The 56104-nt window shown below is 57.0% G+C and carries 57 protein-coding genes, 3 tRNA genes and 2 pseudogenes (1 of these 62 cut by a window edge); 33 read left to right on the plus strand and 29 right to left on the minus strand.

Annotated features, from left to right (window positions below):
• Nucleotides 1-141 precede the first annotated feature (141 nt).
• From GOW16_RS00005 to GOW16_RS00035, 7 genes are all read left to right on the plus strand, one after another.
• On the plus strand, nucleotides 142-591 hold the full coding sequence (locus tag GOW16_RS00005) for a TerB family tellurite resistance protein (RefSeq protein WP_170409026.1): 450 nt from the start codon (nucleotides 142-144) through the stop codon (nucleotides 589-591).
• A gap of 20 nt (nucleotides 592-611) precedes the next feature.
• Nucleotides 612-1049 (plus strand): TerB family tellurite resistance protein, encoded by a 438-nt coding sequence (locus GOW16_RS00010; RefSeq protein WP_170409028.1) that lies wholly within the window; start codon nucleotides 612-614, stop codon nucleotides 1047-1049.
• On the plus strand, nucleotides 1046-1798 hold the full coding sequence (locus GOW16_RS00015; protein ID WP_170409030.1) for a phosphate/phosphite/phosphonate ABC transporter substrate-binding protein: 753 nt from the start codon (nucleotides 1046-1048) through the stop codon (nucleotides 1796-1798). Before GOW16_RS00010 ends, GOW16_RS00015 begins: the two co-directional genes overlap by 4 nt.
• A 125-nt stretch (nucleotides 1799-1923) precedes the next feature.
• Nucleotides 1924-2700: an ABC transporter ATP-binding protein gene (locus GOW16_RS00020; RefSeq protein WP_170409039.1), complete on the plus strand. Its 777-nt coding sequence runs from the start codon at nucleotides 1924-1926 to the stop codon at nucleotides 2698-2700.
• Nucleotides 2701-2731: 31 nt separating this feature from the next.
• Nucleotides 2732-3445 carry a transporter substrate-binding domain-containing protein gene (locus GOW16_RS00025; RefSeq protein WP_170409042.1) on the plus strand — a complete coding sequence of 238 codons (714 nt, stop codon included), beginning with the start codon at nucleotides 2732-2734 and terminating at the stop codon, nucleotides 3443-3445.
• 72 nt (nucleotides 3446-3517) lie between these two features.
• Nucleotides 3518-4405, plus strand: coding sequence for an ABC transporter permease (locus tag GOW16_RS00030; RefSeq protein WP_170410457.1), 888 nt, complete (start codon nucleotides 3518-3520; stop codon nucleotides 4403-4405).
• Entirely contained in the window at nucleotides 4402-5208 is an 807-nt protein-coding gene (locus GOW16_RS00035) for an ABC transporter permease (RefSeq protein ID WP_170409044.1), read from the plus strand. The genes GOW16_RS00030 and GOW16_RS00035 overlap by 4 nt, the downstream gene beginning before the upstream one ends.
• 107 nt (nucleotides 5209-5315) lie before the next feature.
• Here GOW16_RS00035 and GOW16_RS00040 read toward each other — a convergent pair.
• Nucleotides 5316-5392: transfer RNA gene (locus tag GOW16_RS00040), tRNA-His, on the minus strand.
• A gap of 47 nt (nucleotides 5393-5439) precedes the next feature.
• Complete coding sequence (locus tag GOW16_RS00045) at nucleotides 5440-5922, minus strand: GNAT family N-acetyltransferase (protein ID WP_170409046.1); 483 nt, start codon at nucleotides 5920-5922, stop codon at nucleotides 5440-5442.
• Between the two features lie 77 nt (nucleotides 5923-5999).
• On the opposite strand from GOW16_RS00045, the gene GOW16_RS00050 reads away from it, so the two are divergent.
• Nucleotides 6000-6188 carry a DUF6324 family protein gene (locus GOW16_RS00050; RefSeq protein ID WP_170409048.1) on the plus strand — a complete coding sequence of 63 codons (189 nt, stop codon included), beginning with the start codon at nucleotides 6000-6002 and terminating at the stop codon, nucleotides 6186-6188.
• A gap of 4 nt (nucleotides 6189-6192) precedes the next feature.
• Here GOW16_RS00050 and GOW16_RS00055 read toward each other — a convergent pair whose 3' ends face one another.
• Nucleotides 6193-6624 carry an MmcB family DNA repair protein gene (locus GOW16_RS00055; RefSeq protein ID WP_170409049.1) on the minus strand — a complete coding sequence of 144 codons (432 nt, stop codon included), beginning with the start codon at nucleotides 6622-6624 and terminating at the stop codon, nucleotides 6193-6195.
• A gap of 116 nt (nucleotides 6625-6740) precedes the next feature.
• Between GOW16_RS00055 and GOW16_RS00060 the strand changes: the two genes are divergently transcribed.
• On the plus strand, nucleotides 6741-7061 hold the full coding sequence (locus tag GOW16_RS00060; RefSeq protein ID WP_170409051.1) for an ArsR/SmtB family transcription factor: 321 nt from the start codon (nucleotides 6741-6743) through the stop codon (nucleotides 7059-7061).
• Nucleotides 7058-7483 (plus strand): SRPBCC family protein, encoded by a 426-nt coding sequence (locus GOW16_RS00065; RefSeq protein ID WP_170409053.1) that lies wholly within the window; start codon nucleotides 7058-7060, stop codon nucleotides 7481-7483. The genes GOW16_RS00060 and GOW16_RS00065 overlap by 4 nt, the downstream gene beginning before the upstream one ends.
• Nucleotides 7484-7738: 255 nt before the next feature.
• Here GOW16_RS00065 and GOW16_RS00070 read toward each other — a convergent pair whose 3' ends face one another.
• Nucleotides 7739-8035 carry a hypothetical protein gene (locus GOW16_RS00070; protein WP_170409055.1) on the minus strand — a complete coding sequence of 99 codons (297 nt, stop codon included), beginning with the start codon at nucleotides 8033-8035 and terminating at the stop codon, nucleotides 7739-7741.
• Nucleotides 8036-8129: 94 nt separating this feature from the next.
• On the opposite strand from GOW16_RS00070, the gene GOW16_RS00075 reads away from it, so the two are divergent.
• Nucleotides 8130-8909: a helix-turn-helix transcriptional regulator gene (locus GOW16_RS00075; protein WP_170409057.1), complete on the plus strand. Its 780-nt coding sequence runs from the start codon at nucleotides 8130-8132 to the stop codon at nucleotides 8907-8909.
• A 156-nt stretch (nucleotides 8910-9065) separates the two neighbouring features.
• On the opposite strand, the gene nusB is transcribed toward GOW16_RS00075, so the two are convergent.
• From nusB to GOW16_RS00095, 4 genes are all read right to left on the minus strand, one after another.
• A complete protein-coding gene (nusB, locus tag GOW16_RS00080) occupies nucleotides 9066-9548 on the minus strand; it encodes a transcription antitermination factor NusB (protein WP_170409059.1) in 483 nt (160 codons plus the stop codon).
• Nucleotides 9545-10096 carry a 6,7-dimethyl-8-ribityllumazine synthase gene (locus tag GOW16_RS00085; protein WP_170409061.1) on the minus strand — a complete coding sequence of 184 codons (552 nt, stop codon included), beginning with the start codon at nucleotides 10094-10096 and terminating at the stop codon, nucleotides 9545-9547. Before GOW16_RS00085 ends, nusB begins: the two co-directional genes overlap by 4 nt.
• A gap of 2 nt (nucleotides 10097-10098) precedes the next feature.
• The gene (ribB, locus tag GOW16_RS00090) at nucleotides 10099-11220 is read right to left on the minus strand and encodes a 3,4-dihydroxy-2-butanone-4-phosphate synthase (protein ID WP_170409063.1); all 1122 of its coding nucleotides are present in this window, start codon (nucleotides 11218-11220) and stop codon (nucleotides 10099-10101) included.
• A 112-nt stretch (nucleotides 11221-11332) separates the two neighbouring features.
• The gene (locus GOW16_RS00095; RefSeq protein ID WP_170409065.1) at nucleotides 11333-11920 is read right to left on the minus strand and encodes a riboflavin synthase; all 588 of its coding nucleotides are present in this window, start codon (nucleotides 11918-11920) and stop codon (nucleotides 11333-11335) included.
• 139 nt (nucleotides 11921-12059) lie between these two features.
• On the opposite strand from GOW16_RS00095, the gene GOW16_RS00100 reads away from it, so the two are divergent.
• The 3 genes from GOW16_RS00100 to GOW16_RS00110 all read left to right on the plus strand — a co-directional run bounded on the left by GOW16_RS00100 (nucleotide 12060) and on the right by GOW16_RS00110 (nucleotide 16569).
• Nucleotides 12060-13358, plus strand: coding sequence for a capsule biosynthesis protein (locus GOW16_RS00100; RefSeq protein WP_170409071.1), 1299 nt, complete (start codon nucleotides 12060-12062; stop codon nucleotides 13356-13358).
• An 80-nt stretch (nucleotides 13359-13438) separates the two neighbouring features.
• Nucleotides 13439-14572: a polysaccharide biosynthesis/export family protein gene (locus GOW16_RS00105; RefSeq protein ID WP_170409076.1), complete on the plus strand. Its 1134-nt coding sequence runs from the start codon at nucleotides 13439-13441 to the stop codon at nucleotides 14570-14572.
• Nucleotides 14572-16569, plus strand: a complete 1998-nt coding sequence (locus tag GOW16_RS00110; protein WP_170409078.1) for a capsular polysaccharide biosynthesis protein — start codon at nucleotides 14572-14574, stop codon at nucleotides 16567-16569. The genes GOW16_RS00105 and GOW16_RS00110 overlap by 1 nt, the downstream gene beginning before the upstream one ends.
• On the opposite strand, the gene ribD is transcribed toward GOW16_RS00110, so the two are convergent.
• The 6 genes from ribD to GOW16_RS00140 all read right to left on the minus strand — a co-directional run bounded on the left by ribD (nucleotide 16566) and on the right by GOW16_RS00140 (nucleotide 20144).
• Nucleotides 16566-17666 (minus strand): bifunctional diaminohydroxyphosphoribosylaminopyrimidine deaminase/5-amino-6-(5-phosphoribosylamino)uracil reductase RibD, encoded by a 1101-nt coding sequence (gene ribD / locus GOW16_RS00115; RefSeq protein WP_170409080.1) that lies wholly within the window; start codon nucleotides 17664-17666, stop codon nucleotides 16566-16568. The two genes, GOW16_RS00110 and ribD, sit on opposite strands and share 4 nt — an antisense overlap.
• Complete coding sequence (gene nrdR, locus GOW16_RS00120; RefSeq protein ID WP_170409082.1) at nucleotides 17663-18133, minus strand: transcriptional regulator NrdR; 471 nt, start codon at nucleotides 18131-18133, stop codon at nucleotides 17663-17665. Before nrdR ends, ribD begins: the two co-directional genes overlap by 4 nt.
• A 121-nt stretch (nucleotides 18134-18254) precedes the next feature.
• A complete protein-coding gene (locus GOW16_RS00125) occupies nucleotides 18255-18668 on the minus strand; it encodes a secondary thiamine-phosphate synthase enzyme YjbQ (RefSeq protein ID WP_170409083.1) in 414 nt (137 codons plus the stop codon).
• Between the two features lie 18 nt (nucleotides 18669-18686).
• Nucleotides 18687-19085, minus strand: coding sequence for a hypothetical protein (locus GOW16_RS00130; protein WP_170409085.1), 399 nt, complete (start codon nucleotides 19083-19085; stop codon nucleotides 18687-18689).
• Between the two features lie 78 nt (nucleotides 19086-19163).
• The gene (locus GOW16_RS00135) at nucleotides 19164-19712 is read right to left on the minus strand and encodes a DUF4166 domain-containing protein (protein ID WP_170409087.1); all 549 of its coding nucleotides are present in this window, start codon (nucleotides 19710-19712) and stop codon (nucleotides 19164-19166) included.
• A complete protein-coding gene (locus GOW16_RS00140) occupies nucleotides 19713-20144 on the minus strand; it encodes a thiol-disulfide oxidoreductase DCC family protein (RefSeq protein ID WP_254429648.1) in 432 nt (143 codons plus the stop codon).
• A gap of 306 nt (nucleotides 20145-20450) precedes the next feature.
• On the opposite strand from GOW16_RS00140, the gene GOW16_RS00145 reads away from it, so the two are divergent.
• A complete protein-coding gene (locus tag GOW16_RS00145) occupies nucleotides 20451-21458 on the plus strand; it encodes a helix-turn-helix domain-containing protein (RefSeq protein WP_170409089.1) in 1008 nt (335 codons plus the stop codon).
• Between the two features lie 194 nt (nucleotides 21459-21652).
• On the opposite strand, the gene rpoD is transcribed toward GOW16_RS00145, so the two are convergent.
• The 4 genes from rpoD to GOW16_RS00165 form a co-directional block, all read right to left on the minus strand.
• Nucleotides 21653-23641 carry an RNA polymerase sigma factor RpoD gene (gene rpoD / locus GOW16_RS00150; protein WP_170409090.1) on the minus strand — a complete coding sequence of 663 codons (1989 nt, stop codon included), beginning with the start codon at nucleotides 23639-23641 and terminating at the stop codon, nucleotides 21653-21655.
• A gap of 113 nt (nucleotides 23642-23754) precedes the next feature.
• Nucleotides 23755-25704, minus strand: a complete 1950-nt coding sequence (dnaG, locus tag GOW16_RS00155; protein WP_170409092.1) for a DNA primase — start codon at nucleotides 25702-25704, stop codon at nucleotides 23755-23757.
• Between the two features lie 80 nt (nucleotides 25705-25784).
• On the minus strand, nucleotides 25785-26081 hold the full coding sequence (locus GOW16_RS00160; protein WP_170409095.1) for a hypothetical protein: 297 nt from the start codon (nucleotides 26079-26081) through the stop codon (nucleotides 25785-25787).
• A 153-nt stretch (nucleotides 26082-26234) separates the two neighbouring features.
• Entirely contained in the window at nucleotides 26235-27665 is a 1431-nt protein-coding gene (locus GOW16_RS00165; protein ID WP_170409097.1) for a Glu/Leu/Phe/Val family dehydrogenase, read from the minus strand.
• Between the two features lie 324 nt (nucleotides 27666-27989).
• Here GOW16_RS00165 and GOW16_RS00170 point away from each other — a divergent pair, with 324 nt between their 5' ends.
• The 3 genes from GOW16_RS00170 to GOW16_RS00180 are packed head-to-tail and all read left to right on the plus strand — an operon-like array spanning nucleotide 27990 to nucleotide 30917.
• Complete coding sequence (locus GOW16_RS00170; RefSeq protein ID WP_170409099.1) at nucleotides 27990-29744, plus strand: TadE/TadG family type IV pilus assembly protein; 1755 nt, start codon at nucleotides 27990-27992, stop codon at nucleotides 29742-29744.
• On the plus strand, nucleotides 29741-30274 hold the full coding sequence (locus GOW16_RS00175; protein ID WP_170409101.1) for a TadE/TadG family type IV pilus assembly protein: 534 nt from the start codon (nucleotides 29741-29743) through the stop codon (nucleotides 30272-30274). Before GOW16_RS00170 ends, GOW16_RS00175 begins: the two co-directional genes overlap by 4 nt.
• Nucleotide 30275: 1 nt before the next feature.
• A complete protein-coding gene (locus GOW16_RS00180; RefSeq protein WP_170409103.1) occupies nucleotides 30276-30917 on the plus strand; it encodes a TadE/TadG family type IV pilus assembly protein in 642 nt (213 codons plus the stop codon).
• Here GOW16_RS00180 and GOW16_RS00185 read toward each other — a convergent pair.
• Nucleotides 30865-31344, minus strand: a complete 480-nt coding sequence (locus tag GOW16_RS00185) for a hypothetical protein (protein ID WP_170409105.1) — start codon at nucleotides 31342-31344, stop codon at nucleotides 30865-30867. The two genes, GOW16_RS00180 and GOW16_RS00185, sit on opposite strands and share 53 nt — an antisense overlap.
• A gap of 158 nt (nucleotides 31345-31502) precedes the next feature.
• On the opposite strand from GOW16_RS00185, the gene GOW16_RS00190 reads away from it, so the two are divergent.
• Nucleotides 31503-32414: a pirin family protein gene (locus tag GOW16_RS00190; RefSeq protein WP_170409107.1), complete on the plus strand. Its 912-nt coding sequence runs from the start codon at nucleotides 31503-31505 to the stop codon at nucleotides 32412-32414.
• 14 nt (nucleotides 32415-32428) lie between these two features.
• Here GOW16_RS00190 and GOW16_RS00195 read toward each other — a convergent pair whose 3' ends face one another.
• Nucleotides 32429-33016 (minus strand): TetR/AcrR family transcriptional regulator, encoded by a 588-nt coding sequence (locus GOW16_RS00195; protein ID WP_170409109.1) that lies wholly within the window; start codon nucleotides 33014-33016, stop codon nucleotides 32429-32431.
• Between the two features lie 99 nt (nucleotides 33017-33115).
• On the opposite strand from GOW16_RS00195, the gene GOW16_RS00200 reads away from it, so the two are divergent.
• The 6 genes from GOW16_RS00200 (at nucleotide 33116) to GOW16_RS00225 (ending at nucleotide 37936) form a co-directional block, all read left to right on the plus strand.
• The gene (locus tag GOW16_RS00200) at nucleotides 33116-33364 is read left to right on the plus strand and encodes a hypothetical protein (protein WP_170409111.1); all 249 of its coding nucleotides are present in this window, start codon (nucleotides 33116-33118) and stop codon (nucleotides 33362-33364) included.
• A 127-nt stretch (nucleotides 33365-33491) separates the two neighbouring features.
• Entirely contained in the window at nucleotides 33492-34778 is a 1287-nt protein-coding gene (locus GOW16_RS00205; RefSeq protein ID WP_170409113.1) for a homoserine dehydrogenase, read from the plus strand.
• A gap of 69 nt (nucleotides 34779-34847) precedes the next feature.
• The gene (glpX, locus tag GOW16_RS00210; RefSeq protein ID WP_170409115.1) at nucleotides 34848-35831 is read left to right on the plus strand and encodes a class II fructose-bisphosphatase; all 984 of its coding nucleotides are present in this window, start codon (nucleotides 34848-34850) and stop codon (nucleotides 35829-35831) included.
• 90 nt (nucleotides 35832-35921) lie between these two features.
• A complete protein-coding gene (gene recJ / locus GOW16_RS00215; RefSeq protein ID WP_170409117.1) occupies nucleotides 35922-37664 on the plus strand; it encodes a single-stranded-DNA-specific exonuclease RecJ in 1743 nt (580 codons plus the stop codon).
• A 98-nt stretch (nucleotides 37665-37762) separates the two neighbouring features.
• Nucleotides 37763-37837: transfer RNA gene (locus tag GOW16_RS00220), tRNA-Glu, on the plus strand.
• 24 nt (nucleotides 37838-37861) lie between these two features.
• Nucleotides 37862-37936, plus strand: a tRNA-Glu gene (locus tag GOW16_RS00225).
• A gap of 10 nt (nucleotides 37937-37946) precedes the next feature.
• On the opposite strand, the gene GOW16_RS00230 is transcribed toward GOW16_RS00225, so the two are convergent.
• From GOW16_RS00230 to GOW16_RS00265, 8 genes are all read right to left on the minus strand, one after another.
• A complete protein-coding gene (locus tag GOW16_RS00230; protein ID WP_170409119.1) occupies nucleotides 37947-39788 on the minus strand; it encodes a V-type ATP synthase subunit A in 1842 nt (613 codons plus the stop codon).
• Complete coding sequence (locus tag GOW16_RS00235) at nucleotides 39785-40477, minus strand: hypothetical protein (protein ID WP_170409121.1); 693 nt, start codon at nucleotides 40475-40477, stop codon at nucleotides 39785-39787. Before GOW16_RS00235 ends, GOW16_RS00230 begins: the two co-directional genes overlap by 4 nt.
• Before the next feature lies 1 nt (nucleotide 40478).
• Nucleotides 40479-41156, minus strand: a complete 678-nt coding sequence (locus GOW16_RS00240) for a hypothetical protein (protein WP_170409124.1) — start codon at nucleotides 41154-41156, stop codon at nucleotides 40479-40481.
• Nucleotides 41156-41599, minus strand: coding sequence for an ATP synthase subunit C (locus GOW16_RS00245; protein WP_170409126.1), 444 nt, complete (start codon nucleotides 41597-41599; stop codon nucleotides 41156-41158). The genes GOW16_RS00240 and GOW16_RS00245 overlap by 1 nt, the downstream gene beginning before the upstream one ends.
• Nucleotides 41596-43392 carry a V-type ATP synthase subunit I gene (locus GOW16_RS00250; protein ID WP_170409128.1) on the minus strand — a complete coding sequence of 599 codons (1797 nt, stop codon included), beginning with the start codon at nucleotides 43390-43392 and terminating at the stop codon, nucleotides 41596-41598. The genes GOW16_RS00245 and GOW16_RS00250 overlap by 4 nt, the downstream gene beginning before the upstream one ends.
• The gene (locus GOW16_RS00255) at nucleotides 43389-43994 is read right to left on the minus strand and encodes a V-type ATP synthase subunit D (RefSeq protein ID WP_170409130.1); all 606 of its coding nucleotides are present in this window, start codon (nucleotides 43992-43994) and stop codon (nucleotides 43389-43391) included. Before GOW16_RS00255 ends, GOW16_RS00250 begins: the two co-directional genes overlap by 4 nt.
• On the minus strand, nucleotides 43972-45333 hold the full coding sequence (locus tag GOW16_RS00260; RefSeq protein WP_170409132.1) for a V-type ATP synthase subunit B: 1362 nt from the start codon (nucleotides 45331-45333) through the stop codon (nucleotides 43972-43974). The genes GOW16_RS00255 and GOW16_RS00260 overlap by 23 nt, the downstream gene beginning before the upstream one ends.
• 189 nt (nucleotides 45334-45522) lie before the next feature.
• Nucleotides 45523-46926, minus strand: coding sequence for an MATE family efflux transporter (locus GOW16_RS00265; RefSeq protein ID WP_254429649.1), 1404 nt, complete (start codon nucleotides 46924-46926; stop codon nucleotides 45523-45525).
• A gap of 253 nt (nucleotides 46927-47179) precedes the next feature.
• Between GOW16_RS00265 and GOW16_RS00270 the strand changes: the two genes are divergently transcribed.
• The 7 genes and pseudogenes from GOW16_RS00270 to GOW16_RS22725 all read left to right on the plus strand — a co-directional run bounded on the left by GOW16_RS00270 (nucleotide 47180) and on the right by GOW16_RS22725 (nucleotide 51487).
• The gene (locus tag GOW16_RS00270) at nucleotides 47180-48592 is read left to right on the plus strand and encodes a GMC oxidoreductase (protein WP_170409134.1); all 1413 of its coding nucleotides are present in this window, start codon (nucleotides 47180-47182) and stop codon (nucleotides 48590-48592) included.
• On the plus strand, nucleotides 48589-49020 hold the full coding sequence (locus GOW16_RS00275) for a hypothetical protein (protein ID WP_170409135.1): 432 nt from the start codon (nucleotides 48589-48591) through the stop codon (nucleotides 49018-49020). Before GOW16_RS00270 ends, GOW16_RS00275 begins: the two co-directional genes overlap by 4 nt.
• A 118-nt stretch (nucleotides 49021-49138) precedes the next feature.
• Nucleotides 49139-49548: pseudogene (locus GOW16_RS22710) on the plus strand (DUF3604 domain-containing protein); the annotation flags it as partial.
• Between the two features lie 33 nt (nucleotides 49549-49581).
• Nucleotides 49582-49866: pseudogene (locus GOW16_RS22715) on the plus strand (DUF3604 domain-containing protein); the annotation flags it as partial.
• A 54-nt stretch (nucleotides 49867-49920) separates the two neighbouring features.
• Nucleotides 49921-50658 carry a peptidylprolyl isomerase gene (locus tag GOW16_RS22635; protein ID WP_254429670.1) on the plus strand — a complete coding sequence of 246 codons (738 nt, stop codon included), beginning with the start codon at nucleotides 49921-49923 and terminating at the stop codon, nucleotides 50656-50658.
• Between the two features lie 348 nt (nucleotides 50659-51006).
• The gene (locus tag GOW16_RS22720) at nucleotides 51007-51144 is read left to right on the plus strand and encodes a HupE/UreJ family protein (RefSeq protein WP_368039867.1); all 138 of its coding nucleotides are present in this window, start codon (nucleotides 51007-51009) and stop codon (nucleotides 51142-51144) included.
• 61 nt (nucleotides 51145-51205) lie between these two features.
• Complete coding sequence (locus tag GOW16_RS22725; protein WP_302478035.1) at nucleotides 51206-51487, plus strand: HupE/UreJ family protein; 282 nt, start codon at nucleotides 51206-51208, stop codon at nucleotides 51485-51487.
• A 39-nt stretch (nucleotides 51488-51526) separates the two neighbouring features.
• On the opposite strand, the gene GOW16_RS00290 is transcribed toward GOW16_RS22725, so the two are convergent.
• On the minus strand, nucleotides 51527-54631 hold the full coding sequence (locus GOW16_RS00290) for an adenylate/guanylate cyclase domain-containing protein (RefSeq protein ID WP_170409137.1): 3105 nt from the start codon (nucleotides 54629-54631) through the stop codon (nucleotides 51527-51529).
• A 291-nt stretch (nucleotides 54632-54922) separates the two neighbouring features.
• Between GOW16_RS00290 and GOW16_RS00295 the strand changes: the two genes are divergently transcribed.
• A protein-coding gene (locus GOW16_RS00295) for a serine hydrolase domain-containing protein (RefSeq protein ID WP_217354461.1) crosses the window boundary here: on the plus strand, nucleotides 54923-56104 show its 5' portion. It continues 156 nt past the right edge of the window; only the first 1182 of its 1338 coding nucleotides appear in the window; the start codon lies at nucleotides 54923-54925; its stop codon lies off the right edge, out of view.

Genomic DNA, 56104 nt, shown 5'->3' on the forward strand with positions numbered 1-56104 from the left:
GATCACGTCTGTAACTAACTTTTATCTCTTGCATCCCGGGCGGCAACCACAGAAGCGGATACCGGCTAAGTTGTGGCCATTCACGGCTATGACGGGTAGTCAACGCTTGGCGGCCCACAAAATATGGAATAACCTCGCGGTATGTTAAAAAAATTCCTTCAGGCGTTTCGTCCGCCACAGCACGACCATTTGCCCGATCCCGATGCCGAACTGGCTTTGGGCGCTTTGATGGTGCGCGTGGCGCAGGCGGATCGTGACTACAAACTGGAAGAAATCAGCCTGATTGATCGCATTCTTGCACGGCTTTATCAGCACAACGCGATCGAGGCCGCCAAAGTCCGTGCCACATGCGAGAAACTGCACGCAGCCGCGCCAGACACCGATACATTCGGCAAGTTGATCCGCGAGACGACTGATCTGCAGGAGCGTCTGGCCGCGCTGGACGCTTTGTGGGAGGTTGTTCTGGCCGACGGGAATTCAGATGAAGGCGAAATGAAGATCGTCGAAGAGGCCCGCATCGCGATGGGCCTGAGCTTTAAAGACAGCCAAGAAGCGCATGAACGAGTACAATCGCGCTTGGAACAGAAGTAGTCCGCTTTTATATCGGTTTCATGTTCAGCGATTTTCTCTCCCGACTCACGCAGCCTCAGCCTGACCCGCTTGCAGATAGTGACGCCCGATTGGCCCTGACGGCTCTTCTGGTGCGCATCGCCAGATCCGACAACGACTACGCCGACAGTGAAATGGCACGAATCGACCGGATATCGGCAGAACGCTATGGCTTGTCACCTTTTGAGGCCGCAGCCCTGCGCGCCCGCGCCGAGGATCTTGAAGCCGAAGCCCCCGATACCGTCCGCTTTACCCGCGCGATCAAAGAGGCCGTCGCCTACGAAGACCGTTTGGCCGTGGTTCAGGCGATGTGGTCGGTGGCGCTGGCCGATGGGCATCGGACCGGCGAAGAAGATTCGCTGCTGCGACTGGTGGTCAGCCTGTTGGGTGTCAGCGATGTCGACTCTGCCCTGGCCCGGCAAAAGGCAGCCAAATCGTGATTGCCACGCTGGGCATGTATGACATGCCCGCACTGCAACCGGTCAATGACCGGTTTTGGTCGTTGATTCGGGCGGGTATAGGTTTTGGCCCTACACATCTGACACGAGGCGCCGACGTTTGGGACGTCTGGAACAGCCCCGACCTTGTTTTTTCCCAAACATGCGGCATGCCGTTCCGGACCCGGTTGCATGAGAATGTTCAGCTCGTTGGCACTCCGGACTACGGTTTGGCCGGATGCCCGCCGGGCTACTACCGATCTGTCATCGTGGCCCGAAAAGACGATGCCCGCAATCTGGATCAGCTAGCCAAAGGCACCTTTGCCTATAACGAGGCGCTTTCGCAGTCTGGTTGGGCGGCGCCCATGGTCCATCTGTCACGGCACAGCCGCCTTCCAAGTTCCGTACTGGAAACGGGCGGTCACGCGCTATCGGCAAGCGCTGTTTCGGAAGGCCGTGCGGACTATGCTGCGCTGGATGCGCTAACATGGGAATTGCTGAAGGAACATTCGAATTTGGGCGCTGAGCTTCGCGAGGTCACAGCAACAGAACCTTCGCCGGCCCTGCCCTACATCACGGCCAACGGCCAGGATGCGCCCCGGATTGCCAAGGCAGTTCGCGCGGCCATCAATGATTTGTCGCCCGCTGACCGAAAGACGCTGCACTTGCATGGTCTGATCGACATCCCGGCCGAACAATATCTTGCTGTTCCCGACCCGTCCGCCGAGGCTGCCAAATTGCTCGATCTGTGACCACTTTGGTCAGAGCATCTGGTCAATTTGACAGTTTAAGGCCCGTTCCGTGTCATTTGCGCATTGCATTGCTCTGAAATTTCAGCCCTAGTACCGCACCAACACCAATAACAACTGGACCACCCGTGACAGATTCCACTCCGGTCATCGAGATCAAGAACCTACACAAGAGCTTTGGCAATCTTGAGGTATTGAAAGGGGTGGATATCACCGCCAGGCGCGGTGATGTCGTCTCATTGATCGGCTCGTCAGGTTCCGGCAAATCGACGCTGTTGCGTTGCTGTAACCTGTTGGAAGACAGCCAAGAAGGTGAGATCCTGTTCAAAGGCGAACCGGTCCGCTGGGCTGGCAATGCGCATAGCCGCCGTCCGGCCGATCCGAAACAGGTCCTGCGTATTCGCACGAACCTGTCGATGGTGTTTCAGCAGTTCAACTTATGGGCCCATATGACCATCCTGCAAAACGTGATGGAGGCCCCTGTTACGGTCATGGGCCGCGACAAGGCCGAGGTTGAGGACAGTGCCCGAAAGTATCTGGAAAAGGTCGGCATCGGCGACAAGTGCGACGCATACCCGGCGCAATTGTCAGGTGGACAGCAGCAGCGCGCCGCTATTGCACGTGGCCTGTGCATGGAGCCCCAGGCCCTGTTGTTCGATGAACCCACATCGGCCCTGGATCCCGAACTGGAGCAGGAAGTCATCAAGGTGATCAAGGATCTGGCCTCTGAGGGCCGCACCATGATTATCGTAACACATGACATGAAAATGGCCGCTGATATCTCAAGCCATGTTGTGTTCCTGCATCAAGGCCTCATCGAAGAAGAAGGCCTGCCGGAAGACATCTTTACGACCCCTGAATCCGCGCGACTTCAGGGTTTTCTATCCGCCACCATGGCGGCATAAATTCAGGACAGAACCAAATAGGGGAGTAACAATGAAAAACCTGATTCTGACCACAGCAGCACTGGCGCTGAGCGCTGGTATGGCCATGGCCGATACGGTCCGCATGGGCACCGAGGGCGCCTACCCTCCGTGGAACTTCATCAATGACGCCGGCGAAATTGACGGTTTCGAGCGTGAGCTGGGCGATGAGCTGTGCAAACGCGCAAATCTGGAATGCGAATGGGTCAAGAACGACTGGGATTCGATCATTCCGAACCTCGTGTCGGGCAACTATGACGTCATCATCGCGGGCATGTCGATCACCGACGAGCGTGACGAGGTAATTGACTTCACCCAGAACTACACGCCGCCGGATCCGTCGGCTTATGTAGCGACCTCTGACGACGTTGACGTCGCGAATGGCGTGATTGCGGCGCAGACCGGTACCATTCAGGCCGGTTACATTGCCGAGTCCGGTGCAACTCTGGTCGAGTTCGCCAGCCCCGAGGAAACCATCGCAGCCGTGCGTAATGGCGAAGCTGACGCCGTATTGGCCGACAAGTCGTTCCTGGCACCTATCGCTGATGAAGACGCAGACCTGCGCTTTGTTGCCGAAGATGTCCCGCTGGGCGGTGGTGTCGGCCTCGGCGTGCGTGAGTCGGACGGTGATCTGAAAGAAAAGCTCAACACTGCCATTCAGTCCATGAAGGACGACGGCAGCCTGAACGAGCTGATCACCAAGTGGGAAGTGTCCTCGACCTTCTGATTTGAACCAGGTCGTGCGCCCCGACTGCCGGGGCGCGCAGCCCCTGAGCCTTAGCACCTCAAGAGGCCCGCCATTTTCTCGTTTTGCTCTGATCCCGATACGCTGGGCACGTTCCGCTGGTTTTCCTGCTATCTGACCAACGGCGTACACTGGTCGTTCTACCTGTCGTTCCTGAAGGTCCTGCTGTTGCTGGCCGTCACGGCGCCTGTGGCGTTGGGGTTCGGGTTCGTCGGAGCGATGGCAGCCCGTTCGCATATCCCGCCCGTCAGCTGGCTGGGCAAAGGTTATATCGCAATCGTTCGCGGCGTGCCGGATATCGCCTTCTTCATGTTCTTCGTGATCGCCCTTGATCAGGCCTTTGAATGGACGCGCCACAAGATCCTGTGCCCAGACTGGACGGATCCGATCCGCCAGGGCAACGACTTCATCGTCTGTCAGGCTGCAAAACTTCCGCTCAGCACGGCTCCGGAGTTTGTGCATGAAACCTACGGTTTCTTCCTTGCGGTCATTACCTTCTCGATCGTTTTCGGAGCTTTTGCGGCCAATGTGCTGTTCGGCGGCATGCGGGCGGTGCCCCATGCGCAGCTGGAAACAGCCGCCGCATATGGTCTGACCCCCAGCCAGACATTCTGGCGCATTCTGGTGCCGCAAATGTGGGTTTATGCCCTTCCCGGTCTGTCGAACCTGTGGATGGTGCTGATCAAAGCCACGCCACTGCTGTTTCTGCTGGGCATCGAGGACATCGTCTATTGGGCCCGCGAATTGGGCGGAACAAAGACCTCGAAATTCACTCAATATCCACATGGCGATTGGCGCATGTGGTATTTCCTGGCTTTGCTGATCTTCTACCTCGGCATGACCCGTGTCTCGGAAATCGGGCTTGAAAAACTGATGCGCCGCCTGTCCCACGGTCAGGCCACATCTGGCGGAGAGCTTCTGCGCAAGGAGACCACCGCATGAGTTGTATCCAAACCATTCAGGACTACAGCCTGCGATCCCTCGGCCTTGGTGAGCGGCTTCTGCCGCGCAACGACTTTACCCTGTGCGAACAGTTCACCCTGATCGGCTCGGGCATGATCTGGAATATCTACTTCGGTATCATGGCACTGGTCACCGGGTTCTTTCTGGCGACAGCGGTCGCTCTGGGCAAAGCGTCCAGCAACACATGGCTGCGCAAACCATCCGAGTGGTTCATCTTTATCTTCCGCGGTTCACCACTGTTCATCCAGTTCTTCTTTGCCTATTTCTTCTTCCTGTCGCTGAAGAAGTCCTATCCCATGTTCGACGCCCTGACATCAGCATGGCTGGGGGCGCTGATCGTTCTGTTCCTGAACACCGCCGCCTATACCGGTGAGATCTTCTATGGCGCGCTGCGCTCGATCCCAAAGGGCGATATCGAGGCCGCCGATGCCTATGGCATGTCGGGCTGGTCGCGGTTCCGCCGGATCATCTGGCCAACCATGTTGCGTCTGGCATGGCCTGCCTACACGAACGAAGCAATCTTTCTGTTTCACGCGACCACGCTCGTCTTCTTTTCGGCCTTTCCCGCCTGGCAACAACGCGGCGACGCGCTGTACTACGCCAGCTATTTTGCCGACAAGACGTTCAACCCGTTCATCCCCTACCCGATCCTGGCCTTCTACTTCATCCTGCTGACGCTGGTGGTGGTCGGAGTATTCGGGCTGATCAATAAACGGCTGAACCGCCACCTTCCGGCAGCCAGAAAGGCCAAGATAAAGCTCCGTCTGAACCTGGCACGTTAAGTCAGGCCAACACACCATACGAAACCCGGACTTGCTTTAAGTCCGGTTTTTTTTGACTCAAATGACCCGTGGCGCGGTGTCGAAAACAATCTGCACTTGGAGAGAAGTGGTACCGCCTCCCTGGCTTGAACAGGGGACCTCTGGATCCACAATCCAGCGCTCTAACCAACTGAGCTAAGGCGGCACTTGTGTGGGGCGATGTACCGAACACGCACCCGGAATGCAAGAGGATTAAAGACGAATTTCCCAGCTTTGTTCGACAAGATCGCGGCCAAAGGAATGAACTTTTTTGCTGCTGGTCAATTGCCATCCGGACGCCCTGTAAAGCCTGCAGGCCGCCCGATGGCTTTCATGGGTCCATAGGGCCATTTCGCGGTATCCAGCGCTACGTGCGAACTCCATGCTTGTGTCCAGCATGCGCCTCCCCAAGCCCTGCCCGCGGGCCTCTGGCATCAGCAGAAACAACCTCAGTTTTGCGGTGTGACCGTCCAGTGCGACGCAAAAGATACTGCCGAGCCGCGCGCCATTCCATTCCGCGATCCAGCCCCGCTCGCGCGCTGGATCGTGGTACAAGACGAAATCCGCCAGAATCCGTTCAACGAGAGGCGCGAAAGTGTCGTCAAACCCCTCGTCCCGTTGATAAAGACGGCCATGTTGTTCGACCAACCAGGGCGCATCATCTGGGCGGAAAGCTCTGATAAGAATATCATCCATACCTCACCTGACCTCAAAGGCGGCTTGATTCTCAACCCTTTGCGCGCTAGCACGAACGCTCAGTCCCGGAGGCGCAAATGGGCATCAACACCGAACGTGACATTCAGGCAAACCTTCAGATCGGCCCGACCGACCACGGCATGGTGCGCCTGTTCATCGAGGCCGACGGCATCGAGATCCCGATGGACTTCGAGCCTGAAGAAGCGGAAGAAATTGCCGAGGAAATCCTCGCCGCCGTGCAAGCTGCCCGGATTGTAAAAGACTGAACGTTCAAATTCTTGGATCACGCAATGCCTGCAATCTGCGGGCCGTGTCTGTTGCGAACTTCTGTATCATCTTCTTACGCCGCGCCGATGCCAGCTTATCTTCCGGGGCCATCCGGATGATTTCGGCGTCATAGGCATCCGCGATGATCAGGCCAGTTTCCTCGGGCAGCAGATCGGTCGGGAAATCAGTATCCACGGCCCAGAAAAAGCGATCACACCAGTCCAGATATCCCTGCCATTTGGAATCCGTCATATAATCGGCCCGGCTGGATTTGCACTCGATCACCCACAGTTCCCCCTTGGGGCCAAGTCCCATGACATCAACACGAAGGCCGCGCGTGGGGACAAATTCCTCAACAGATACAAAGCCATGCGTCAATAAGTGGCGCGAAACTCCGCGAGCAAGTTTTTGTCCAGGCTGTAAATCCAGTGTCATAAGTGAAATGTGAACAATTCGTGAACAAAAATCAAGCGTCGCAATGAGGCTTGACATGATACCATATGGTACTTCATATATTACGATACCAAATGGTATCACGATTGGTGAGACAAATGCAGACTCAAACCCAAAACGCATTTCGTGCCCTTGCTGACCCGACACGCAGGGAGATTGTGCAGATACTCGCGTCTCAAGACATGACAATCGGTCAGCTTACGGACCGGTTCGATATGACCCGGGCCGCCGTCAAGAAGCACCTGACGGTACTGTCCGATGGCGGCCTAATCACAGTCGAACCGCGCGGGCGGGAACGCATAAACCGGCTGGAGCCGAAGGGAATGGCCCCCATCCTCGACTGGTTCAGCTATTTTGATCAGTTCTGGGATAACCGCTTGAATAATCTAAAAAAAGCTATTGAAAGGAAAGAAAAATGACGGAAACAGTTCTGCAAAAGACGATTTTCCTGCGGGCCGAACCGGAAACTGTCTGGGCGTATCTGACCGAACCCGAGCGATTGGCAGAGTGGTTCCACAAACCCGAACGCCCGCTGGCCGCCGGTCAAAAGCTCGAGATGTTTGGAACCACCAGTGGCGACCTACTAATCTGGGGAGAGGTTCGCGCTGCACGTCCGCCGGAGTATCTGGAATACACATTTACTATCAAACCCCTCGGAGATGCCGTCAGTGTAGTCAAATGGACGCTTGATGCTGTCCCCGGGGGCACCCGGTTGGGCCTGGTGCATGAAGGCCTTCCGCAAAGCGCAGAAGCCTTTGGTCTGATCCTGTCGCTTGATAGCGGCTGGGATGAACATTTCGCCAAAATGCGCACAGCCTTGCACGAACCTGTTGAGGCCTGACCCCTTGCGCAAACCCGCCGCACACCCTACTTAGGCCCGTGGCGGGTTCTGCCCTACTTGTGATTGGTAGCATTCTGGTGGCCTTAAGCAATTCCGAGGGGGCTGGCTCTGTTCAGGTCCTGGCCTGATTACCTGGCGCCCACCTGTACATACAGGTCCTCGGGAATCACACCGCACGGTTGACTGGCGGTCCCGCCACATAGACTTACCTTATACCCGGTTGGTGAGTTTCTGTGAATTTTCAGGCAGGTTAGATTAGTTTTTGTCCGCAGCCACGCGGACTGGCTCAAATTCGGCAGCAATGGGCGTACCGCCCCGCGGGCCTTTTGGCTTTTCCGCCATGCTCATAATCGCATAGGCAAATTGAACACCAGCGAAAACGATACCGTTCATGAACCAGATCATTGCCAAAGCGACCAGCCCAATCTCGGAACCGAATATCAGGCCACGCAGGTTGGCAACATTCAGCGCCAGCAGCACCCCGACAAACACCGCCGAGATGACAAATCCCCATGCAACTTGCGTGATGTAGAGGCGGATCAGTTTGGGCATCACAAAGCTCCTTGTCTGATACCGTAATGATAGCGCATGCTCAGGATGAGTAAACTGCGACCCCAAGGGGTGCGACACTGTATTCGGAGTTTCAATGAATGCCCTCAGCCTGTTCACGCTTGATCTTCTCGAAGAGCTGTCATTGCGCCATGATGATCAGGAACGGTGGGAGTTCACGTTAGACCGTCTGACTGAGATCGGGTTCAACGCCCTGAACATGCTGTGCTTTACGCCCGAGACTGGCGCTATTCATTGGGTGCGCAGCTCGATGTCCAAAGGTTGGCTGAACCGCTATGACAGCCAGGGCTATGCCGAAGCGGACCCCATGCTGGCACAGGTTCAAAATGGCAAGGAAAGCCTTTACGTGCAGGCCGCAAGCCTCAGGTCGGCGGATGGCCATTCCACCAAAGCGCTGGGCCTGAACCACGATCTGGAAAAGGCCGGATATATTCACCTTTACTCTCTGGTGGTGCCCTGCCCCGACAACGAGGCCAAGCTGGTGGTTCTGTCATCGGATCAACCGGACGCCCAGGTTCAGATGACAGAGCGGCAACGCGAAATGCGTGTGCTGGCCACGGTGCTGGCCACCAACCTGGGATCAGATATCCCCAGCAATCACGGCCGCGTCTACGACATCGCCAGCATTGCTCCGACCGCCCCGGACCTGACGCCGCGAGAGCTGCAAGTCTTGAACCTCTTGGCTCTCGGGCACCGAAACGACAGAATAGCCGAATTGTTGGACCTGTCGGAAGTAACCGTGCACACGCACCTGAAAAATGCGCGGGACAAATTGCGGGCTCCGACCCGCGAGTCGGCCTTGGTCCGGGCGATGCAGTTGGGGCTGATAAACCCGCCGGGCTATCGGAATCGATAGCTGGCGGGCGGTTAACCTTCAGATAAAGTGTTGGTGTCTTGGGATAAAACTGTGAGTGGTGGAGGCCGAAGACTTGTTTTGAACAAGTGTATTTTTAGCGTTCAGGCGCAGCCCAATTTGTGGCTGCGCCTTATTCGTTCTGTCTGATGGTATGGCTCAGAACGCCTCGGGCTGCGCTTCGCGGGCCATGTGATCCAAAACCGCATTGACGAATTTCGGCTCTTTTCCTTCCGGGAAGAACGCGCGCGCCACATCTACGAATTCGGTGATGACCACTTTGGGCGGTGTGTTGCTTTGGGTCAGTTCGGCCCCGGCTGCGCGGAACACTGCGCGAAGCGTCGGGTCAATCCGCGCAATCGGCCATTTGGCCACCAGCGCACGGTCGGTCATCTGGTCAATCGGAGCCTGATAGTTCACCGCATCCTCGACCAGCTTTCGAAAGACCGAGATATCGCCGTCCAGCATTTCCTCGCCCTCATAGACAGCGCCAAACCGGTGATCCAGAAACTCGTTCACAACCTGTTCGGTCGTTTGGCCTGACTGTTCCATCTGGAACAACGCCTGCACGGCATAAAGCCGGGCGGCAGATTTCATCAGGCGTTTCTGGTTGGCCGGTTTCGGCGCGTCTGTCTGGGTCATACTGTCGTGGGTCCGTTGCTGTCGCCCGCCACAAGGATGGACTCGGACGGCGGCTTGAAACCGACGCCCTTTTGGGAAGAGCCCCACTTACGGCTGAGTGCAAGCAGATGCAAGGCCGCAGCAGCTGCGCCACCACCTTTATTCATCTTTTCCGGATTTGCGCGCACCTCGGCCTGATCATCATTTTCGACCGTCAGGATACCGTTGCCGATAAGAAGACCCTGCAGGCCCATCAACTGGATTGCCCGGCTGGAATCGTTGCACACGGTTTCATAATGCGTGGTCTCGCCGCGAATGACACAACCCAGTGCAACATAGCCATCATAGTTGCACTGACGATCTGCCATTGCGATTGCGGTGGGAATCTCCAGCGCTCCGGGCACCTCGACCACATCGCACGTGCCGCCTGCCGCTTCGATCTCGGCCTTTGCGCCCGCAACCAGATTATCTGCAATGGCACGATAGAACGGCGCGACCACAATCAGCAGTTTTACCGGTTTGTCGAAGGTCGGTGTCGGCAAGACGCCGTGTTTGTCTTGTTCAGCCACGATCAATCATCCTTGAGAATAGAACGGGTGCCAACGATGGAGATGCCAAACGCGTCGAGCCCCAGATACTTCGTTTCCGGTGTATCGGTCAGCAACACCAATTCTTGAATGCCCATCTTGGACAGGATCTGCGCCCCCAGACCGGTTTGCTTAATGGTGCGCGGACCTTCGTCATCGGTTGCATAAAGCGAATTGCGCGGTTCGCGGAACAGGCAAACCACGCCGCGCCCTTCGGTTGCAATCTTTTCCATCGCCCGGGGCAATTCCTGTGGCGATTTTGGCCCCAGCCCCAGAACATCGGGCGCTTCATGCAGCGCATGGGTTCGGGTCAAAACCGGCTCGGGTGTGGTGATGTCGCCTTTGACCATGACCACATGCTCGATGCCATGGGTTTGATCCGTGAACAGACGCATTTCCCATTCGCCGCCGTATTCCGATGTCACCGTCTTGCGTGAAGTTTCAACGACCAGATTGTCGTTTCGCGACCGATACGTGATCAGATCACTGATCGTGCCGATCTTCATGTCATGTTCCTTGGCAAACGCAACCAGATCAGGCAGGCGGGCCATGGTGCCGTCGGGCTTCATGATCTCGCAGATCACACCTGATGGATTCAACCCAGCCAGCCGAGAGATGTCGACAGCCGCCTCGGTATGGCCGGCGCGCACCAGCACCCCGCCCCGCTTGGCGCGCAGTGGAAAGACATGGCCCGGTGTCGCAATATGGGCCATCGTGTTCTGTTCGTTGATCGCAGTCGCCACGGTCAGCGCGCGGTCACCGGCTGAAATCCCGGTGGACACACCCTCACGCGCTTCGATGGACACGGTAAATGCGGTTTCGTGACGGGACGAGTTGTTCACAGCCATCATCGGCAAGCCCAGGGCGTCGACGCGTTCCGCGGTCATCGGCAGGCAGATCAACCCTCGCCCGTGGGTGGCCATAAAGTTGATCGCCTCGGCATCCGCGAATTCAGCTGCGATAACCAGATCACCCTCGTTCTCGCGGTCTTCATGATCGACCAGGATATACATCCGGCCTTTGCGCGCCTCTTCGATGATATCTTCGATCGGGCTGATCGCGTCGCGCAACTTGGCCTCGACAGGACCGGGGGTTTCAAAGCTCATGGGGCAGCCTTTCACAAGAGCATGTCTGGACGGCTGGATAGACCACCAAGCGCTCAAAGACCAGAGCGCTTGCGGCTTTACACCGCCAGAACGCGGCGTCGAGACTGGCGGTTCAGGACATCTCGGCCAAACGGGCCACGTAACGCGCCAAGGTGTCAATCTCGAGGTTCACCCGATCGCCGACCGAGACATCGCCCCAGGTTGTCACTTCTTTGGTGTGCGGAATGAAATTGATCCCGAAATCGCAGTCATTCACGTCATTGACCGTCAGCGATGTGCCATTCAAAGCGACCGAACCCTTTGGGGCGATAAAGCGAGCCAGTTCCTTTGGCGCTCGCAATGTCACACGGGTGCTGTCGCCTTCGTCCTGCAGGGCAACAACCTCGGCCACGCCGTCAACATGACCCGATACGATGTGCCCGCCCAGTTCGTCACCCACTTTGAGGGCGCGTTCCAGGTTCACGCGCTTGCCAACTTGCCAACTGTCCAGATTGGTTTTCGACACCGTCTCGGCGCTGATCTGCACATCATACCAATCGTCCCCAAGGGCGATCACGGTCAGGCAGACACCGTCACTGGCGATCGATGCGCCGATGTCAATACTCGTGGTATCGTAGCCCGTTTTGATCCGGGCGCGTAGATCCCCCTGCTGGTCAAGCTCGGTAACTTTTCCGATATCGGTGACGATCCCTGTGAACATTGCCTTTACCCTTAGCTTACAACCTGTGCGTATCTGTCACCGCCGAGGTAAGCCCAAGAAAGGCTGCGGGCAAGCCCCGCCTTGCCCAGATTGATGTAAACAGGCATTATTTTGGCACCAAACGAAAAGAGCAGCAAGGATGCACCCACTCACCACGCGCTCGCATCGCCGCGTATTCCTGTTTTTGCAGGGACCACATGGCCCGTTTTTCAGCGCACTCGCACGCGCCCTGCGCGTTGCCGGAGCCGATGTTCTGCGCGTGGGGTTCAATGCCGGCGATCAGGCATTCTGGTTTGACCGCAGCACCTACATCCCGTTTTTGGACAATTCCGAGCAATGGCCCGAAACCCTTCGGGAACTGATCCGGTCAAAGTCGGTCACAGATATCGTTCTATACGGCGACACCCGTCCGGTTCATGCCAATGCTGTGGATGTTGCGCGCGAGATGGATGTGACTGTCCATGTTTTCGAAGAGGGGTATCTGCGCCCATGGTGGGTCACTTACGAACGGAGCGGATCAAATGGACACTCACGGTTGATGTCTTTGGACGTCGCGCAGATGCAAGATGCGCTTGACCAGTCCGAGGCACCAGTTCCACCGCCACCGTCCCATTGGGGCGATATGCGGCAGCACATATTCTATGGCGCGCTTTATCACTGGTTTGTTCTGTTCCTGAACCAGAGGTACTCCAACTTCAAAACACACCGGGAATTGTCGGTGTCAAAAGAGTTCCGCCTGTACTTCAAACGACTTGCGCTGATGCCATTCCACAGGATCAGGCGGCGTTGGGCCACCACCCGCGTTCAGAAAAGCGGCGCCCCCTATCATCTGGCTCTCTTGCAACTGGGCCATGACAGTTCGGTGCAGGCGCATTCCGACTATGACTGCATGTCGGACTTTCTGGAGCATGTTATATCTGGTTTCGCCGAAGGGGCTCCGGCCCATCACCTTCTGGTGCTGAAGGAACATCCGCTGGAAAACCACCGTGAGCCGCTGCGCCACCGGGCGCGCGAAATAGCTCGTGCTCATAACGTAGCGGATCGCGTACACTATGTTCCCGGTGGCAAGCTTGCCCGACTGTTGGATGACGCAAACACTGCCGTTACGATCAATTCAACGGCGGGCCAACAAGTTCTGTGGCGCGGGATCCCGCTGCGCAGTTTCGGAAAGTCCGTGTACGACAAACCCGAATTTGTGTCACAGCAACCCTTGGCCGAGTTCTTTGCCAACCCTGACGCCCCGGACCACGATGCATATCGGATTTATCGGCAATTTCTTCTGAAAACCAGTCAGTTACCGGGTGGTTTTTATTCGCGGCGTGGACGGCGACAATTGCTGCGCCGCGCCGCCGATATGATGTTGCAGGCGCATGATCCCTACCAGTCCGTGTTATCCGACAACGAGGCGTCGACGCCACAGTTAAAACTCGTCGACTAAAGCACATGGCTTGGTGCTGGATGTTGAACCCCGAACAAGCTAAGTTTACGCAAACAAAAGACGACTGAGGATAATCGGCAGTGCAGTGCTTTCCAATTCGCTGGGTGCGAACAGCCGCCCTTCTGGCTGCTTGTGGTGTTCTGGCCGCGTGCCAGCTTCCCAAATCAGGCCCGAACAAATCCGAGATTTTGGCCGGTTCGGTAGAAAACGGCGGCAACGCTTTCGTCGTTGAGGTGGATGACCGGGTTGCACGGGCAACATCCGCAGTTCCTCAGTTCGGATTTTCGTCTTCCTTCACAAGCGCCCAAAACCTGACAGCGGATATCGTGCGCCCGGGTGACGTGCTGGGATTAACGATCTGGGAAAATGTCGATGACGGTTTGCTGTCGGGCGAGGTCGGGTCATCAACCTCATTAAATGAAGTACAGGTTGATGCCGAAGGCTTCATTTTTGTGCCCTATGCAGGGCGTGTGCGCGCGTCGGGAAACACACCTGAACAACTCCGTCGGGTGATCACCGAAAAGCTGCAAGATCAAACGCCCGACCCTCAGGTTGAGGTTCGTCGGGCTGCAGGGAATGGAGCAACTGTTGTGCTGACAGGAAGTATCGCGGCACCGGGGGTCTATCCCATCGAGCTTCCGACGCGCACTTTATCCGGCATGCTGTCGCAGGCCGGTGGCGTAGTTCAAGGCGCTGACATTGCACTTGTGACACTGATCCGGGGCGACCAAAAGGGGACTGTTTGGTACGATGACGTGTTCAGCAATCCCAAGCTGGATGTAGCCCTGCGCGGCGACGACCGCATTCTGGTCGAGGCGGACAACCGGTCATACATTGCGCTTGGTGCAACCGGTGGCCAGTCCCGCGTTGCGTTTGACACACAGGATCTTTCAGCGCTTGAAGCTTTGGCGCAAGTCGGCGGCCTTCTGTCACTGTCCTCGGACCCAACAGGGATATTCATTCTGCGCCGGGAACGTCAGGACGTTGCACGCTCGGTGATGGGGCGCCCAGACCTGCAAGGCGATCAACGTATGATCTACCTGTTGAACCTGACAGCCCCCAACGGGCTGTTCATTGCACGGGACTTCGTCATCCGCGATGACGATACTATCTATGTGACCGAGGCCCCTTATGCGCAGTGGACAAAGTCAATCTCTCTGATCTCCGGTGGCCTGACACCGCTGGCCAATGTCGCAACACTAACAGGCAATTGATGTCGCTGGAAACAACAGCCGGGTCTGGTCGCACCCGGCTGCTTGTCTACAATGGTGGTTTCCTAGCATCCCGCCAAATTCGTCGCCTATTGTCCTTATCCGGCTACGACATCCGGATTGGCCTGCCCAAAGAAGGCGACGTCGTTGCGGTCTGGGGCAATAGCCCGACGGCCCATCGTGGCCTTGCAGTCGCGGCTCGCAAGAACGCCCCCATTTTGCGCGTAGAAGACGCCTTTCTTCGGTCTTTGCATCCCGGCCGCAGTGGAGAGCCGCCTCTTGGCCTGTTGCTTGATCGGTCGGGTTTGCATTTCGACGCAGCCGGGCCGTCCGATCTGGAAACGCTGTTGGCCACCCATCCGCTGGACGACACCGCCCTGCTGAACCGGGCGCGTGGTGGGATCGAACGGATGCGAGAGCTGCACCTTAGCAAATACTCGGCCTTTGATCTGACTGTTCCGCCCCCCGAACCAGGCTATGTGCTGGTTGTTGATCAGGTCCGCGACGACGCCGCAGTGACCGCCAGCGCTGGGGATAACGCCCGGTTTCGCGAGATGCTGGTCATGGCGCAGGAAGAGAACCCCGGTGCCAAAGTCCTGATCAAAACACATCCCGACACTATCGCGGGGCATCGTTCAGGCTACTTCACCGAGGCTGACCAATCCGATCGCGTATCGATCATCAGCACGCCCGTCAGCCCATGGGCTTTGCTGGAAGGTGCCGTCGGCGTTTACACATTGTCCTCCCAGATGGGGTTCGAGGCGATTTTGGCCGGGCACAAACCGCGTGTGTTTGGCCAGCCTTTCTATGCGGGTTGGGGGCTAACGCAGGATGAAGCGCATCTGCCGCGCCGCCAACGCAACCTGACGCGCGCACAATTGTTCGCTACGGCGATGATCCTCTACCCGACCTGGTACGATCCATATCGGGACCAGCTGTGCGAGTTGGAAACCGCCCTGGATACGCTTGAGGCTAAGACCCGCGCCTGGCGGCAGGATCACAAGGGATGGACCGCCTCGGGTATGCGTCTGTGGAAACGCAAGCACCTGCAACAGATGTTTGGCCGCCAGAAAAAAGTCCGGTTTATGACTGATGAACCGGCCCAGTTGGACCGCCCACATATGGTCTGGGCAAGCAAAGCCAAGGGAACAGAGAACGCCGTCCGGGTCGAGGACGGATTTCTCCGGTCTCGTGGGTTGGGCGCAAATCTGGTGCCGCCTGTTTCACTCGCGACGGATAATCAGGGCATTTACTATGACCCGACCCATCCCAGCCAATTGGAAGAACTAATAGCGGCACGGGAAACTCTCCGGCCAGACCAGGAGTTGCGCGCCGAAAAGTTGGTCGCGCAAATCGTGTCTGCCCAGATCACCAAATACAACGTCGGTGGCGGCATACCTGAATTACCGGCAGGGCACCGCATCCTCGTGCCTGGACAAGTCGAAGACGATGCCTCGATCCTATTGGGGACCAGCACCGTTCGCACCAATGATGATTTGTTGCGCGCCGCGCGCGAGGCGAACCCGAATGCAATTTTGATCTACAAGCCACATCCCGATGTCGAAGCGCGATTGCGGGATGGAGGTGCGCATGCAGAAAATCTGGCGGACGTCATCGCGACGAATTGCGACCCGGCGGCCCTGATGCCACAGGTCCAAGAGGTTTGGACCATGACCTCTTTGCTAGGGTTCGAGGCATTAATGCGCGGCATCCGCGTGACGACGCTGGGCGCGCCGTTCTATGCCGGTTGGGGACTGACCACTGATCTGGGAACTGTTCCGGCACGCAGGGGCGCACGGCCCACGCTTTTAGGTTTGGTCCACGCGGCCTTGATTGACTACCCTCGGTATTTGGACCCAGTGACCGGTGAGCCCTGCCCCGTTGAAGTGGCGGTTGAACGGTTGTCGGAAGGCAGTGCGCCAGCGGGCGGTCCGTTTGTTCGGGTGCTGTCGAAGCTACAGGGCGCGTTCGCTACCCACGCGCATATCTGGCGACGTTAGCGCAGGGCGCGCGACCAACGGTGCATGACGTCCGGCCCGATGACCTGAGTCTCGATCAGCTCAAATCGCGGCGCGTTGTCCAGCTTTTCCAGACCCAGCGTGCCGACGGCTGACAACCCTTCGGCGCCGATCGTCAGGCCCGCAGTAAACCCAACCAATTCGTCTACAAGATCTGCAGCAAGCAAAGATGCCGCCAAGGCCGCCCCGCCCTCACAAAAAACACGGGTCAGACCTGCGTTGCCCAGTTGATGCAACAGGTCCGCGGCGTCGATTTGGTGATCGTCCAGTGCACAAGGCAGCAGTTGCGCCCCAAGCCCTTCCCACGCGCGGGCACGTTCTGCATCCGGGGATGGCCCATGGCACAGCCATACGGGTATCTCTGCAGCCGTGCGCGCCAGTTGCCCCATCAAGGGAATGTCCAAATGGCGCGAGACCACAATTCGAACCGGCTGTGTCTCGACCCCGAGGTCCCGCACAGTCAGAGACGGATCATCGGCGCGCGCAGTGCCCGCGCCTACCATAACCGCGTCATGGCGCGCGCGCATGGCATGCACGGCTCGCCGTGCTTTGGGGCCGGTTATCCACTGGCTGTGACCCGTGGCGGTAGCAATCCGCCCGTCAAAACTGCTGGCGAGTTTGAGCGTTACAAATGGCCGGCCTTGCTCATTCTTCAAGAAGAACCCTGCGTGATCGCGGGCAGCCTGATCAGCAAGCACGCCGGTGGTCACTTCGATCCCTGCTTCGCGAAGTTTGGCAAAGCCCTGCCCGGCCACGCGCGGATCGCTGTCCTCGATCGCCGACACGACCCTCGATACTCCCGCGGCAATCAAAGCCTCGGCACAAGGGGGTGTTTTCCCGTGATGAGAACACGGCTCCAAGGAAACGTAGGCTGTTGCACCACGGGCTGCCTCACCTGCCTGCGCCAGTGCGACGGGTTCAGCGTGCGGACGGCCACCCGGCTGGGTCCAGCCGCGTCCCACGATACGCCCGTCGCGCACAATTACACAGCCGACGGCCGGGTTGGGCCAACAGGTTCCTTGACCGCGTCGACCCAAAGACAGGGCCAATGCCATATATCGCTTATCTGTTTCGCTCAATCGTCTGTCGAAGGCTGCGGCGGGCGCAGTTCGTGGACGAACTCCTCGAAGTCATCGGCCGCCTGGAAATTCTTGTATACGCTCGCAAAGCGAACATAGGCGACGGTGTCGATCCGCGCCAGAGCTTCCATGACGATCTCGCCGATTTTGCTGGATGGGATGTCCGTCTCGCCCATACTTTCCAGACGACGCACAATGCCCGAGATCATCTGATCGATCCGGTCCGGTTCAATCGGGCGTTTTTGCATCGAGATGCGGATCGAACGCTCCAACTTGTCCCGATCAAAGTCTTCGCGTTTGCCATTGGTTTTGATCACCACCAGGTCACGCAGCTGAACACGTTCGTATGTTGTAAAACGTCCACCGCAAGCGGGGCAGAACCGGCGTCTGCGGATCGCAACATGATCCTCTGCCGGGCGTGAATCTTTGACCTGAGTATCGATATTTCCGCAAAACGGGCAGCGCATCCGCCGTCTCCTCGTCCCTGGTTCCGCCTCTTTTTGTAAGCACTATGGCTTACTTATCCACAACTATAGGGCAGCCGCTAGGGTTTGGGTAGTCGGAATTTTTCACCGCAACATAAAGGGGTCAGGCGAAGTGCACCGCGACCTTTCGCACATGCGCTGCGGTGCGGTGTTCAAACAGGTAGATACCCTGCCATGTCCCCAACACAGGTTGCCCTGAGGACACGGGAACAGACAGCGAAACAGGCAAAAGAGCCGCCTTGATATGGGCAGGCATGTCGTCAGGGCCCTCGTAGGTATGGCGCAGATAGGCCATAGCAGGGTTGTCTGACGGCGGCACCAGACGCTCAAAAAAGGCGTGCAGGTCTGTTTGCACTTCTGGATCAGCGTTTTCCTGAATGGTTAGTGAACACGACGTATGCCGTACAAACAAGGTCAGTAAACCATCGCCTGAGACCGAGCTGAGCCAGTTGCGCACGTCCCGGGTAAACTCGTACAACCCTGGTCCGTTCGTCGAAATAATAAACTCGGTCTGCATATGGCGAAACGTCCTGGATCAGCGGAAGATCGGAACGGCATTGCAGAGGCCGTTGGCACCCTGAACCGACATGCTTTCGCCGGCCTGAAAGCCGATCGAGATCGAACTGGCTTGCTGGGGAACGTTAGTCGGTTGCTGCAACGAGAATTGAACGGCGGTGCGGCGGCCTGTTGCCTCGCTGGGGCCATAGCCGCGCACGACGTATATACGCTGCTGCCAACCCGCGCCCAATGTCCGGCGCGCAAAATCCGCTGCCGCGCACCAATACCCGTCCACGTCCCGACGGGCACGCGGGATCACTTCGAACATGTTGTTGTTGACAGCCACCGTCTGATACCCGTTTGGCGCGGCAGAAGCCGACACCGGCACGTTCAACAAGATTGCGGCTGAAATCGCCAAAGTCATGAACTTTTTCATAATCATACTCTCATTCGTTTCGAGGTGATTTCTCAAATAGTATACATTCTTACCAGGCAAAGCTGGTTCACAATCAATTCAGTCCGCGCGGGTTAGCTCGTGATCGAACTTGAGCCAACCCTCATATCGGATCAGATCTCCGACAAACGGCATCCGGGCCGAAACATCAAACCGAAACCGCCCTTCTTCATCCTGCCATTCCACAGTTTTCGAGTGCGGCAGAAAAATCCTCGGACACGGAAAACGCATAAAGCTGAGGCGTAGAATCCGGATCTCTAGCCGCTCGTTCGCAAAAACCGGCCTAAGCCAGATTGAAACCTGTCCGAATTTCTCAAGGACGCATCCCGTGCCCCGGTCCAGAGACAATTGCGATCGTGTGACGTGACTATCGAAATCTCGCGTCCAAGTCCAAGCAGAACCTTCCTGTTCGACCCTTAGCCTAACCGGGGTATCACCACCCGCCAGCGGCATCCCAGCAAAGCGCAAAGCGATTTTGGCCAACCACCCCCTGCCCGGCGTGACCGAGCAACGCCCGGAATAAAAACCCTTCGTGCCATGCAGTGCTTGTAATGCCTCGGGCAGCTTCGTTCCCTCAGGCAAGGCTTGAACAAAAGGATCAAATTGCACTCAGAAACCCTCGAGCAGGAAGCGATCCTGCAGGGCTTTATCCGGGATCATGCAGGTCGGCGAACGCCCGAAGATGGCATACCGGTTTTTTGCAATCACGCGATACAAAGGGTCTTTGATGATCCTAGGAAGAATCCTGCAGACCGAAAGGATCCGCCAGCCCCCCGGCAGCTTGCGCATAGCAGCCGCGAACGCATCCAACCGTTGATGAACCACCCCGTCGGTCACAACAAGATTGGTTTCAAAATCCCGCGTCGGCAACCCGAGGTGGGAGTAAAGCCGTTGCCCCAACGGCGACTGCGCAGTGACGAATTTGAACCGCTGCGCCTTGTCCCGCGCGACCATGAACCGAAAAAACCCTGAACACAGAACACATTCACCGTCAAAGACGATGAAATCCTGACCCACCAACGCGTTCATCTGTTCGGTCATTTCGCTTACGCCCGTTAAACCGTTAGGACGCACAATCGCACCCCCGCGCTTTGCGAGCAATGCGACACTGGGCCAGCCTCGCGAATTGATATGTGTCGGGGAGCCTCGGGCCATCTGCGCGACAAGTTTCCTGGGCTCTGACCTCATCCCCAAAAAGTCTGACCCGACAGCACACGAAAAATATGTATGATGGTGACCGTAGTCTTGCGAAATTCAGCCATTATTATTTGAATAGATGACAAGTATGCTGTGGTCCGCAGGAAAATGGCCGTAATTTGAGAACGCCTTGCTAACTCGGGATTGAACATGGACGTCGATATTGCCCGCATTCAAGTGTTGTCCAACACGCTGGATCACCGGGCAAAAGACCCTTCGATTGGTGACCGTGTGCTGGAAAAATCCGGTCTCAGCCGCAGCGACATTGCGCCGCCTGCGACATCATACAGTGCTCATAAAGAAGCTTTGTTTGTCCGGTACGCCTGCGACGCGCTGAATGACATTACCTTTTCGGCCAGCGCCGGGCTCGGCTTTAGCTCCTCTTCCAGCCTGACGGCGTATATCAGTAAATACTCGCGTGACCTGAAGCAGGTTATTGAAAACTCTTCGCGTTTTCACGGTATGATCGACCCGGCGCTGTTTTTTAGCCTGCGCGTCGCCGGCAACTTTGCCACGATCGAGGCCGATTGGAAGGACGCCAGCTTTGCCCGATATCACCGCCGCACCGAGTTTCTGATTTTCGCGGCCCTCGCCCGCATAAGGTCGCTGACGCAAACCAATTTTTTCCCAATTGAAATCCGCTTTCAACACGAGGTGGGCGAAGCCCGCAAAGACTTCCAGAAACTGGCGGGCTTTCCTGTGTCCTTCGGTGCAGAACGGTTGGAGATTGTGCTGACTCTATCCTCCTTGGACCTGCCGGTGCCGACCTATGACCCCTCTCTTCGCGAGCATCTTTTGTCATATGGTGATCGGGTTCTGGCCGAAAGCAGCCAGCCGACACAAAGGCTCAGGGCGCAGGTCGAAGGGCTGATCACCCGGTCCATGCCTGGCGCGATCATACAGGCCGACGACGCGGCCTCGAACCTTGGGATGAGCCCGCGTACATTTGCCAGACGGTTGAACGAGGAAGGAACGACCTATCGTGAGATCGTCGAAGATCTGAGATGCGACCTGGCACAAACCTTTATCACCAACGGGATGCCCTTGTCAGAAATCGCTTATTCGTTGGGCTATGCGGATCAACCCGCGTTTTCCACGGCCTTCAAACGCTGGACCGGTCAGGCGCCCAGCACCTTCCGATCCCGATTGGATCTGTGACACAGAAAGGGTGGCCGGGGGTCATCAGCGGCACAGCCTCGCCCCGGCCTGTCCCATGAGTGGACGATGCAGAAATAGGGGGCATGGGATCGCTTGACTTGTGAATTCTCGCCAAATTGAGGTTTGTACCGGCCAGCGTGATCACCGCGTGAACAGATAAGAAAAAGGCGCCTCGTGTGAGACGCCTTATTTGATTACTGATCCAGGAACGACCGCAGCTTGCGCGATCGGCTGGGATGTTTCAGTTTCCGCAACGCTTTCGCCTCGATCTGACGAATTCGTTCGCGGGTCACACTGAATTGCTGGCCGACCTCTTCCAGAGTGTGGTCGGTGTTCATACCGATGCCAAAGCGCATCCGCAGAACCCGTTCCTCACGCGGCGTAAGCGAAGCCAGAACCCGTGTAGTCGTCTCCTTGAGGTTTTCCTGAATGGCGCTGTCCAGCGGCAGAACGGCATTCTTGTCCTCGATGAAATCGCCCAACTGGCTGTCTTCCTCGTCGCCAATTGGCGTTTCGAGTGAGATCGGTTCCTTGGCGATCTTCATCACCTTGCGAACCTTTTCCAGCGGCATCTGCAGCTTTTCGGCCAATTCTTCCGGCGTCGGCTCGCGGCCGATCTCGTGCAGCATCTGACGACCGGTCCGAACCAGCTTGTTGATCGTTTCGATCATGTGAACCGGAATACGGATCGTGCGGGCCTGATCCGCGATGCTCCGCGTGATCGCCTGCCGGATCCACCAGGTTGCATAGGTCGAGAATTTATAGCCGCGGCGGTATTCGAACTTGTCCACCGCCTTCATCAGGCCGATGTTACCTTCCTGAATAAGATCAAGGAATTGCAGGCCACGGTTCGTGTACTTTTTGGCAATCGAGATCACCAGGCGCAGGTTGGCTTCAACCATTTCTTTCTTGGCCTGACGCGCCTCTTTTTCACCTTTTTGAACCTGCTGAACGATGCGACGGAATTCAGGGATATCCAGTCCGACATACTGACCGACCTGCGCCATATCGTTGCGCAGCTCTTCGACCTTGGCGGTCGAGCGTTCGATGAACATCTGCCAGCCCCGACCCGGCTTTTCTGCCATCTCGGCCAGCCAGTTCGGGTCCAGTTCGCGCCCGCGATATGCATCAATGAATTCACGGCGGTTGATACGGGCCTGATCCGCCAATTTCACCATCGAGCTATCCAGCGACATGATACGGCGGTTGATGCCGTAAAGCTGGTCGATAAGCGCTTCGATACGGTTGTTATGCAGGTGCAGACCATTCACCAGTTCGACGATCTCAGACCGCAGTTGTTGATAGGTCGCCTCTTCTTTTTCAGAGAACGTGTCATCTTCGTTCAGGGTCGCCGATATCCGGCTGTCCTGCATTTCCGACAGCATCGAGAAGTCGGTCGAAATCCGTTCCAGTGTGGTCAGGACCTGATCTTTCAGTGCGGCTTCCATCGCAGCCAGCGACATGTTGGCCTGATCGTCGTCGTCGTCATCGTCGTCGTTGTTGAGCGGGTTACCATCGGCATCCAACTCGGGTCCGGTGTCTTTGGCCGGCTTGGCGGCCTGAACGGTCGAGGTATCAACCACCGGCTCTTCAACGTCACCGTCTTCGTCCATCTGGTTGCCGAACGTGGCCTCAAGATCAATGACATCGCGCAACAGAATGTCTTCCGACAGCAATTCGTCGTGCCAGATTGTGATCGCCTGGAAGGTCAAGGGGCTTTCGCACAGACCTGCAATCATGGTGTTACGGCCTGCTTCGATCCGCTTGGCGATGGCAATTTCGCCTTCGCGGCTCAGCAGTTCGACGCTGCCCATTTCGCGCAGATACATGCGCACCGGGTCATCAGTGCGGTCCAGCTTTTCGGTAGATGCACCAGACAGCGCAACCTCGCGGTTGCTGTCGGTGGTGGTCAGTTCGGTCGAGCCTTTGTTCTCTTCCTCTTCGGCCTCTTCATCTTCGATGATGTTGATGCCCATTTCGGACAGCATCGACATAACGTCTTCGATCTGTTCCGAGCTGACCTGATCAGGCGGCAGAACCTGATTGAGCTGGTCGTAGGTGATGTAACCTTTCTCGCGAGCCTCGGCGATCATCTTCTTGACCTGGGCCTGGCTCATGTCCAGCGAGATTTCCTGTTCCTGCTCGTCGGATTTGCGGTCTTCGTTCGTATCCTTGGCGGCCATTCAATGCTCCTGCAGGGATGGGTGATTCGTTTGTACCGAATCATTAGCGCGTTGAAGTGATTCGGCCACCCGTTTACCCGTTTTTCTTTTCCAGTGCCTTACGAAAACACCACTTATCGGCGTTTCCGTTCAAAATTGATGCCAGACATGATCGCCTGAAACGCGTCTTTCTCGTCGCGGTTGATTCGCGCGCCGTTATCGGCGATGTCGAATACCGCCCTGTCTTCGTTCTGGCTACGGCTTGTGCGGTTACGCTCTTCGGCGGCCTGAGCCAGCCGATATGTCAGCGCTTCGTCAGCCAGTTCGGACAATTCTTCGGCAGCTTCGGCAATCTCGGCATCCAACCCCCGGAGCGCTTTGATCTTTGCGAGTTCCTCGGCCAGTGTCATCTCGGCCTTTTCGACATCGCCCGGTTTGAACACACAGGGGATAACTGCGACATGGCGAAGGGCCAGCAGGTTTTCAAGGATTTCGCCGCCTAAAGTTTCGATAATGTGGTCTTTAAGGTGATCCGGGTCGTCGATCGCATGCCGCAGAATAGCTGCCCGAAGCGCAGCGTGGTCGGGATCATGGCACTCCATCTCTTCAAGCTGATGCTCGAACTGGATCACGACGTTTGGGTTCAGAATGGCAATGGCCAGAATGGCGGCCTCGCGCATCCGGATGTCCGCGTTTTCCGAAGACGCCAGAAAAGATGAACGCGCACCAGCCGTTGCGGGCTGTTTCTGAGGTTGCCATTTACCGCGCGGTTGCCACTGGCGGTTTTGCGGCTGGCGTTGCGGGCGGAACAGTTGCCAACGCAGATCCTTGATCTCTTGCCCGTAATGCGACCGGATGGAGGGGTCGCGGATCAGTTTGATCTTGTCCCGCAGCGATTTATCGAGTGCGGCCTTGCGTTCCGGACTATCGAAAACCTTGCCCTCAGTCTCACGCTGCCACAGCAATTTGACCATGGGGATCGCGCCTTCCAACACCGCCTGAACGGCCCCCGGTCCTTCGGCACGCAGTAGGTCGTCGGGATCCTTACCCTCGGGCATCAGGGCAAAGCGCAACGATTTTCCGGCCTCAAGCAGCGGCAAGGCCAGATCAACCGCCCGCATCGCGGCACGCAAACCCGCGGTGTCGCCATCCAATGCGATGATCGGCTCATCAGAGACGCGCCACAACAGTTGCAACTGATGCTCAGTAATCGCCGTCCCCAACGGAGCGACCGACGCCCCGAACCCGGCTTCGGCCAGGGCGATCACGTCCATATACCCTTCGGCCACAATCAGAGGCTGGCCCTTGCCCGCCGCCTGACGTGCAGGGCCGTGGTTATAAAGACTGCGGCCCTTGTCGAACAATTCGGTTTCGGGCGAATTCAGGTATTTCGCATTGTCGTTGGGGTCCATCGCCCGCCCGCCGAACGCGATGCAGCGCCCGCGCGGGTCTCGGATCGGGTACATGATCCGATTGCGGAACGTATCATAAGGCTTTTTGCCCTTGTTGGACGGCTTGGCCAGCCCTGCCCCAAGGATCAGATCCTCAGCCACATTCTTGCCGCGTAGGTGGTCCCAAAGCGCCTGCCAGCCATCGGGCGCAAAGCCAATTTCCCATCGGTCCAGCGCCTGGGCATCCAATCCTCGGCGTGTGAGGTAGTCCCGGGCGGCGCCCCCGGCCCCTGTCTTCAGTTGCAAACGGAAGAACTGCACAGCCTGCTCCATGACGTCAGCCAGCAGCGACCGGCGATCCTGCTTTTCCTGCGCCTTGGGGTCGCGCGCGGGTACGGGCATCCCGGCCTCTCGTGCCAGAATTTCCACCGCCTCGATGAACGAGACATTCTCGGTCTCTTTTACAAAGCTGATCGCGTCGCCTTTGGCGTGGCAACCAAAGCAGTAATAAAACCCCTTCTGGTCATCCACGTGGAACGACGCTGTCTTTTCGTGATGAAACGGGCAAGGCGCCCACATGTCCCCTTTGCCCTGATTGGACTTGCGCTGATCCCAAATGACTTTGCGCCCGACGACCTGAGACAGACTCAGGCGGGTGCGCAGTTCATCCAGAAATCCGGGGGGCAACGACATGGGTCAAACCTGACAGAAACAGGAACGCGCGCCAAGGGTGTGACGCGCGTTTGTCCACAGGGAAATGAAAGTGCTGTGGATTATTGCTGCAAACACAGCTCAAGCCACGCGGCGCCCAGATCCTTTTTGCGCACGTCGCGCATCTTTTGTTCGTAGACCCAAGGTGCGATCAACGGGATGGCGGCATTGTAGTTCTCGGGCCAGGTTGGTGCGGCATCAGCAACCGCCTGGGGCACGTCGCGCTCTTTCACACGGTCCAGCCGAGCCTTCTGGATCGCCGCAACAACATCAGCCTGGTATTGGCAGCTTTGCTCTTTGGTCTCTTCCGCAGCCAACGGGGTGGCCAGCAAAGCGGCGGCCAAGGTGATACGCAACATAGGGAACTCCGGTAATCGATTCTGTCGCTGCAGCTTACCTGTCGCAGACGTCGCCTGCCATTACCGTTTTCAGCGTATCTGACGGGATTAAGGCGTCCCATCTTCGCAGTCGGGGCAACTTGACAAAGCCAAATTGCCCCGGTTTTCAGACCATCACAGCCCTTTGGCGCGATAGCTTTTGGACACACGATCAATGGCCACAATATAGGCCGCCGTCCGCAGATCCTCGACATCGTCGCGGCTGTGCCAGACTTCACGCATCGACTGATAGGCAATCCGCATGGTGTCATCGAGGCCCGAGCGAACCAGCTCCAGCTCATCAGCACCGCGCAGATACTTGGCCTTAAAGTCAGGCGACATCGACCAGGCATCGCCCAGATATCGATCCAGCCGCTCCAACTCGCTGACGATCAGCTCGTGCCGCGCCTCTTCCTGACGGCGTTGCATGCGACCGAACCGAATATGGCTCAAGTTCTTGACCCATTCGAAATAGGAAACGGTCACACCGCCCGCATTTGCATACATGTCTGGAATAATAACGGTGCCCTTCTTGCGCAGGATCTCATCCGCCCCCGCAGTCACAGGGCCGTTCGCGGCCTCGATGATCAAGGGCGCCTTGATCCGGTCTGCGTTGGACAGGTTGATAACCCCTTCCAATGCAGCGGGAACCAAGATGTCACAGTCTTCCTCAAGAACCGCTCCGCCTTCGGCCGAGTGGGTCGCATCCGGATAGCCGCTGACACCGCCATGCTTGACGATCCACTGACGAACGGATTCCACATCGATACCGTCAGGATTATACAGCGCCCCATCCCATTCGATGATGCCGACAATTTTTGACCCGTCCTCCTCGCTCAGGAACTTAGCGGCGTGATAACCCACGTTGCCCAGCCCCTGAACGATGACACGTTTGCCATCCAGTTTGCCCGACAGCCCTGCCTTTTGCATATCTTCCGGATGGCGGAAGAATTCACGCAAGGCGTATTGGATGCCCCGCCCAGTGGCCTCGACCCGACCGGCGATCCCGCCCGCATTCAGCGGCTTACCAGTCACACAGGCGCGCGAATTGATGTCCGTGGTGTTCATCCGGGCGTATTGATCCGCCATCCAGGCCATCTCGCGCTCGCCGGTTCCCATGTCAGGGGCAGGCACGTTTTGCGACGGGTTAATCAGATCGCGCTTGGCCAATTCATAGGCGAAGCGACGGGTGATCTGCTCCAACTCATGCTCTTCATATTTGCGGGGGTCGATACACAACCCCCCTTTGGATCCACCAAAGGGTGTTTCAACCAGAGCACATTTATAGGTCATCAGCGCGGCAAGCGCTTCGACCTCATCCTGGTTCACGGCCGTGGCATAACGAATACCGCCTTTCACAGGTTCCATATGCTCGGAATGAACGGAACGGTAACCGGTGAAAGTATGAATATCACCGCGCAGTCGGACACCGAACCGAACCGTGTATGTGGCGTTGCACACACGGATCTTTTCCTCCAGCCCCGGTGGCAGGTCCATAAGGGACGCCGCCCTGTTAAACATCAAATCTACACTTTCGCGAAAGCTGGGTTCATTAGTGGCCGTCATTTGATCCTCCGTGCCGACGAACGACGAGCGTTCTGACGTTTTGTCGCACCCATTGCCTAAACGATCAATATTTAAGCAAAGATAAAACTCGAAATCATCGTGAAGACGGTCGAAAAGGGCTGAGTCGCCCCCAGGGCTCAATACCCCAAAATTGTCGCCTGACCGAAAACAGACATCGAAAAGCCAATCGATTATATCCGGTTCGCACGCAAAGTTGCCATAACTCTGGCACTTCCGCCCAATTCACGCCACGATTCGTCGTTAGTTTTCAAACGTTAACTTTTCCTTAGCAGCGTCGGATGTCTGCTCAGCGAGGTCGGCTAGATGAAAATGCGCGTATTTAAGTGCAACACCAAGAATTGTGAGAACGCAGTCGCGGCTGCTCGTCGCTTTTCACGCGACGAGGATGGTGGCGCGTTCATAATCTTTGTTGTTGTAGGATTTTTGCTCATATTTGCGACAGCGGGTATTGGCGTCGACATTATGAACTTTGAGCGCGACAGAGCGAGCCTCCAAGGCACGCTGGACCGGGCAGTCCTTGCAGCGGCGAACGTCAAACAAAAACTGCCCCCAAAAGATGTAGTCATATCTTACATTGAGAAATCCGACGTCCGCGGCGAGCTTACGAAAGAACCCGTCGTTGTGGATGATGCGGCCGCTGGGTCCAGAAAAGTTACAGCAAATGCTGAGGTCGACGTCCCTACACACTTCATGTGGTTTTTTGGGTATCCCACACTGACGGCTTCGGTAACAAGTGTCGCGGAAGAGGCCATTGGATCTGTTGAAATCTCTCTGGTTTTGGATATCTCCGGATCTATGGCGTGGGACTCGGCCACAAAGGTGGAAGATGACGAGGGAAATCTTGTCACTTTATCCAAGCTTGAAGCGCTTCAAGACGCCGCCAAGAATTTTGTGACCACGATGTATGCCAAAGAAAACCCGGACAAGATCTCAATCTCAATCATACCATATGCAACACAGGTCAATGCAGGGGGAACCCTTCTAAGCAAAATGCCGGGTGTTACAAATGAACATAACTACTCGCATTGCGTCGACTTCACGAAAAGCGAATACAGCGAGTATTGGATCGACCCGGCGAAAAAACTGAACCGCGCGGGTTACTTCGACCCTAGGAATACCAATGACGATTACGAAAGGGAATCCAGCAATCCATATGTCTGCCCAACCCGCGCCGGCAGCGCCATCACTCCGTTAACAAACGACATCGACCATCTGAACAAGCAGATTGAAGCGCTGAGTGCCAGTGGAAGAACGTCAATTGAAGTCGGCATCAAATGGGGTGCTGGGCTGCTGGATCCGCAATTCCAACCTGTGATTGCCAAGCTGGCAGCAGATAATGTCGTTCCCTCGAAACTCAACGATCGTCCAAAGGCATACGAATCCAACGTCAAGAAGGTTTTGATTGTCATGACCGACGGTGAAAACACTGAGAATTGGGAGATAAACGATGCCTATAGAAGCGGGCTTTCGGATGTTTGGTACAACCCCAACGGTCAACATGCAAAACGATTTTGCTGGCGCGACTGGTGGGGGAATCGAGTTTGCGAAGACGTGACGCGTACCGGAGAATACAGTGTTCGTATCACGGAAGAACCGCCGGAGTATTTTTACACCCGTCAGGGAACAAGAGGCCACTCAGAACCTTTTGAGGGGGAAGGCAACTCTAGGCGTCTTTCCTATGCGGAATTGTGGAATCAAGTAAACCTCGACTGGAACGCCAGATGGAACTACGGCCAGTGGTATGGAAGGGATGCCGCCCATCGGGACTGGCACGAGGGAGCTTACACATACCACAGTAGGACCGAAAAAAATACCCGGACGGAAAATATCTGCACTGCCCTTAAGAACAAGAATGTTGAAATCTATGCCATCGCCTTTGAAGCACCGGAAGTTGGTGTCAATACAATGAGAAATTGCGCCAGCGGCACCGGTCGCTTTTTCAAAGTCAAAGATGGTGGCAATCTTGATGGTGGCTCTGATGACAACAGCAACATGACACTTTCACAAGTCTTTGAAGCCATTGCAACAAATATCAAACAGTTGAGACTGACCCAATGATCCGCAAAGCTCTGGCATATGCGGCGCGTTTCAAGCGACCCGAGGAAGGCGGCGTGACCGTTGAGTTCGCCTTATGGTTCCCCTTATACATGTTTTTCATTCTGGGTGTCATCGAGTATTCGCTGGTCTCGATTCAGAAAGCGATGCTGGATCGGTCAATGGATCTGGTTGTGCGCGACATTCGGCTTGGGATCAATTTGCCTGATTTTGGGCATGATAGCATCAAGAATGCCATCTGCGACAATATGGTTGTGATGCAGAAGTGTTCTGAAAACCTGCAATTGGAAATGATTGTCCAGGATCCGTATGCAGGCGTGAACCTCCCTCTTGTTCCAGACTGCACAGACAGAGCGGAAGAGGCCAAGCCGGTCCGCGAGTTCTCGAATGGCGGATCTAACGCGCTGATGATCTTGCGCGCCTGCGCAAAATTCGATCCGCTTATCCCAACGACCGCAATGGGTCGGGCTGTGTCAGGCGACGATGGTCTGGTCACACTTACGGCGACGACAACCTTTGTTCAGGAGCCTTGACATGACGCGCCTCACTTTACGCATCCGTCACCTACTTGGCACTTTTGCGGGTAAGGAGAACGGCAACCTATCCTTGGAATCTGCGCTGATTTTTCCGATGCTCGTTTGGAGTGTCACGCTTACATATACGTATTTTGATGCTTTTCGCGAAAATACGGCGAACCTGAAAGCTGCATACACGATAAGTGATCTGATTTCGCGTGAGGGTGAGGGTGACGATCCCTTGACCGATACCTATGCGCAATCCATGTATTTGATGTACAATCGTATGGTAACCGCCAATTCGCCTCTGAAAATGCGATTGTCGGTGATTCAATACTTTGCTGCAGATGACAATGCCGGTACGGAAGAGCGCTATCTTGTTGAGTGGTCTACAGCATGCGGGTACGAGAGCAATTGGACAAATGACAATCTCGAACCATTGATTGAAAAGCTTCCGCCTTTGGCAGATACGGACTCATTGATCATCGTTGAAACGTCAAAACCTTATGTTCCGATTTTGGACACCAATTGGCTGGACAGAGATCACACATTTGAAAATTTTGTTTTCACGCGGCCGCGTTTTGTTCCGATAGTCAAGGGGCCAGCTTCTACGCATTTTTGTCAGCAGGATGCAGCAGTGGGTGTAGCACCTGGAGCATAGATTTGGTTTCGGCGGCCGTCGTCAGGCCGCCTATGCCAACCCGGCGACCCAATCGCCACCACAATCCCGGTGCCCAGCTCTTCTCTGCGCTTTCTTTGGTCTTCAACAGAAATCCATTTGACGGCTTGAACGCAAACACCCCTTGATCAACGGATTCTATATCCTCGACACGCGCAATCACTAGCCCTGACCCGGTTCGGATTTCGGTCCCAGTCAGCTCAATCCAATCGCTGGTTGCAAGCCACATGCGATAGGCCAGCCAGAACGCCGCCACTCCGACAACCAGTAAAAAAACCAGCCAGATCGGTTCCGGTGGTGTGGTCAAAGCGACATAGATAACCAGCACACCCACGGTCGACAGCATCCCCACTCCGACCCAACGTCTGGATGATGACGGTCTGACCGTGGCCAGAATTTCCTGTTGCATTGACGTCCCCTGCTCTGCTCGGTTTGGGTTTAGCCGCTTTGTGAACTGAAAAACAGAGGGCAACAGGCTGCGAATTTGCGCACAGCGTCCGTGTTTGCACGCAAATTGACGCATATCGCCAACAACATACATGATCCTCTCAACTTCAGGAGGCCATCATGTCCCTTAGACCAACACTGGAAACCCGCAAGGCCGTGCCAACGATGGAAGGCGCAGGCGTCAAATTGCACCGGGCGTTCGGATTTCAGGACCCGTCCGAGCTTGACCCATTTCTGTTGTTTGACGATTTCCGGAACGAGCGCCCCGAAGACTATCAGGCAGGCTTCCCCTGGCACCCGCATCGCGGCATTGAGACAATCACGTATGTTCTGTCCGGCACGGTCGAGCATTCGGATTCGCTGGGGAACACCGGCACATTGGGCGCAGGAGATGTACAGTGGATGACCGCCGGGTCCGGGATACTGCATCAGGAAATGCCCAAGGGAAATGGTGCGGGCCAAATGCACGGGTTCCAGCTGTGGGGCAACTTGCCCTCGGATCAAAAAATGACCGCGCCGCGCTATCAGGATGTTCAAAGCAAGGAGATCCCCGAGGTCACAGATGACGACGGCACCACCGTACGCGTCATTGTTGGCGAGTTCTGGGGCAAAACCGGCCCGGTAGACGGCATTGCCGCCGATCCACAATATTTGGACGTGCACATCCCGGCCGGAGTGAAAAAGACCTTTCGCATCGACACCTACCGCCGGGCGTTTGCCTATGTGTTCCAGGGCCAGGCAGCCTTTGCCGACGCGTCACAGCCCACTGGCGTACTTCTGGAGAAGGAGGTCGCTGGAGAAGAGGTCAACATCCGCGATCTGTCCGGTGACCGCACTTTGGTGCGGTTCGGAACCGGCGATGAAGTCACGGTTCAGGCAGGTCCAGAAGGTGTTCGGTTTCTGTTGATCTCAGGCGCGCCGATTGATGAGCCTGTTGCTTGGCACGGACCGATTGTCATGAACACGCGGGCCGAACTGGAACAAGCGTTCAAAGAATTGCGCAACGGCACATTCATTCGCACGGCGCACTGATTAGGCGAAGCTGGTCAGGCCGTTACGGCGCGCCTGACCATATCCCAATATACCTGCTCGACCTCGTCCAGCGACAGGCGTCCGCCTGCCCGATACCAGGTCATCACACCATTCAGCATGGCAATCACGGCCAGCGTTGCAATCTTGGTGTCGGCGACTGCGAACAGTCCAGCCTTCTGCCCGTCACGTAAGATCGCCTCAAGCGAGTCCTCATAGGCTCGGCGCAGGCCCTCGATTTCCGAGAAGTTTTCAGGCGTGAGGTTGCGCAACTCCATATAGGCGATAAAAACTTCATCCGGCCGCTCCATATGAAACCGGATGTGGAAGCCAACAAAACGGCGTAGCGCGGTCTCGGCATCCGCCAGAGAGTCCAACTCGGCGTAAGCTGCCAACAGATCCTGCATATGGTCATGCATCAGGCGAAACAGCAGGCTTTGCTTATCAGGCGTGTAATTGTACAGCGCACCCGCCTGCACACCCACATCCTTTGCAATCTGGCGCATGGACACGGCGGCATAGCCATGCCGGGCAAACAGCCCCAGCGCTGCTTTTCGTATACGCGGGCCGGTGATATCGGAATGTGAACCTTGAGTACGTGCCATGGTCGCATCGTATATGAACAACCGTTCATATAGAACCCCGCTTGAACGGTCGACGCAAAAGGTGCATCACGGTCTCAGTTGTCATTGAAAGGGTTCGGTATGAAGCCCCTGCCACTACTGGTTCTGCTTCTGACCTGCGCTGCCTGCGCAGACTTTCCGGAATTGGAAGGACGCGAACAGCCGAATGTGCGTTCGGCTGCGTACCCAAAACTGATCCCGGTTCAGGACATTCTTGGCCCGCCCATTGATCCCGTGAACGAAGCGGCCGAGATAGAAGAGGATCTGACCACGCGCAGCGAAGCGCTGGCCAAAAAGGCTGAGGCGCTGCAAAACGCTCAAACAAACTGAGCATTCGCATTTCAAACACCTGTTACCGCTGTCTCGGATTGCGCCCAGACGCTGAACCCGTTAAGGCACCTTTGAACGGGTAAACGGCCCGAAACCAAGGGCATTCGAGCGGAAAGGAACCCACGGGATGACACAGGCGCTGCGGCTGGGAATTGCGGGCTTGGGAACGGTTGGTGTGGGTGTCGTGCGGATTGTGCGCCGCCATGCAGACCTACTGCAGGCACGGACAGGCCGCGCCATCGAAATCACCGCTGTTTCTGCGCGCGACGCGAACAAGGACCGTGGCGTCAACCTGTCGGAATACGCGTGGGAGACAGATCCAGTCGCACTGGCGCAGCGTGACGATGTCGATGTCTTTGTCGAACTGATGGGCGGCGAAAACGGCCCGGCCAAAGCATCGGTCGAGGCCGCGCTGACCGCAGGCAAGGATGTGGTGACTGCGAACAAAGCGCTGTTGGCCATCCACGGCCAGGATCTTGCTGAAAAAGCCGAGGCCGCAGGCCGCGTGATCCGTTTCGAGGCGGCCGTTGCAGGCGGTATCCCCGTGATCAAATCTCTGACTGAAGGTCTGGCCGGGAACGAAATCACCCGTGTCATGGGCGTGATGAATGGCACCTGCAACTATATCCTGACGCGGATGCAATCGCAGGAGTTGGGCTATAACGCGCTGTTCGAAGAATGCGCGGAACTGGGCTATCTTGAGGCTGATCCGAACCTGGACGTCGGCGGCATTGACGCGGCACATAAATTAGCGCTTTTGTCCTCGATCGCATTTGGCACCAAGCCGAATTTCGACGGCATTCAGATCGAAGGCATCCAGCATATCAGCCTGGACGACATCCATCAGGCCGACGATATGGGCTATCGCATCAAGCTGTTGGGCGTCGCTCAGCGCTCGGCGCGCGGTCTGGAACAGAGGATGCAGCCGTGCCTTGTACCGAGCGGCTCGCCCTTGGGGCAGCTTGAAGGCGGCACCAATATGGTGGTGGTCGAAGGTGACGCGGTAGAGCAAGTCGTTCTGCGCGGCCCCGGCGCGGGCGAAGGCCCAACGGCCAGCGCGGTGATGGGCGACGTCTGCGATCTGGCGCGGGGGTTGCAGATCCCAACCTTTGGCCGCCCCGCCACGACACTGGAAGAGGCAAAACCTGCCATAACCGGCCTACCCGCCCCCTATTACCTGCGCCTTGCGCTGTTCGACAAGCCGGGTGCGCTGGCGAAAGTGGCCGCCATTTTGGGTGATGCGGGTGTGTCGATTGACCGGATGCGCCAGTACGGGCACACCGAAGCCACCGCGCCGGTTCTGATTGTTACGCACAAGACCACACGCGCCACGCTGGATGTCGCCTTGGAAGGCCTCCGCGCGACCGATGTCGTGTCGGGTGAGCCAGTTGCACTGCGGATTGAAGAGGTTTGACCCTTGCGGCCTGCACAAAACGCAGGCTATGCCCGATGAAACGCCTTTATTGACCTGAGGATACAAAAAATGAGCGCTGCCAAAATCGATTTCAACGACCGCCTGTTGTCTCTGGGCCTTGCGCGGGTCGCAGAGCAGGCCGCCCTGGCCTCGGCCTCGCTGGTCGGACGCGGTGACGAAAAGGCCGCGGATCAGGCGGCAGTCAACGCGATGCGCGAACAGCTGAACCTGCTGGACATCGCCGGTGTTGTCGTCATCGGCGAAGGCGAGCGCGACGAAGCACCTATGCTTTACATTGGCGAAGAAGTGGGCACCGGAAACGGCCCCGGCGTAGACATCGCGCTGGACCCGCTGGAGGGCACCACGTTGACCGCCAAGGACATGCCGAACGCACTGACCGTGATCGCCATGGGGCCGCGCGGGTCAATGCTGCACGCGCCGGACGTCTACATGGACAAGCTGGCGGTTGGGCCGGGCTTTCCGGAAGGCGTGGTGAATCTGGACATGAGCCCGCGTGAACGCGTTGAGGCGCTGGCCAAGGCCAAAGATTGCAAACCTGCCGACATTACCGTTTGCATTCTGGAACGTCCCCGCCATGAGGCAATGATCGCCGAAGTGCGTGAAACCGGTGCTTCGATCCGCCTGATCACCGATGGTGATGTGGCCGGTGTCATGCACTGTGCCGAAAGTGAAGAGACCGGCATCGACATGTATATGGGTCAGGGTGGCGCGCCCGAGGGCGTTCTGGCCGCCGCCGCTCTGAAATGTATGGGTGGTCAGATCTTTGGCCGCCTGCTGTTCCGCAATGATGATGAACGTGGCCGCGCCGCCAAGGCGGGCATTACCGATCTGGACCGCGTTTATGCCCGCGATGAAATGGTAACTGCGGACGTGATCTTTGCCGCAACCGGCGTGACCGGCGGCTCTTTGTTGCCGCGCATCAAGCGTGAGCCGGGCTGGGTTGAAACCACCACCCTGCTGATGCGGTCAAAGACCGGCTCGGTGCGGCGCATGTCCTACCGCACGCCGATGTGGTCGCACGACAACGCGTAACCGCTTGCGCCTTTGCCTTTGACAGAGGTATCGATAAATACAATGAGGCCGGGTCCGAGAGGGTCCGGCCTTGGCATATGAGGGGCAGGCATGAGCTTTTTAGGGGTTGAGCAGTCACTGACCGGACGACGTTGGATCGGGCCGGAGGCCGAGGTCGAACGCGCAACGGAAATGCTGGTGCAGCAGGCTGGCCTGCCGCGCGCGGTGTGTCAGGTACTCGCGCGTCGCGGCGTTCCGCCAATGGAAGCGCAGAGTTTTCTGGACCCAAAGCTGAAAGAGCTGCTGCCTGATCCCCGGTCCATGAAAGATATGGAGACGGCTGCCACCCGCTTTCTGGACGCCGTCCGGACCAAGCAACGGATTGCAGTTTTTGCTGATTATGACGTCGATGGCGGCAGCTCGGCGGCCCTGCTGCTGGTGTGGCTGCGCCAGTTGGGGTTGCAGGCGACGCTTTATGTGCCTGACCGGATTGATGAAGGCTATGGGCCGAACGTTCCTGCGATGCAGCAACTGGCCGCGTCGCATGACCTGATCATCTGCGTGGATTGCGGAACGCTTAGCCATGAACCAATTGCGGCTGCAAAAGGTGCAGATGTCATTGTGCTGGATCACCACCTTGGTGGTGAAACGCTGCCCGACTGTGTCGCGGTGGTGAACCCGAACCGACAGGATGAAAGCGGCGACCTGGGTTATTTCTGCGCCGCTGCCGTGGTGTTTTTGATGTTGGTCGAAGCCGGTCGGCAACTGCGAGAAGCTGGTGTCAAAGGCCCGAACCTGATCGGATTTCTTGACCTTGTGGCATTGGCAACCGTTGCGGACGTCGCTCCGCTGATCGACGCGAACCGGGCACTGGTCCGGCAGGGCCTGAAGGTCATGGCGCAACGGCAACGACCGGGATTGGTCGCGCTATCAGATGTGGCGCGCATGGATTCCGCACCCACCAGCTATCACCTGGGATTTCTGCTGGGGCCGCGCGTGAATGCGGGCGGGCGGATTGGTCAGGCCGATCTGGGCGCACGATTGCTGAGCACGGACTCGATGACCGAGGCCGAAGCTCTGTCTCAGAGGCTGGACGAGTTGAACACCGAACGGCGGGATATCGAAAACGCAGTCCGTGCAGCGGCGATGGAACAGGCCGAGGAGCGTGGGCTGGATGCGCCGTTGGTCTGGGCCGCAGGCGACGGTTGGCATCCCGGCGTTGTTGGCATCGTGGCGTCCCGCCTCAAGGAAAACGCCAACAGGCCCGCGATTGTCATCGGCTTTGAAGGGGACGAGGGCAAAGGTTCGGGGCGGTCGGTCTCGGGTGTTGATCTGGGTGCATCGATCCAGCGGTTGGCGGCTGAGGGCCTGTTGGTCAAAGGTGGCGGGCACAAGATGGCGGCCGGTTTGACAGTTATGCGGGATCAGTTGGAACCCGCCATGGAACGCCTCAGCGAACTGCTGGCCAAACAGGGTGCGGGCAAGGGCGGACCGGCAGATTTGAAGCTGGACGGTGCCCTTATGCCTGGCGCAGCCTCGGTCGACCTGATCGAACAGATTGAAAAGGCTGGCCCATTCGGGGCCAGCGCCGCTGCCCCGCGTTACGCTCTGCCGGACCTGCAGGTGCGCTTTGCCAAACGCGTGGGAGAATCGCATCTGAAGTTGTCTCTGGCAGATGGGATGGGCGGCGGTCTGGACGCTATCGCCTTTGGTGCCTTTGACGGCCCGATGGGTGAGCGGCTGTCCAATCACGGTGGTGCCCGGTTCCATTTCGCCGGGCGGCTTGAGGTCAACACCTGGGGCGGTCGGCAAAGCGTTCAGCTGAGACTGGAGGACGCGGCAGAGGCAAACTGAGCCTGTTTTCACCCTTGCCAAAAAAGTTTCGCATCCCTGCATTTTTCGGCTTGCGGGGGTCAGAGGTAAACCGTAAAAGGCCCTCCACAAGCCAGCGTGGCCCGTTCGTCTATCGGTTAGGACGCCAGGTTTTCAACCTGGAAAGAGGGGTTCGATTCCCCTACGGGCTACCACTTGTGCTTGTGCCATTAGCAGATGGCCCGTTCGTCTATCGGTTAGGACGCCAGGTTTTCAACCTGGAAAGAGGGGTTCGATTCCCCTACGGGCTACCACTTCCCTGATCTACACTCCGAACTTTTCGCGACACAGCTCCTGAATCTGTGCCCAGATGGATTTGAATTCCGGCGTGTTTTCTGCGGCATAGTGGAAGTTCTTCATGAGCCCGGTAAGCTGCGTGAATACCTGACGCACCTCGCCCTTGTCCGCAAAGCTCGCGGTTGATTGTGTGACATCATAGACCAGTTTGAATGTCATCTTCTGACGCTCAAGCGGCACAGTTGCGTCTACTTTGTCAAAGGCATCCTGCTGCAGATAAACCATATCTACGAACAGCGCTTTTTGCTGGGTCACGAAGTCTTCGATGGTGACGCCTTCTTCGCCGGTGACCTGCATCATCTGGTCTACCTGCTCGCCTTTTTCAATCAACGCCAGCAGATCGCGCACTTTACCTGTCCAACCGGGTTCGGCGTTTTTGTCGTACCAATCCGAAAGCTGATCCGTGTATCGCGACCAGCTGAGCATCGGATCAACGGCTGGATAGAACCGCTTGTAGGCACGCTCGGAAGACAACCCGAGGAAACACTTCACCGTGGACAGCGTTGACTGTGTTACCGGCTCGTCAAAATTGCCACCCGCGGGTGAAACTGTGCCGATCAATGTCAGGCTGCCTAGATCGCCATCATTGGTTTTCAGCGCCCCTGCCCGCTCGTAGAGGCCTTTGATCGAGCTTTCCAGATAGGCCGGAAAGCCCTCTTCGCCCGGAATTTCCTCAAGCTTGCCAGAGGTCTCGCGCATGGCCTGCGCCCAGCGGCTTGTACTGTCCGCGATCAGCAGGACGTCATAGCCCATCTGCCGGTAATACTCGCCCAGAGTGATGCCCGTGAAAATTGACGCCTCACGAGCCGCAACGGGCATCGAAGAGGTGTTACAGATGATAATCGTCCGGTCCATCAGGCTGCCGCCCGAGGTCGGATCGGTCATCTTGGGAAACTCGTGGATCGTTTCCACCACCTCGCCCGCGCGTTCGCCGCAGGCCACGACGATTACGATATCCACTTTGGAATTTCGCGCGATCAGATTTTGAAGCACCGTCTTACCCGCCCCAAACGGACCGGGAATACAGGCGGTACCACCGCGCGCGATGGGAAAGAAAGTGTCGATCAGTCGCTGCGAGGTCAGAACCGGTTCGGTCGGATACAGCCGTTCCGACAAGGTCCGTTTCAGGATATTTTCAGGCAAGGGCCGACGAACGGGCCATTTCTGGCACAGGGTCAGGGTGTGCTCACCGCCTTGCTCATCCTCAAGACGCGCAACAATCTCATGGATTGAGGCTGCGCCTTTTTGGACCCACACGACCTTATAGTCTCCGACCCAATTAAACGGCAGCATGATCTTATGGGTAAACCGGCCCTCCGGCACCGTGCCGATGCTGTCACCTGCGGTGACCGTATCCCCGACCTTAACCGAGGGCGTGAAGGACCACTTCGCCTGATCGTCCAACGGAGCAACATCTGCGCCACGCGGCAGGAACGTCCCGAACTCGGCGGCGACTTTTGGCAGGGGCGATTGCAGGCCATCAAACACCTGCCCCAGAAGACCAGGCCCAAGCTCGACCGAAAGCAATTGTCCCGATTGTTCCACCGGGTCACCAACGGCCACGCCATCGGTGCTTTCGTAGACCTGAACATCCGCCGTTTCCCCACGCACGCGTAGCACTTCGGCCTTCAGTCGCTCTTGCCGCCCACCGGGTCCTGAGCGCGAGGGCAGGATGAACACGACCTCGTTCTTGACCAGTTGCCCTGGAACCCCGGCGGCATCCTGGTTGGCCTGAATCTGCACCAGCCCTTCCTGGACCGAGACGACACGGGCGGTTGCGATTTGAACCGGGGGTGTTTGGGCAGTCATGCGCTTACTCTCTCAAAATCGAATTCTGCGACATTGGCCATGGCCTGCTGGGCCAGCTTCTCAAATCTTGTGGCTGCGTCCTGAGCGTTGCTTTGCGCCCATCGATCAAAAATGTTCCAGATCAGGACGTATATCGCCACGGCCTCAAAATCGAACAGGTGGCGGGCGGCGTACCGTTTCAGTTGCTTATGGCTGACCGACAGCAACAACCGCTCCAGACCCAAGGGGTCCTCGGCTTCTAACAGTTGACGCGCGTCCTTGATCCACGGCATCGGCACCGAAAGGCGGAAATCCGGGTCCCCCCAGTTGGCTGGAATGTGGCCGCTCCAACGTCCAATGCCATAAGTTCCCGAGGGCGGATTGCCTCCACGCGCGCGCAGGCGCAGTGCGGCAACAACAGTGCGCAGGTCCATCCGCTCAAGGAACAGGCTGCGCAAGGTTGGTTGCGGAATTTTGGCCAACGCCTGATTGCATCGCTGGACCGCCTGCGCATCCGTGATGTCCATGTCATATGCGCTCCAGTTCAACGCCTGCTCCAACACTTTCAGAACACGCGCATCCTCAGGGGTAAGCGCGGTCAAGCGGCGATCCAGCCGCAGCCGCGACAACGGGGGCTGCTTGGCCACGAACAGCCGCTCAGAGCCCGGCAGGCTGCTGATCAATGCGATATAGGCGTCGGGGTCCGACATCTCAGCGGATCACACCTTCCAGCACGGCACGGAACCGCGGCTGAAGATGCTCCATCAGCAATGAGGCGACCGCCTTGTCCGTCAGATCCAGAACTATGCCCTGATCTTCCGCGTGAACCCGGATACCGTTTTGGGTGTCATCTGAAGCCTGTAATTCGACCTGATCGCGCAACATGTCAGCTGTAAGCCCAAGAACATACTTGGTCAGTTTGCCGGACTGAATGTCATCCGCGTTCTGCTTGATGTCTTCCTGCGTTGCGACTTTGGCAGGCAGAATGATCTGGACCTTGCCATCCAGATTGACGCCATCAGCCTCTCGACCGACGACCTCCAAAATCATCTGTTTCAGCAATTTCGGGTCAGCCATTTCCTTGGTCACCAGACGTTCAACATCTTCGCGAAACCGGTCGGTCAATCCACCTTTCATGGTCAGAACTGCATCACGCATCGCGGTATTCAGCGCCTCTTCCCCCGCCGTACGGTATTTGTCGGAATCCGCTCGCGCCTTTTTTTGATACTCGTCCGCTTCACGTTTGGCGTCAGCCAGAATCTTGGCGGCTTCGGCCTTGGCCTCTGCCCGCAGCTTCTCGGCATCAGCTTTACCAGCGGCCACGCCATCGTTGCGCAATTTGTCAATCAGTGCGTCAACACCGTGAGTGATCATACCATCCTGTGCCATCAGCTAATCCCCGCACTGATCACCAATGCAAAGACGAAAGCAAACACCCCGAACCCTTCGATGATCGCCGCCGGAGCCAGCGCCAGGCCAAAGATTTCGGGCTTTTCCTTGGTTGCGTTGATCGCCGCCGCACAGGCCCGGCCCTGCCAGATCCCGCAGTACATCAACGCGATGCCGGACAGGATGCCGATCCCGAACAAGCCGCCTGCGTTTTCAGGCGTCACATCCCGGTTCAGGGTGAACATGATAACGATGCCGTAAATCACCATCGTTGAGGGAAAGGCTGAGACGCCCACAAAGCGACCGTATCCACCGTCGGTTTCCGTCATCGCACCAATACTGGCCATGCCAGCGATGGAACACCCGATGGCGCTGGAGGCCGCGCCCAACGCCATTGGCGCATAGATACCCAGCCAACCCAATGTCAAAACAAGCTCATTCATTCCTGAACCTCCTTGCGGGCGAACGGGCGAAAGACGATGCCTTCGTCCGGCAAACCCCATTTAAAGAATTCGATGTAATTGAGACGTAATCCGTGGACGACGCCGCTCATCATGGCGAGCGCGAAGTTGAGAATGTGGCCGATGATCAGGATCAGCAGGGCAAACAGTACGCCCAGCCCCTTGAGGGACTGCATCACCGAAACCGCCAGATCGTTGAACGTGATCGCCAGCGAGGCCGAGGCCAGCCCAAGCGCAAACAGGCGCATGTAGCTAAGTACGTCTCCGAAGGCGCCCATCGCTCCGGCAAGGCTTTGCAGCCCTTCGATCAGGCGCCACAACCAGTCGGTTGGCTTTTTGATGACCCGCTCGCTGGAGAACCAGACGATAGCTAGTACACCGATCCCCATTAACGTCGCACCTGGTACCGGAGAATTGCCCTTCATATAGCTGAGCCACAAAACAAACCCGCCGACCAGAGCAGCAATCCAGCCCAAGTTTGCGATGGCTTTTCGGTGCCCCCATGCCGCGCGGGCTGCAAGTGCATTGGCCAGCACAAGGTGCAAAACACCGACGACAATCGAAACCATCATCATCGCGCTGAAATTGTTCAGGTTGAGCAGGTTGAGCTTGGCCCAGAAAGATCCCGTGGGGGGCGATACGCCGAAGAAACTGCCGACTAGAACACCATAAAGGATCGTTGCACCCGAGATGATCACGCCGAACCGCCGCCACGACCTCTCCCTGGGCGTCGAATCAAGGCGTTTCCAGAATAGCAAAAGTCCAGCCAGGATAGTCGCCCCATAACCCGCATCTGCCACGATCATCGCAAAGAAGATCGCAAATGAAGCCGCGACGATCACACTTGGATCCCAATCCTTGTAACCCGGCACTTGATAAAACAGCGCCAAGTCTACGGCTGCACTGCGCTTTTCCGGTTGCTCCAACAAGGTAGGCGGGCTGTCTTCGGGGCCGGGTTTTTCGATTAGCACAGCGGCATCCTTGGCGTTTGCCATGTCCAGAACCGCGTCTATACGATCCTCGGGCACCCAGCCCTGAAGGGCAAACATCGCCTCTTCGTCGCGCACCTTTTGCGTGGCATGGGCCAGCTCAGCCGCGCTTTCGGCAACCGACAGGTTGCGCCGCATCAGCGTCAAATACCGGGTCTGTGCGACTCGCTCAGCCTCCAGCGCCTCGATCGCGATCTCGGCTTCTTCCAGCTGCGCCTCAAGCTCGTGAATGGGCAGCGATCCTGTGTGCGTGCGCGGGACCGGGAGGATATCGTCATCCGGCTCATCCGGGGCGATTAGTACGGCATAGATGAACCTATGGTCCTGCTCGAGTATGGCCCAGGGCAACTCCAAGGCTTCCAACGCGTCGCGATGCTTGAGCGGCAATTGATAGAACCACAATCGGTTCCCTGCCAAAACATCGTCGGGCGGGAAGTCCAGATCACCCCAGGGGCGCACCTGCCTGATCCGGTTGGCAAGAAAGTCCCTCTGGTCCGTCATATCGCGGGTCCGCTGCATCAGGTCCAACACATCCTTGACGAACTGGTCCATGTCGAAACCGGGATCACGCTGTATCTGTCGGCGCGGTTCGGACACGTCATTCAGAAACCGCAACGCCTTATAAGCATCCCGTGCACTACGTTCACTGATCTTTTCCGGCTCTGCGGGTGGCGGGGCCAGCGGCAGGACGTGCATGCATCCCAGATCCTGCAGCGCCTCAAGCGTCGCGGTCTTTTGGCTTACCCGTCCGACCAATGACAGCTTCTTGAGCCGCGCAACACTCACGACACAGCCTCCTGCGCATGTTTTCGTTTCGAGATTTTCGAACGGACCACAGCTTGCATCTGCTCATCACTCAGGTAGATGCGGATCTTCTTGATATTGGCCTTGGCGCGCGGGATCAGAACCTTTTCGAACAGGTTGACACGCTGCGTGATTGTAGCAACGGCCTTGTCGAAAATCCTGACCCGCTCTTCGGCTACTTTGACCCGTAGACGCGCCTCGATCATATCGTGCAGCAAACGAGCCGCCGCATCGACCCAGTGAGGTTTGGCCAAATAGGAATACGGGCGCACCGCAACCTCAATCCGGTCCAGCGCAGGCATCTTGACCCCCACGACGTTGACCTCTTTGACCTTGTAGTCCTTCAGCTCGACCAACCCCTCCAGATCGACGCCCTGTTGCGCCAGCATCGGCAGCTTTTCTCCAACCTTTTTCGCCAGTTCCTGCACCTCATCCTGAAGGCGCTGTACATGTTCGCGCGCCTTGGCGCGCTCGGCCATCAATTGCTGACGTTTGAGGTCCAGCGACGGCAGAAACCGCTCAAAGCTTTTTAGCTGTACCTGCTCACGCGCGAGCGACGATTTATTCAGCTGCAACCGCGCCATCGGCATCCTTTGGGAAATACTTGTCAATCAAGGCTTGTTTCATCAGCAATTGTTCAGGCGCGAAACATTCGGCCAGCGTTTTCCAGCCTAGATCCAGCGCATCCTCAAGCAGGATCGAGACGTTGATGTCCATGAACCGGGCTCTGAAGAGATCGCCGAATTTCAGCAACTGATGGTCGTAATCCGACAGATCAAACGCCATCGCCTGCTTTTGCGCAGCATCCCGGCTTTCGGAATAAAACCGGATCATCGTGTTCATGATCTGACTGTGATCCTCGCGCGTGGTTTTGCCGATCACGTTCTGCTTCAGGCGCGACAGGCTGCCAAACGGGTCAATCACACCCGAGTGCAAATAGATCTGCCCCTCGGTGATATAGCCCGTGTTATCCGGCACCGGGTGGGTCACGTCATTGCCGGGCATCGTGGTCACGGTCAGCACTGTGACCGATCCACCCTTGGCATAGTCGCAGGCTTTTTCGTATCGGCGCGCCAGTTGCGAATACAGGTCACCCATATAGCCACGCTGCGACGGTACGCGTTCCTGACTGATCCCCACCTCTTTCATTGCGTCGGCATAGGCGGTCATGTCGGTCAGCAAGACTAGCACGCGCTTGCCCTCTTCCACCGCAAACCTCTCGGCCACAGCCAGCGCCATATCGGGAACAAGCAGCCGTTCGACCAACGGATCCATCGCCTGATTGACGAACATCACAGTGCGCGAGAACACACCTGCATCCTCGAAGGATGTGCGGAAGGTAAAGTAGTCGTCGAAGATCAGCCCCAGCCCGCCAAAGACCACGATATCGGCATCTGCCTGAATGCCGATCCGACTGAGGAACGCGTTGAACGGCTCACCGGAAACCGAAAAAATCGGGATTTTCTGGCTTTCGACCAGAGTGTTGAACACGTCGATCATCGGCACGTCTGTTCGGATCATCTTGTTGGGCACGGCGCGTTCTGCCGGGTTCACAGTTGGCCCGCCGATATCCACGCGCGGCTCGGATGACAGGTCGGGTCCACCGTCGATTGACACGCCCGCACCATCAAAAACGCGACCCAGAATGTTCTGTGAATACGGGGTCTGCATCGGGTGACCCAAAAACGTCGCCGTAGCCTCGGTCGAGATCCCCTTGGTGCCGGAAAACACCTGCAGAGTGACAACATCCCAGTCAATCAAGATCGCCTGAGCCAATGTCTTGTGGCCGTCCACGGATTCGATCACCGCCAGATCATTGAAACGGACTGCCGCATCTTTCGATCCGTTCAGAGGCACCCTTACCTTGATCGTGTCTCCGACAATCTCAAGAACGCGCGTGTACTTCAAAAGACTTCCGGACATGGCTCATCCTCGGTCGTGAAAGGCGTTTTTTCAAATCAACGCCCAATTTTTCTTGGCGTTTTATGCAATTATTAGCCCAGCTTACAACGAATTCATGAATTGGCAAATGAGCATGTAGCAGCTGCGACAAGAGCGTCGAAACCGCCCTAAAGGCCAAAAAACGTGGCGTTCACGCAAGGCTCGGACGGCTTACCACCCTCTACGCCCGAACAGGGATTGCAACCTGCTTTGCCCGGCAAAAGGATCGACCTCTGTTGGCGCCGTCAGGCCCGAGACGACGCCGCGCACCAATACCCAGCAGATTGCGGCGAAAATCACTCCACCCAGCGCTTGCCCCAACAATACACCCGGAGCGCCTGCGAAATAGGCTCCGGCCACCGCAAAGGGCCATGTGCCTAACGTATGACGACCCCAGTTCACCCAAGTCGAATAGATGGGATAACCAAGGTTGTTGAAGCTGGCATTTGCGACGAAAATCACCCCATTGAAGAAGGATGCAAGTGCCAGCGGTCCGCAGAACAGATAGATCAGCGCCCGCGTCTCGCCTTGTGCTTGAAACAAGTCGGCGATTGGCGCGCGCAGCAAAAACAACACCGTTGCCATCAGGACGACATAGATTGCGGTGAATTTCACGCCGGCCAGAAACGCACCTTTCACCCGGTCATACTGCCCCGCCCCAAAATTCTGCCCGACGATCGGACCTATCGCCCCGGACAATGCAAACACAACAGAAAAGGCGACGGGCATCAGCCGCCCTATCACCGCCATGCCAGCCACTGCGTCTGTGCCAAATTGCGCGACCTCACGGATGACGATGGCGTTGCCGACTGGTGTGGCGACATTGGTCAGAACCGCAGGAATGGCGATCGCCCGCACGGGATGAAGGTCTTCCATCACTTGACCCAACGACGGTCGCGCGAAACCCCGGTGCACGCGCACTGCAGGACGGACCGCTGCAATCAGCATACAGATACGCGCAATGACCGAAGCAATGGCCGCACCGTCCAAGCCAAGCCCAACAGCAAAGATCAGGATCGGATCCAACACAGCGTTCGCAAGCCCGCCATAAATCGTAGCCTGCATCGAACGGCGCGCATCACCGTGTGCGCGCAGCACGGCCATACCGGTCATTGCCACCGCCATCACCCACATGGTTGGCAGAATGATACTGACATATCGCGCGGCCAGTTGCAGAACCTCACCCTGCGCGCCCAGCAAAGATAGAAGGAACTTGAGATTAATCATGACGATAGCAGACACAACCAATCCCATCAGGATTCCAAGAAGTGCAACGCTCGTTCCGAATTGCCGGGCTTTGTTAGGCTGCCCCGCCCCCAATTCCCTGGCGACAAGAGCCCCGGCCGCGATCGACAGCCCGACATTGATCGAGTTGGTGAAAAACAAAAGCGTGCCCGCATAGCCGACCGCAGCAGCCAGCGCGTCGTTGCCCAGCATCGAGATGAACACCATGTCCACGAAATCCACGGCAAAGATCGCCATCAGACCAATACTGGTGGTCAGCGACATACGTGTCACGTGCCGCATCAGACTGCCGGTTAAAAAGACAGCCATGCCCGTCGGTTTCTGCGTCATTGGCCTGTCCGTCTCCTTGTCCTTTGATGCAATCTGCCCGTGATGGGCGCCGATCAGCAACATCAAACTGTTACTGGACGTCCTCAACTGTTTTGTTTTTCGTGAAAAGGGTCACCGAGCCCTATCAAAAATCATGGCCGCATCGACCTGTTGATTTGCGCCCTGCCATTTTCATGCCATACTGAGATGGATTGTTGTTCGACGCTGATTTTCAGCCCTTTGTTTGAAGAGTAAAATAGGTCAACCTGTTGCTATGCGGCGCGTATCCTTAGATGAAGCCAGTTCTCGTGAATGGGACGTCATTATTGCAGGAACCAGTTTTTCCGCGATGTTCTTTGGCCATGGTCTTCCGCCCGATCTGAACGTTCTCTTTGTCGAAAAAGGCGTCGAGTACCCGCATTCGGATCAACTGGAGAACGGATGGGCCGTGCGCGAGACGTTCAATCAGCGCAACAGCTCGGGCCTGACAAAGAACTGGGTTGCGTTCACCCTTTTCGGCGGGAACTCGAACTATTGGTGGGGCAATGTTCCGCGATTTCATCCGGATGATTTTGCACTGAACAGCAAGTTTGGCGTTGGGATGGACTGGCCCATTACCTACCGGGATCTTGAACCGTTTTGGGAACGGGTCGAGGATATCATCGAAGTGGCCGGTGGTGGATCGGAACACATTTTGCCGCGTCGCAATCCGTTCCCCCATCCCCCGCATACGCCGTCACGTGCCGACGCAGCGCTGCGTGAGTCTTCGCCGCTTTGGGTTCCCGTATCCAGCGCTGCGTCCAACGGCGGTTCGCGCCCGACATGCTGCGTGAACGGTGTATGCCGGATCTGCCCGATCGACGCGAAGTTCACTGTTCTGAATGGCCTGGACAAACTCACTCACCCCGGCGCGCATTACCTGTTCGGCACCGAAGTACGCGCCGTTGATATCGAGGGCGGACGTGCGAGCGGGGTCCGCGTCAAAACCGCTGATGGTGATGACGCACGCCTGAGTGCCAGTATCGTCGCTCTGGGCACCAACGGTATTTTCAATGCGGCCATCCTACAACGTTCAGACGTTCGGAATGACGCTCTGGGCAAGTATCTGCACGAACAGGCCGTCATTGATGTCCACGTCGACACCGCCAACATCAAGGCGTTTTTTGGCGGAACATCGGAAACCGGGCATGGCTATCACTTCTACCATGACATTGACCGCAGAGTGGCAGCGGCTGGTTTGATTGAGACTGTGAACGCGCCGGTCTCTGTCCGACGGGAACATGGCAAATGGGCAAACCGCATCCACATGCGCATTGCTGTTGAGGACCTGCCGCTTGCCGAAAATCGGGTCTTTCTGGAAGACGACGAACCGGTCATCGAATGGACTGGGTATTCCGACTATGCCAAACGCGGTATCAAGCGGGCGAAAGCTGGTCTGCCCGACATCATCCCCGACACAATCGAACATCTGTGGGTTTCGGACATTTTGCCGTCGGACGCTCATATTCAGGGCACGCACCGGATGGGTCTGTACGCCGAGGACTCGGTCGTCGACGACAGGCTGCGCCTGCATTCCGCACCCAATGTCTTTGTACTTGGTTCGGGTGCATTCCCGACCTGCTCGCCTGCCAACCCGTCCCTGACAATCTCGGCGCTGGCGTTACGTGCGTCGGAGGTGGTCTCATGAAGCTTTCCCGCCGCAAAGTTATCGCACTGGGTACCGGCGTTGTCGGCGTCGGCCTGGCGTTTCGGTCGATCAAGGGGCACGGCATCGCCGGACATGCGCTGGATGTGATCCGCGACGTTTATGGCCCCGAAATCGCGGCTGATCCGTCAGCGCATGAATTCGCGCAAGCCTATGAGGACTTCGTCCTCGAAAAGGGCACGCAGGGCCAGGTGCTTGATATGGTCTACTGGACCGGCCTTCAGGATGTTCCCTATGTCAGCCAAAAGCTCAGCCGGATTAACGACAGCGTCGTCGACAAGTTCGCGACCTCAACAAATGTAATCCTTGCCACCGAACTGGGCAAACCTCTGGAATTTGTTGCTTTGTTCGATCCGTTTCAAAACACTTGCCAGAACCAGTTGGGCGCGCAGGGATACACCGTGGCGTGATCATGCCACAGCGGATTGGTTACCCAGCATTTCTAACCCACATCGGACACCTACCCGCATCAGGTTCGACTGAAAGATAGAAAAGCACTGCCTGAATCTGCGCATTAAGTTATAAAAAATGAATATACTGAATTTTCGATATTCAATTGGCTCGAAGACCTGGAGAGGTTTCAATGCTTCGACTTACAACATATTTAGTATCTTTGCTCACACTACCGGCATTCGCCTGGGCCGACGCTATCCCCAGCAAATAGTCTGCCGAAGGCACCTTCGTTGGCCGCCCCTACTCTCCCTATACCAACCGATCCATTCCCGAACTACCGCCACGCACTTGCACACAGGTTTGTCGCTGGATGCGGGCGCGTTCGGCAACACTGTGCTGCGCGACGACGCATGGCGGTTTGCAAAGGGGAAACAGGTTTTTTCTTCGCCCAGCCAGCCCGTCAGACTGGCGCGCCCGCTGGACTGGATGGTGTTGACGGGTCACACGGACCTCATGGGATTTGCGCCGGACCTGCAAGCAAGAAAACCAGGCGTATTCGCCGACCCGAAAGGTCTGGAATGTACGAAGGATACAAAGCCGGGGGCGAGGACGCGGCCAAGGCGCCGTACACGTGGCTTGAGGAATACGAAGCAAAAACCGGGGGCCGCTCGGTTGCGTTTGCCTATAACGGCAATCTGTCCAACGGCTGGATGTTCCCCACCGATGACACCTACCACGGGAGCAAGGTCGACGAAGAATACGTTCAGAAGCGCGCCAAATGAGAACCCCATTACGAAGTCACCCAGATCAAAGGTGATGGCGAAGCGCACCCCTACCTCGGCCCGGATGACGCTTTCGCGGACTATGAAAACTGGATTGTCGGCAATCTTGATGTTACGGAGCTCAAAACTGACGACATGCGCGCCCGTAAGGGGTACAGCGCGCCATCGTTCCTGATTGACGCCTCCGTCCGAGAGGAAGTTCTGATGGGCGAAGCCCGCAAACTGGGTCTGGACCAGGGTGATCAGGTCATCCGAGCGCATCTGACACAAAAGATGGATTTTCTGACCGACGCTATCGCGGCCTCGGTCGAACCCGAGGCGCTGCAAGCCTTTCTGGGCGAGACCGCAGCCCCGGAAGCTGTCGAAAATGCAATCGAGGCCGCAAACGCACGGCAAGATTGGGGCAACATCGGCGTCACGACTCTACTTCCACAGTCGATGCCAATGACGGCGCTGCGCGTGGTGGATGCAAATTTTGGCGCAGGTTTTTCGGCGATACTGGGTAGTTTGGAGCCAGGCAGCCGGTCCGGCCCAGTACATTCCGCTTATGGTGTCCACATCGTTCGCGTGACCGACAGGCAAGATGTCCTAGTGCCCAAGCTGGAAGACATCCGGGATACCGTTTGCTGCCTTGGCGGCGCGAAGCGGGCTCGGAACTCGCACAAGCACAATATGAAAACCTTGCCTCGCAGTATCGGGTCGAAACACCTGCCATGGCACAGTCGGTCGAATGAAACGACTCTTGTGTCTCTTGTTCTCGGGCTGGCTGATGCTGACCGCTCAAGCGGGACACACACATGCGCTGGACCCGGGCTATTTGGGCAGGAGGCAATTGGCGTCCAACACTTGGCAAATCCTGTGGCGCAAGCCTGATGTGAATGGCCGCCCGATGGAAATCGATGCGTATTACCTGCCCAGTGTGTCCAATCCCGAGGACCCGAACCCCAGTCCGACGGAACAGCTTGGATTGCGACATGGGTTCGTGAATGCGAAGACGATATCGCTGGGAAAACCATCGCCATCGAAGGGCTCGAGCAACAGCGCAACGACGCTATACTGCGCGTCCAGCCTATCTCTGCGGCGCCATCGACCTATCGGTTCATACCCGACACGCCTACACTGGCCCTTCCTGAACGGCCAACGACTTGGTCGATTCTGACCAGCTATTTCCGCCTTGGATTCGAGCATATTCTGGAAGGTTGGGATCACCTTCTGTTTGTCATTGCTCTATTTGTCTTGGTGTGGGACCCATGGCGGTTGGTGGGGGCGGCGACGGCCTTTGCCGTTGCGCATTCGATCACGCTGGCCCTTGCAACGCCGGGTGTTCTGGATGTGCCCGCCCTCCGGTCGAAGCCGTGATTGACTTGTCGATCGTGTTCCTGGCGCTGGAAATACTCAAATAAAAGACGGTGAGCTACGCCTGTCCGAACAATACCCCTGGGTCGTCTGCTTTTGCTTCGGGCTGTTGCACGGGCTGGGATTTGCTGGCGCGCTGGCTGATATCCGAGTTCCTACTGACGATATCATCGCTGCCCTGTTGGCCTTCGACATCGGTGTCGAGGCTGGTCAGCTTTTGTTCATTGTCGCCCTGTCAGCACTGATCCTTGTCTGGCGTCATGTGCTGCCCACTTTGTTCCAAAGGGCCGGAACAATCGCCACTCCTGTCACCAAATGTGCCATCGGCTGCGCGTCAACGTATTAGCTGGCTGAGCGCGCCAGCGGGTCCTGAGTGGCCGGAGCACTATTTCGCGGCCTCCTCCTGCTGCAAACGTTCCTGAATCCGGCCCGTTTCGACCTGCGCCCAGCCTTCGTTGGTCAATTCCTGGTGGTTGCGCGCCTCGATCAAAATCTGCTGCGCGCCCTCTGGATCCCCGGCCTTCAAAGTCAGCTCGGCAATCAATGTCAAAAAGAACGGTTTGTAATTCCCCGCACCGCTTTCCCACCAGGTCTCGGCCGCCTGACGTACCGCGCTGATGTTGATGAAGGTCGGCGCGTCATACGCTATCGCCCAGTTGCGCCAAAGATTTGCGGTGATCGTCATGAAGGTAAACGAGTGTTTCTCGGACACGTCTTCAAGCTGTTGCACGGCCTTCAGAACATGATCCGGTTCCCGGCGTAAAATGTACAGCATACAAAGGTAAGTCAGCGCCTGGGCGATACTGTGTGCGTGCTTAAGATTCTTGGCGGCAGCGACAGCCTTTCGCTGGATACCAATAGCTTGCTCGGGGTCGCCTTTCAGGAATAGGGCCATACTAAGAAAACACGATGTTATGGCTGCGTGATCGGATCCGTAAACATAGGCAAGCCGTCCATGCAGGTCAGGTTGATAAAGGTCCAGCGCCTGCTGCAGATGTTCATGCGCTGCATCCAGATCACCGATATGCAACATGACTGCTCCCATCGCGCGATGAGCAATCATCACATGATGCACCTCCTCCGACTGCCCCGCCAGATCAAGGATTTGCTGAGCAACATCTTTCGCTAAATCATACTCGGCCCGCACCAGATGGAACGAGTACAGGCCGTTCAGTACAGGAAACAGGTTCTCGGTCTCGTCCAGACGGTTGCACAATTTCCGAATTCGGGCATAGACAGCGCCCGTTTCGTCTGCGGCAATGCCCGCGGTTGAGCGGGTAACGCCCGCGCGCAGCACCTGAATCTGGACTTCCTTTTGGTCACGTTCGACGGTGCTGTCCAATTCGCGCAACTGCTGTATCGCATGGCCAAGCTGGGTCACGGCTTCGACATTCGCAGATCGTTCGGCTGCGCGTTGGCCCGCAAGGTGCCACTGTTCGATGGCTTCACGGGGCATTGCCGCCATGGTGTAATGGTGCGCCAAAACTTCGGGGCCAGCGTCAGCCTGACTGCGCGTTCCGTGGTGCAAGGCTGCGGCCACGCGCGCGTGCAAACTGCGGCGCTCGCTTTTCAGCAGGCTGTTATAAGCCGTGTCACGAATAAGAGCGTGACGGTAAACAAATGTCTCTTTCGCCTGGTCTTGCGTTACAGAAACAATGCCCGCGTCGACTAAGAGATCCAGACCTGCCCGCAGCGCCTTATCTCCATATCCTGACACGTCGGCGATCAACCGATAGCTAAAATGCGGGCCGATCACGGAGCCGATCTGAGCGACCTCCTTCGCCGAGCTCAAACGGTCCAATCGCGCCATCAGCGCATCCTGCAACGTATTTGGGACCGACGGCGCAGGACCGGGCGCGCCGTCCAACCCAGGCACGTCCGCGCGACCGGCCAGTTTACCGGATTCCAGCAGATCTTTTGTCACCTCTTCAACATAGAGCGGTACACCGTTCGTCCGGGCCGCGATCACTCCGAAAACCTCGGGCGAGACCGGCTTACCCCTCGCCACCTCATGAACGATTTCACGGACCTGCGCGAAATCCAACTGCATGAGAGGGATATGAGTGACATTCGGCTTGGCAGACCAGTCCGGATCAAAAGCGATCCTGTACGTCATGACGACCAGAACCCGTGCGTCCAAAACCTGATCTACAATCCGATCAAGCAAAGCTTTGGTTGTCGGATCAATCCAATGCGCATCTTCAAATAGGAACAAGACCGGTTTTTGCCCGGCAGCGGCAATCAGGTGATCGGCCAACATATCCAGGGTCTGGTCCATGATTTGCTGAGGTGTCAGATCAAGCGAACCAAGCTGGTCTTCGAATGGAACAGACAAAAGACCTGCTGCCAACTTCAAGACGTGGTCGGACGGGTCTCCCAGGTGCCCGGCGATTTTCTTGAGCCGCGCGCCATCCGTATCATCAGCACGCAGGTCCGCAGCGTTTTCAAGCTGACGGATCACCGGGTAAAGCGCACTTGTTTCGTGATACGGAGAACACTGAAACCGCATTTGCAGTACCTCTGTGTCGGCCACGCCCAACCGCAGTTCTTCGATCAATCTGGATTTGCCGATACCCGCTTCGCCTGACACCAATGCGACCTGTCCCTGCCCGGCGCAAGCCAGTGCCCATTTGCTGCGCAGGACGTCGTATTCTGCATCACGACCGATCAATGGGCTTAGTGCGGCGCTTTCAGCTGTCATAAACCGGCTGATCGTTTTGCGCGTTCTTGTGACCTGCCAGGCCTCGACCTCTTTCGCGAAGCCCTTGAGCTTGAATGCACCGCGCAGAACATACTCGAACGCATCACCCGCCAGTTGGTGTGTGGTCGGTGCGACGATCAGAGTACCGGGATCAGCCATAGCCTGAAGGCGGGCCGCTAGGTTTGGCGTTTCGCCCATTGCTGTGCCGTCCTCGAACATGTTCTCACCGCGCAAATCACCGACGACGACTAACCCGGTCGCGATGCCAATCCGCACCTCAAGCTGGGCGTGGGTTCGGATTTCGGGCATCTCCTGAATTATCCGGAGACCGGCACGTATCGCGCGTTCGGGGTCATCCTCATGCGCATGAGGAAACCCGAAAAAGACCATGATGCCGTCGCCGTAGTAACTGGCTATATGACCATCGAATGCGGCCACAGCCGCTGCGCAGGTTTCCTTGAAGAGACGCAAAACCTCGGCAAGATCCTCCGGGTCCAAGCGCTGTGCGATCTCGGTCGATCCGACGAGATCGATGAACATAACAGTCAACTGCCGCCGCTCGGCAACGATTGTCGGGCTGAGCATCGCATGAACAGACGGTACGTTGGACCCGGACTGCTCACGCATCGCTTTCGCAAACCGCCGCCGCGGCCCAAGCGGCAGGCCAATTGAAATGAGATCGTCTTCCGTCAGCTCAGACAGATCACCCACCACTATTTCATGGCGGGCAAAGGCCTTGGCGTATTTTGACAGGCCGTGTTCTTCCAGCCATACCTCGATTTCAGACATTCAATCGTTTCGTTTTCCTCAAACAGATACAGGGACTTTCAAGCGAACCGTCCCTGATACGCCCGGCAAATCGGAATAGACAGCTTAGTTGCCAGCAGTTCCGACGGGGCTTACCCTCATCAAGGACGAGGCCAAAGCTTTGGTCAAGTTAAAGAATACGGGCTGATCAACAGGTGCGTTTGGCTGAAACCTACGCAACGGAATGGTGGCAACCTTGGGCGTTACGCCTTTTACTCGGTCGAAATCCGGGGAGAAACGGGAGGGGACCGGTACGTCCGGTTCAAAAATCGAGTGATCGTCACAGCACTGAAATACGTCTCAGGCACGCTTGTTCTGGGTGTCATCGCAATTGTGGGCTATCTGCTGGTTGCCCCACCCGACTTGTTGAAGGTGGGAACGAACTATTCGGCAAAGATTGTCTGTTCCAATGTCTTCATTGCCGGGCGCGATCCGGATGAAGTTCTGACCGTCGATGTTCAGGCCCCGGGGCACCCGCTGCTCAAGCAAGTATCGATCGATGTGGACGAGGACGCCCAAACCGTGACGGCGCGGATGTTCCGGTTCTTTGCCCCTGCAACATCGCAATATCGCGAAGGGCTTGGCTGCTCCAACGTGCATGACGCGACACTCAGCGATGTAACACTGACCGCGATTGAGCCGTTGCCCAACGGGATCTGGCCCATCGGCAACGAAGTCCAGCTGTCGCAGAACCCGGAAATCGCGCGCATCCTGGCGGATGAGACCCTGCTGGGGCAAGGATACCGTGCTGTGGTCGTCGTGCGGGGCGGGCGTATCGTTGGTGAAACCTACGCGGACGGATTTGACGAAAGCACGCCTTTACTTGGGTGGTCGATGACCAAAACAGTCACCGCAAGCCTGATCGGAACTTTGATCGAAGAAGGTCAAATGTCGCTGGAGGATACACTGAGTGACAGCTATCCGGACTGGGCACAAGACGGGCGCAAGGACATTACCCTCAAGGATATGCTGGCTATGTCCAGCGGCCTGCAATGGAATGAGGAATATGGCGACGTCTCTGACGTGACCAAAATGCTGTACCTCAATGATGATATGGCAGGTTTTGTCTCGGGCCGTCCGGCAGAAAGTGAGATTGGGGTGGATTTCAACTACTCTTCAGGGACAACGACCGCCCTGTCGCGCGCTTGGCAGGACAAGCTGACCGATGGCAGCCTGACTTATCCACAAAAAGCTCTGTTTGCACCGCTGGGGATGACATCCGTCGTGCTCGAAACCGATGCGACAGATACGTTTGTCGGCTCCAGCTATATGTATGCCACGGCACGTGATTGGGCGCGTTTTGGACAACTGCTGTTACAGAAAGGCGAATGGAACGAACAACAAATCCTGCCCAAGGGCTTTACGGATTGGATGTTTGAACCGGTTGCCGCATCGGACGGGATGTACGCCAAAGGCCATCTGTGGCTGGATTCGCCGGGTGAGCTGCCACCCTAT

Origin of the sequence: Ruegeria atlantica (genome assembly GCF_013033965.1) — a bacterium.
Taxonomy (GTDB): Bacteria; Pseudomonadota; Alphaproteobacteria; order Rhodobacterales; family Rhodobacteraceae; genus Ruegeria; species Ruegeria atlantica_D.

Excerpts from the sequence above, each read along its gene's own strand:
- GOW16_RS00005 (WP_170409026.1), top strand. The coding sequence starts at position 142 with ATGTTAAAAAAATTCCTTCAGGCGTTTCGTCCGCCACAGCACGACCAT.
- GOW16_RS00010 (WP_170409028.1), top strand. The coding sequence starts at position 612 with ATGTTCAGCGATTTTCTCTCCCGACTCACGCAGCCTCAGCCTGACCCG.
- GOW16_RS00025 (WP_170409042.1), top strand. The coding sequence starts at position 2,732 with ATGAAAAACCTGATTCTGACCACAGCAGCACTGGCGCTGAGCGCTGGT.
- GOW16_RS00035 (WP_170409044.1), top strand. The coding sequence starts at position 4,402 with ATGAGTTGTATCCAAACCATTCAGGACTACAGCCTGCGATCCCTCGGC.
- GOW16_RS00045 (WP_170409046.1), bottom strand. The coding sequence starts at position 5,922 with ATGGATGATATTCTTATCAGAGCTTTCCGCCCAGATGATGCGCCCTGG.
- GOW16_RS00050 (WP_170409048.1), top strand. The coding sequence starts at position 6,000 with ATGGGCATCAACACCGAACGTGACATTCAGGCAAACCTTCAGATCGGC.
- GOW16_RS00055 (WP_170409049.1), bottom strand. The coding sequence starts at position 6,624 with ATGACACTGGATTTACAGCCTGGACAAAAACTTGCTCGCGGAGTTTCG.
- GOW16_RS00060 (WP_170409051.1), top strand. The coding sequence starts at position 6,741 with ATGCAGACTCAAACCCAAAACGCATTTCGTGCCCTTGCTGACCCGACA.
- GOW16_RS00065 (WP_170409053.1), top strand. The coding sequence starts at position 7,058 with ATGACGGAAACAGTTCTGCAAAAGACGATTTTCCTGCGGGCCGAACCG.
- GOW16_RS00070 (WP_170409055.1), bottom strand. The coding sequence starts at position 8,035 with ATGCCCAAACTGATCCGCCTCTACATCACGCAAGTTGCATGGGGATTT.
- GOW16_RS00075 (WP_170409057.1), top strand. The coding sequence starts at position 8,130 with ATGAATGCCCTCAGCCTGTTCACGCTTGATCTTCTCGAAGAGCTGTCA.
- nusB (WP_170409059.1), bottom strand. The coding sequence starts at position 9,548 with ATGACCCAGACAGACGCGCCGAAACCGGCCAACCAGAAACGCCTGATG.
- ribB (WP_170409063.1), bottom strand. The coding sequence starts at position 11,220 with ATGAGCTTTGAAACCCCCGGTCCTGTCGAGGCCAAGTTGCGCGACGCG.
- GOW16_RS00095 (WP_170409065.1), bottom strand. The coding sequence starts at position 11,920 with ATGTTCACAGGGATCGTCACCGATATCGGAAAAGTTACCGAGCTTGAC.
- GOW16_RS00100 (WP_170409071.1), top strand. The coding sequence starts at position 12,060 with ATGCACCCACTCACCACGCGCTCGCATCGCCGCGTATTCCTGTTTTTG.
- GOW16_RS00110 (WP_170409078.1), top strand. The coding sequence starts at position 14,572 with ATGTCGCTGGAAACAACAGCCGGGTCTGGTCGCACCCGGCTGCTTGTC.
- nrdR (WP_170409082.1), bottom strand. The coding sequence starts at position 18,133 with ATGCGCTGCCCGTTTTGCGGAAATATCGATACTCAGGTCAAAGATTCA.
- GOW16_RS00125 (WP_170409083.1), bottom strand. The coding sequence starts at position 18,668 with ATGCAGACCGAGTTTATTATTTCGACGAACGGACCAGGGTTGTACGAG.
- GOW16_RS00130 (WP_170409085.1), bottom strand. The coding sequence starts at position 19,085 with ATGAAAAAGTTCATGACTTTGGCGATTTCAGCCGCAATCTTGTTGAAC.
- GOW16_RS00140 (WP_254429648.1), bottom strand. The coding sequence starts at position 20,144 with ATGACCGAACAGATGAACGCGTTGGTGGGTCAGGATTTCATCGTCTTT.
- GOW16_RS00145 (WP_170409089.1), top strand. The coding sequence starts at position 20,451 with ATGGACGTCGATATTGCCCGCATTCAAGTGTTGTCCAACACGCTGGAT.
- rpoD (WP_170409090.1), bottom strand. The coding sequence starts at position 23,641 with ATGGCCGCCAAGGATACGAACGAAGACCGCAAATCCGACGAGCAGGAA.
- dnaG (WP_170409092.1), bottom strand. The coding sequence starts at position 25,704 with ATGTCGTTGCCCCCCGGATTTCTGGATGAACTGCGCACCCGCCTGAGT.
- GOW16_RS00160 (WP_170409095.1), bottom strand. The coding sequence starts at position 26,081 with ATGTTGCGTATCACCTTGGCCGCCGCTTTGCTGGCCACCCCGTTGGCT.
- GOW16_RS00165 (WP_170409097.1), bottom strand. The coding sequence starts at position 27,665 with ATGACGGCCACTAATGAACCCAGCTTTCGCGAAAGTGTAGATTTGATG.
- GOW16_RS00170 (WP_170409099.1), top strand. The coding sequence starts at position 27,990 with ATGAAAATGCGCGTATTTAAGTGCAACACCAAGAATTGTGAGAACGCA.
- GOW16_RS00175 (WP_170409101.1), top strand. The coding sequence starts at position 29,741 with ATGATCCGCAAAGCTCTGGCATATGCGGCGCGTTTCAAGCGACCCGAG.
- GOW16_RS00180 (WP_170409103.1), top strand. The coding sequence starts at position 30,276 with ATGACGCGCCTCACTTTACGCATCCGTCACCTACTTGGCACTTTTGCG.
- GOW16_RS00185 (WP_170409105.1), bottom strand. The coding sequence starts at position 31,344 with ATGCAACAGGAAATTCTGGCCACGGTCAGACCGTCATCATCCAGACGT.
- GOW16_RS00190 (WP_170409107.1), top strand. The coding sequence starts at position 31,503 with ATGTCCCTTAGACCAACACTGGAAACCCGCAAGGCCGTGCCAACGATG.
- GOW16_RS00195 (WP_170409109.1), bottom strand. The coding sequence starts at position 33,016 with ATGGCACGTACTCAAGGTTCACATTCCGATATCACCGGCCCGCGTATA.
- GOW16_RS00200 (WP_170409111.1), top strand. The coding sequence starts at position 33,116 with ATGAAGCCCCTGCCACTACTGGTTCTGCTTCTGACCTGCGCTGCCTGC.
- GOW16_RS00205 (WP_170409113.1), top strand. The coding sequence starts at position 33,492 with ATGACACAGGCGCTGCGGCTGGGAATTGCGGGCTTGGGAACGGTTGGT.
- glpX (WP_170409115.1), top strand. The coding sequence starts at position 34,848 with ATGAGCGCTGCCAAAATCGATTTCAACGACCGCCTGTTGTCTCTGGGC.
- recJ (WP_170409117.1), top strand. The coding sequence starts at position 35,922 with ATGAGCTTTTTAGGGGTTGAGCAGTCACTGACCGGACGACGTTGGATC.
- GOW16_RS00230 (WP_170409119.1), bottom strand. The coding sequence starts at position 39,788 with ATGACTGCCCAAACACCCCCGGTTCAAATCGCAACCGCCCGTGTCGTC.
- GOW16_RS00235 (WP_170409121.1), bottom strand. The coding sequence starts at position 40,477 with ATGTCGGACCCCGACGCCTATATCGCATTGATCAGCAGCCTGCCGGGC.
- GOW16_RS00240 (WP_170409124.1), bottom strand. The coding sequence starts at position 41,156 with ATGGCACAGGATGGTATGATCACTCACGGTGTTGACGCACTGATTGAC.
- GOW16_RS00245 (WP_170409126.1), bottom strand. The coding sequence starts at position 41,599 with ATGAATGAGCTTGTTTTGACATTGGGTTGGCTGGGTATCTATGCGCCA.
- GOW16_RS00255 (WP_170409130.1), bottom strand. The coding sequence starts at position 43,994 with ATGGCGCGGTTGCAGCTGAATAAATCGTCGCTCGCGCGTGAGCAGGTA.
- GOW16_RS00260 (WP_170409132.1), bottom strand. The coding sequence starts at position 45,333 with ATGTCCGGAAGTCTTTTGAAGTACACGCGCGTTCTTGAGATTGTCGGA.
- GOW16_RS00265 (WP_254429649.1), bottom strand. The coding sequence starts at position 46,926 with ATGACGCAGAAACCGACGGGCATGGCTGTCTTTTTAACCGGCAGTCTG.
- GOW16_RS00270 (WP_170409134.1), top strand. The coding sequence starts at position 47,180 with ATGCGGCGCGTATCCTTAGATGAAGCCAGTTCTCGTGAATGGGACGTC.
- GOW16_RS00275 (WP_170409135.1), top strand. The coding sequence starts at position 48,589 with ATGAAGCTTTCCCGCCGCAAAGTTATCGCACTGGGTACCGGCGTTGTC.
- GOW16_RS22635 (WP_254429670.1), top strand. The coding sequence starts at position 49,921 with ATGCGCGCCCGTAAGGGGTACAGCGCGCCATCGTTCCTGATTGACGCC.
- GOW16_RS00290 (WP_170409137.1), bottom strand. The coding sequence starts at position 54,631 with ATGTCTGAAATCGAGGTATGGCTGGAAGAACACGGCCTGTCAAAATAC.